The 57,671-nt window shown below is 58.0% G+C and carries 48 protein-coding genes and 2 riboswitches (1 of these 50 running past the window's edge); of the genes, 14 read left to right on the top strand and 34 right to left on the bottom strand.

Annotated elements, in window-relative coordinates; genetic code table 11:
- Window positions 1-43: the 3' portion of a RidA family protein gene (locus AC0V6Q_RS14435; RefSeq protein WP_486169075.1), read on the top strand. It extends 359 nt beyond the left edge of the window; only the last 43 of its 402 coding nucleotides appear in the window; its start codon lies off the left edge, out of view; it ends in the stop codon at window positions 41-43.
- Here the strand turns inward: AC0V6Q_RS14435 and AC0V6Q_RS14430 are convergent.
- Both AC0V6Q_RS14430 and AC0V6Q_RS14425 read right to left on the bottom strand, forming a co-directional pair.
- Window positions 33-1,037, bottom strand: coding sequence for a Kelch repeat-containing protein (locus AC0V6Q_RS14430; RefSeq protein ID WP_486169074.1), 1,005 nt, complete (start codon window positions 1,035-1,037; stop codon window positions 33-35). The two genes, AC0V6Q_RS14435 and AC0V6Q_RS14430, sit on opposite strands and share 11 nt — an antisense overlap.
- Before the next feature lie 44 nt (window positions 1,038-1,081).
- Entirely contained in the window at window positions 1,082-1,510 is a 429-nt protein-coding gene (locus AC0V6Q_RS14425) for a hypothetical protein (RefSeq protein ID WP_486169073.1), read from the bottom strand.
- Between the two features lie 131 nt (window positions 1,511-1,641).
- Between AC0V6Q_RS14425 and AC0V6Q_RS14420 the strand changes: the two genes are divergently transcribed.
- The 5 genes from AC0V6Q_RS14420 to mmsB all read left to right on the top strand — a co-directional run bounded on the left by AC0V6Q_RS14420 (window position 1,642) and on the right by mmsB (window position 6,016).
- Complete coding sequence (locus tag AC0V6Q_RS14420; protein ID WP_486169072.1) at window positions 1,642-2,787, top strand: acyl-CoA dehydrogenase family protein; 1,146 nt, start codon at window positions 1,642-1,644, stop codon at window positions 2,785-2,787.
- A 10-nt stretch (window positions 2,788-2,797) separates the two neighbouring features.
- Window positions 2,798-3,217, top strand: a complete 420-nt coding sequence (locus AC0V6Q_RS14415) for a VOC family protein (protein WP_486169071.1) — start codon at window positions 2,798-2,800, stop codon at window positions 3,215-3,217.
- Window positions 3,189-4,247, top strand: a complete 1,059-nt coding sequence (locus AC0V6Q_RS14410) for an enoyl-CoA hydratase/isomerase family protein (protein WP_486169070.1) — start codon at window positions 3,189-3,191, stop codon at window positions 4,245-4,247. Before AC0V6Q_RS14415 ends, AC0V6Q_RS14410 begins: the two co-directional genes overlap by 29 nt.
- A complete protein-coding gene (locus AC0V6Q_RS14405) occupies window positions 4,244-5,038 on the top strand; it encodes an enoyl-CoA hydratase-related protein (RefSeq protein WP_486169069.1) in 795 nt (264 codons plus the stop codon). Before AC0V6Q_RS14410 ends, AC0V6Q_RS14405 begins: the two co-directional genes overlap by 4 nt.
- 105 nt (window positions 5,039-5,143) lie before the next feature.
- The gene (gene mmsB / locus AC0V6Q_RS14400; RefSeq protein WP_486169068.1) at window positions 5,144-6,016 is read left to right on the top strand and encodes a 3-hydroxyisobutyrate dehydrogenase; all 873 of its coding nucleotides are present in this window, start codon (window positions 5,144-5,146) and stop codon (window positions 6,014-6,016) included.
- A gap of 45 nt (window positions 6,017-6,061) precedes the next feature.
- Here mmsB and AC0V6Q_RS14395 read toward each other — a convergent pair whose 3' ends face one another.
- A complete protein-coding gene (locus tag AC0V6Q_RS14395) occupies window positions 6,062-6,787 on the bottom strand; it encodes an Nmad3 family putative nucleotide modification protein (RefSeq protein WP_486169067.1) in 726 nt (241 codons plus the stop codon).
- Window positions 6,788-6,923: 136 nt separating this feature from the next.
- On the opposite strand from AC0V6Q_RS14395, the gene AC0V6Q_RS14390 reads away from it, so the two are divergent.
- On the top strand, window positions 6,924-8,207 hold the full coding sequence (locus tag AC0V6Q_RS14390; protein ID WP_486169066.1) for a lipopolysaccharide biosynthesis protein: 1,284 nt from the start codon (window positions 6,924-6,926) through the stop codon (window positions 8,205-8,207).
- On the opposite strand, the gene AC0V6Q_RS14385 is transcribed toward AC0V6Q_RS14390, so the two are convergent.
- From AC0V6Q_RS14385 to AC0V6Q_RS14295, 19 genes are all read right to left on the bottom strand, one after another.
- Window positions 8,204-9,349 carry a DUF6624 domain-containing protein gene (locus AC0V6Q_RS14385; protein WP_486169065.1) on the bottom strand — a complete coding sequence of 382 codons (1,146 nt, stop codon included), beginning with the start codon at window positions 9,347-9,349 and terminating at the stop codon, window positions 8,204-8,206. The genes AC0V6Q_RS14390 and AC0V6Q_RS14385 overlap by 4 nt on opposite strands.
- Window positions 9,346-10,929: an aminomethyl-transferring glycine dehydrogenase subunit GcvPB gene (gene gcvPB, locus AC0V6Q_RS14380; RefSeq protein WP_486169064.1), complete on the bottom strand. Its 1,584-nt coding sequence runs from the start codon at window positions 10,927-10,929 to the stop codon at window positions 9,346-9,348. The genes AC0V6Q_RS14385 and gcvPB overlap by 4 nt, the downstream gene beginning before the upstream one ends.
- A complete protein-coding gene (gene gcvPA / locus AC0V6Q_RS14375; RefSeq protein ID WP_486169063.1) occupies window positions 10,926-12,302 on the bottom strand; it encodes an aminomethyl-transferring glycine dehydrogenase subunit GcvPA in 1,377 nt (458 codons plus the stop codon). Before gcvPA ends, gcvPB begins: the two co-directional genes overlap by 4 nt.
- A gap of 34 nt (window positions 12,303-12,336) precedes the next feature.
- Complete coding sequence (gcvH, locus tag AC0V6Q_RS14370; protein ID WP_034959558.1) at window positions 12,337-12,708, bottom strand: glycine cleavage system protein GcvH; 372 nt, start codon at window positions 12,706-12,708, stop codon at window positions 12,337-12,339.
- Window positions 12,709-12,711: 3 nt separating this feature from the next.
- Window positions 12,712-13,848: a glycine cleavage system aminomethyltransferase GcvT gene (gcvT, locus tag AC0V6Q_RS14365; RefSeq protein WP_486169318.1), complete on the bottom strand. Its 1,137-nt coding sequence runs from the start codon at window positions 13,846-13,848 to the stop codon at window positions 12,712-12,714.
- Window positions 13,849-13,925: 77 nt separating this feature from the next.
- Window positions 13,926-14,048: riboswitch (glycine riboswitch) on the bottom strand.
- Window positions 14,049-14,147, bottom strand: a riboswitch (glycine riboswitch). It abuts the riboswitch before it with no gap.
- A gap of 140 nt (window positions 14,148-14,287) precedes the next feature.
- Window positions 14,288-14,653, bottom strand: coding sequence for a curli-like amyloid fiber formation chaperone CsgH (gene csgH / locus AC0V6Q_RS14360; RefSeq protein ID WP_486169062.1), 366 nt, complete (start codon window positions 14,651-14,653; stop codon window positions 14,288-14,290).
- Between the two features lie 12 nt (window positions 14,654-14,665).
- Window positions 14,666-15,430 carry a hypothetical protein gene (locus AC0V6Q_RS14355; protein ID WP_486169061.1) on the bottom strand — a complete coding sequence of 255 codons (765 nt, stop codon included), beginning with the start codon at window positions 15,428-15,430 and terminating at the stop codon, window positions 14,666-14,668.
- 10 nt (window positions 15,431-15,440) lie between these two features.
- The gene (locus tag AC0V6Q_RS14350) at window positions 15,441-16,061 is read right to left on the bottom strand and encodes a hypothetical protein (protein ID WP_486169060.1); all 621 of its coding nucleotides are present in this window, start codon (window positions 16,059-16,061) and stop codon (window positions 15,441-15,443) included.
- Between the two features lie 165 nt (window positions 16,062-16,226).
- Window positions 16,227-18,722 (bottom strand): beta strand repeat-containing protein, encoded by a 2,496-nt coding sequence (locus tag AC0V6Q_RS14345; RefSeq protein ID WP_486169059.1) that lies wholly within the window; start codon window positions 18,720-18,722, stop codon window positions 16,227-16,229.
- A gap of 160 nt (window positions 18,723-18,882) precedes the next feature.
- The gene (locus tag AC0V6Q_RS14340; protein WP_486169058.1) at window positions 18,883-19,905 is read right to left on the bottom strand and encodes a hypothetical protein; all 1,023 of its coding nucleotides are present in this window, start codon (window positions 19,903-19,905) and stop codon (window positions 18,883-18,885) included.
- A 139-nt stretch (window positions 19,906-20,044) separates the two neighbouring features.
- Window positions 20,045-21,775 (bottom strand): beta strand repeat-containing protein, encoded by a 1,731-nt coding sequence (locus tag AC0V6Q_RS14335; protein ID WP_486169057.1) that lies wholly within the window; start codon window positions 21,773-21,775, stop codon window positions 20,045-20,047.
- Between the two features lie 106 nt (window positions 21,776-21,881).
- A complete protein-coding gene (locus AC0V6Q_RS14330) occupies window positions 21,882-23,780 on the bottom strand; it encodes a beta strand repeat-containing protein (RefSeq protein ID WP_486169056.1) in 1,899 nt (632 codons plus the stop codon).
- Window positions 23,781-24,206: 426 nt separating this feature from the next.
- Window positions 24,207-25,112 carry a CsgG/HfaB family protein gene (locus tag AC0V6Q_RS14325; RefSeq protein ID WP_486169055.1) on the bottom strand — a complete coding sequence of 302 codons (906 nt, stop codon included), beginning with the start codon at window positions 25,110-25,112 and terminating at the stop codon, window positions 24,207-24,209.
- A gap of 59 nt (window positions 25,113-25,171) precedes the next feature.
- Window positions 25,172-25,594 (bottom strand): curli assembly protein CsgF, encoded by a 423-nt coding sequence (locus AC0V6Q_RS14320; RefSeq protein ID WP_486169054.1) that lies wholly within the window; start codon window positions 25,592-25,594, stop codon window positions 25,172-25,174.
- 245 nt (window positions 25,595-25,839) lie between these two features.
- A complete protein-coding gene (metH, locus tag AC0V6Q_RS14315; protein WP_486169053.1) occupies window positions 25,840-28,482 on the bottom strand; it encodes a methionine synthase in 2,643 nt (880 codons plus the stop codon).
- The gene (locus AC0V6Q_RS14310; protein ID WP_486169052.1) at window positions 28,479-29,030 is read right to left on the bottom strand and encodes a GNAT family N-acetyltransferase; all 552 of its coding nucleotides are present in this window, start codon (window positions 29,028-29,030) and stop codon (window positions 28,479-28,481) included. Before AC0V6Q_RS14310 ends, metH begins: the two co-directional genes overlap by 4 nt.
- A complete protein-coding gene (locus tag AC0V6Q_RS14305; RefSeq protein WP_486169051.1) occupies window positions 29,027-30,073 on the bottom strand; it encodes a homocysteine S-methyltransferase family protein in 1,047 nt (348 codons plus the stop codon). The genes AC0V6Q_RS14310 and AC0V6Q_RS14305 overlap by 4 nt, the downstream gene beginning before the upstream one ends.
- A complete protein-coding gene (metF, locus tag AC0V6Q_RS14300) occupies window positions 30,070-31,002 on the bottom strand; it encodes a methylenetetrahydrofolate reductase (RefSeq protein WP_486169050.1) in 933 nt (310 codons plus the stop codon). Before metF ends, AC0V6Q_RS14305 begins: the two co-directional genes overlap by 4 nt.
- Window positions 30,999-32,009: an ArsR/SmtB family transcription factor gene (locus AC0V6Q_RS14295; RefSeq protein WP_486169049.1), complete on the bottom strand. Its 1,011-nt coding sequence runs from the start codon at window positions 32,007-32,009 to the stop codon at window positions 30,999-31,001. Before AC0V6Q_RS14295 ends, metF begins: the two co-directional genes overlap by 4 nt.
- Before the next feature lie 145 nt (window positions 32,010-32,154).
- Between AC0V6Q_RS14295 and AC0V6Q_RS14290 the strand changes: the two genes are divergently transcribed.
- The 4 genes from AC0V6Q_RS14290 to AC0V6Q_RS14275 are packed head-to-tail and all read left to right on the top strand — an operon-like array spanning window position 32,155 to window position 37,055.
- The gene (locus AC0V6Q_RS14290) at window positions 32,155-34,083 is read left to right on the top strand and encodes a beta-galactosidase (protein WP_486169048.1); all 1,929 of its coding nucleotides are present in this window, start codon (window positions 32,155-32,157) and stop codon (window positions 34,081-34,083) included.
- A gap of 22 nt (window positions 34,084-34,105) precedes the next feature.
- On the top strand, window positions 34,106-35,179 hold the full coding sequence (locus AC0V6Q_RS14285) for a Gfo/Idh/MocA family protein (RefSeq protein ID WP_486169047.1): 1,074 nt from the start codon (window positions 34,106-34,108) through the stop codon (window positions 35,177-35,179).
- Window positions 35,180-35,194: 15 nt separating this feature from the next.
- Window positions 35,195-36,139: an aldo/keto reductase gene (locus AC0V6Q_RS14280; RefSeq protein ID WP_486169046.1), complete on the top strand. Its 945-nt coding sequence runs from the start codon at window positions 35,195-35,197 to the stop codon at window positions 36,137-36,139.
- Window positions 36,132-37,055, top strand: a complete 924-nt coding sequence (locus AC0V6Q_RS14275) for a TauD/TfdA family dioxygenase (RefSeq protein WP_486169045.1) — start codon at window positions 36,132-36,134, stop codon at window positions 37,053-37,055. Before AC0V6Q_RS14280 ends, AC0V6Q_RS14275 begins: the two co-directional genes overlap by 8 nt.
- A gap of 206 nt (window positions 37,056-37,261) precedes the next feature.
- Here AC0V6Q_RS14275 and AC0V6Q_RS14270 read toward each other — a convergent pair whose 3' ends face one another.
- Window positions 37,262-38,995, bottom strand: coding sequence for a solute:sodium symporter family transporter (locus tag AC0V6Q_RS14270; RefSeq protein ID WP_486169044.1), 1,734 nt, complete (start codon window positions 38,993-38,995; stop codon window positions 37,262-37,264).
- The gene (locus AC0V6Q_RS14265; protein WP_486169043.1) at window positions 38,992-39,921 is read right to left on the bottom strand and encodes an NAD(P)H-binding protein; all 930 of its coding nucleotides are present in this window, start codon (window positions 39,919-39,921) and stop codon (window positions 38,992-38,994) included. The genes AC0V6Q_RS14270 and AC0V6Q_RS14265 overlap by 4 nt, the downstream gene beginning before the upstream one ends.
- 144 nt (window positions 39,922-40,065) lie before the next feature.
- Here AC0V6Q_RS14265 and AC0V6Q_RS14260 point away from each other — a divergent pair, with 144 nt between their 5' ends.
- Complete coding sequence (locus AC0V6Q_RS14260) at window positions 40,066-42,159, top strand: alpha/beta hydrolase family protein (RefSeq protein ID WP_486169042.1); 2,094 nt, start codon at window positions 40,066-40,068, stop codon at window positions 42,157-42,159.
- 175 nt (window positions 42,160-42,334) lie between these two features.
- On the opposite strand, the gene AC0V6Q_RS14255 is transcribed toward AC0V6Q_RS14260, so the two are convergent.
- From AC0V6Q_RS14255 to AC0V6Q_RS14225, 7 genes are all read right to left on the bottom strand, one after another.
- On the bottom strand, window positions 42,335-44,068 hold the full coding sequence (locus AC0V6Q_RS14255) for an ABC transporter substrate-binding protein (RefSeq protein ID WP_486169041.1): 1,734 nt from the start codon (window positions 44,066-44,068) through the stop codon (window positions 42,335-42,337).
- A gap of 35 nt (window positions 44,069-44,103) precedes the next feature.
- On the bottom strand, window positions 44,104-44,376 hold the full coding sequence (locus tag AC0V6Q_RS14250) for a DUF2160 domain-containing protein (protein ID WP_486169040.1): 273 nt from the start codon (window positions 44,374-44,376) through the stop codon (window positions 44,104-44,106).
- A gap of 13 nt (window positions 44,377-44,389) precedes the next feature.
- Window positions 44,390-45,196, bottom strand: coding sequence for a carbohydrate ABC transporter permease (locus tag AC0V6Q_RS14245; protein WP_486169039.1), 807 nt, complete (start codon window positions 45,194-45,196; stop codon window positions 44,390-44,392).
- Window positions 45,193-46,068, bottom strand: a complete 876-nt coding sequence (locus AC0V6Q_RS14240; RefSeq protein ID WP_486169038.1) for a carbohydrate ABC transporter permease — start codon at window positions 46,066-46,068, stop codon at window positions 45,193-45,195. Before AC0V6Q_RS14240 ends, AC0V6Q_RS14245 begins: the two co-directional genes overlap by 4 nt.
- Window positions 46,068-47,159 (bottom strand): ABC transporter ATP-binding protein, encoded by a 1,092-nt coding sequence (locus tag AC0V6Q_RS14235; protein WP_486169037.1) that lies wholly within the window; start codon window positions 47,157-47,159, stop codon window positions 46,068-46,070. The genes AC0V6Q_RS14240 and AC0V6Q_RS14235 overlap by 1 nt, the downstream gene beginning before the upstream one ends.
- A gap of 2 nt (window positions 47,160-47,161) precedes the next feature.
- Entirely contained in the window at window positions 47,162-48,259 is a 1,098-nt protein-coding gene (locus tag AC0V6Q_RS14230) for an ABC transporter ATP-binding protein (RefSeq protein ID WP_486169036.1), read from the bottom strand.
- A gap of 273 nt (window positions 48,260-48,532) precedes the next feature.
- Window positions 48,533-48,886, bottom strand: coding sequence for a tetratricopeptide repeat protein (locus AC0V6Q_RS14225; protein ID WP_486169035.1), 354 nt, complete (start codon window positions 48,884-48,886; stop codon window positions 48,533-48,535).
- A 320-nt stretch (window positions 48,887-49,206) separates the two neighbouring features.
- On the opposite strand from AC0V6Q_RS14225, the gene AC0V6Q_RS14220 reads away from it, so the two are divergent.
- On the top strand, window positions 49,207-50,790 hold the full coding sequence (locus AC0V6Q_RS14220) for a hypothetical protein (RefSeq protein WP_486169034.1): 1,584 nt from the start codon (window positions 49,207-49,209) through the stop codon (window positions 50,788-50,790).
- A gap of 95 nt (window positions 50,791-50,885) precedes the next feature.
- Window positions 50,886-53,573 (top strand): TonB-dependent receptor domain-containing protein, encoded by a 2,688-nt coding sequence (locus AC0V6Q_RS14215; RefSeq protein WP_486169033.1) that lies wholly within the window; start codon window positions 50,886-50,888, stop codon window positions 53,571-53,573.
- Window positions 53,574-53,640: 67 nt separating this feature from the next.
- On the opposite strand, the gene AC0V6Q_RS14210 is transcribed toward AC0V6Q_RS14215, so the two are convergent.
- From AC0V6Q_RS14210 to AC0V6Q_RS14200, 3 genes are all read right to left on the bottom strand, one after another.
- Entirely contained in the window at window positions 53,641-54,312 is a 672-nt protein-coding gene (locus AC0V6Q_RS14210; protein ID WP_486169032.1) for a response regulator transcription factor, read from the bottom strand.
- Between the two features lie 182 nt (window positions 54,313-54,494).
- Entirely contained in the window at window positions 54,495-56,453 is a 1,959-nt protein-coding gene (locus AC0V6Q_RS14205) for a M1 family metallopeptidase (RefSeq protein ID WP_486169031.1), read from the bottom strand.
- A 237-nt stretch (window positions 56,454-56,690) separates the two neighbouring features.
- On the bottom strand, window positions 56,691-57,389 hold the full coding sequence (locus AC0V6Q_RS14200) for a Crp/Fnr family transcriptional regulator (protein WP_486169030.1): 699 nt from the start codon (window positions 57,387-57,389) through the stop codon (window positions 56,691-56,693).
- Window positions 57,390-57,671 lie beyond the last annotated feature (282 nt).

Raw genomic sequence — 57,671 nt, 5'->3', positions numbered from 1 at the left:
ATGGAAGGTCGAGATTGAGGCCGAAGCTGTCATCAACGACTGAGCTTCAATGGAAACGCGGTTCCGGTGACCGAGGTCAGCGTTTTCCAACCGGCAAGCTCGCCGCCGCCCAAAATCCAGGCCGTGTCTCCCACCCGCCAAGTCGCAAATCCATGGCGGCCCGCGCTCATAGGTACTTCTTCGCGCCAGCCGCTTGATGGATCGGCCAAGTCCATCGAGACATGGCGGGTGAACACTTCAGAAGTCGTCACATCCTCTCCGCCATAAATGTGCAAGCGTCCCTCAAACACAGCCGCGCCGTGCCCTGCGAGAGGGAACGGCGCATCGGGCAGGCTCTCCCAGCTGTCCGAGGCAAAATCATAGACCTCGATCACCGTTGCATGGGGACCAAGTGTATCGCTGCGCCCGCCGGTTACGTAGAGCTTGTCATCGTCAAACGCGAAAGCATGGGAATGGCGCGGCGTTGGCATAGGCGTGACCTCACCCCATTTGCCGCTCGCCAGATCATAGGTGCGGATCGTGCCAAGCGTCCTGTCACCCGATTGCCCCCCGATCAGCCACAATTTCCCCTCGCGGTAGAACATCGCATGTTGGCCAAGCGGCTCTGGCAGGCGGGACAATTCGCGCCACTGCGGCTGCGCATCATCGGGCGAGAAGGCAAAAAGGGCGCCGTCCGGGTCCTGGTTGAACGGCAGGCTGGAGTAGCCGCCGCTGGCGAACACCTGACCCTCGCCCCCAAAATTTCCGGCCGCCATGCCAACATGATGCAAGGTGCGCGGCAAGTCGGGGCAATCCGAGAAGCCTTGTGTGGCAACTTGAAAGGCAACGCAGCTTTTAAGCGTCCTCTGAAACCCGATGCCGCCCGCGACATAAATGGTGCCGTCAAGCTCGGCGGCGTGCACTTCGGATCGCGGCTCTGACATATCGCCAGCACCCGTCATAAGCGATGGACCAATCAGATAAGCGCCTGCCGGAACCACGACGAGAAGGGCAGCAAGCGCCGCGAAAAACTTTGGAGCATGACGAAGAATACGCATCGCTCTTTTGAAGAGCACACGGCGCAATTGGTCAAGCAGGCGCGTCAGGTAGCTGCTTGCGCCTGCGACGGGACCACACCCAGTTCGCGCTCCACCCTCGCCATCAGATCATTCACATCGGCCATCGCATCAAGCTCTTCATTCGAGATCAGAATGCGCAGGTCAGCGTCCGCTTCATCAATCAGGATCGCGGGCAAGGCGACCTCTTGATTGCCGCCGGTGCCAAAGGCCGGAAAGTCCGCTGTGAAATCATCGCGGTGGTAGAAATCGACCTGCGGCTCCAGCGCTTGCCAAAAGGCCTTCCAATCGCCCCGCATGGACACCGCACCATAGGTCAGCGCACACAAGGAACACGGATAGGTATCGGGCCGGACCTGCTTGTGCACGGCATGCATCAGTGCCTGAATCAGGCCCGTATCCGCATTGTAAACGCAGATCAGCCGCTTTGGATCGGAGGGCGATGAGTATGACATGACTTATAATACGCACCAGACCCCATTTGGGTTACAGAAAATTTCGCGTGAGGCCCCATGCGCTGCACCCTCCTTACCCTCGCTATTTTGAGACCTTTTCTTGATCGTCCGGAAAAGCTAGTCCCGATGCCATGCAAGGACAATTCTCACTCACCGACGATCAGCTCGCTATTCAAGAGATGGCGCAGCGTTTCACCGCAGACAACATCACGCCTTTCGCAGCCGACTGGGACGAAAAACACATCTTCCCGAAGGACACGATCAAGAAGACAGCAGAGCTTGGCTTTGGCGCGATTTATGTGTCGGAAGAATCGGGCGGCATCGGGCTTGGCCGGTTGGAAGCCGCGCTTATCATGGAGGCGATGGCTTATGGCTGTCCCACGACATCGGCGTTCATCTCGATCCACAATATGGCCGCATGGATGATCGACGAATTTGGTGGGCAGGAGTTGAAAGACCGCTACCTGCCCGACCTTATCGGCATGGACAAAATCGCGAGCTACTGCCTAACGGAACCGGGAAGCGGGTCGGACGCAGCCGCGCTTAAGACAAACGCACGCCTAGACGGCGACCATTATGTTCTCAACGGCACGAAACAGTTCATTTCAGGCGGCGGCGTCAACGATGTCTATGTCTGTATGGTGCGCACGGGCGATCACAAAACCAAAGGCATCACCTGCCTTGTGATCGACAAGGACACGCCCGGCGTCAGCTTTGGCGCGCCGGAGAAGAAACTGGGCTGGAACGCGTCACCTACCGCGCAGGTCATCTTCGAAGATGCGCGCGTGCCGGTCGCCAACCGTGTCGGCGATGAGGGCGAAGGTTTCCGCTTTGCGATGATGGGTCTGGACGGTGGACGTTTGAACATCGGCGCGTGCTCGCTTGGCGGGGCTCAGCGGTGTCTGGACGAGGCAATCAGCTACACCAAAGACCGCAAACAGTTCGATACAGCCGTCGCCGACTTCCAGAACACGCAGTTCATGCTCGCCGATATGGCGACCGATTTGGAGGCTGCGCGCGCGCTGCTCTATCTGGCGGCGGCCAAGGTCACCGAGAATGCACCAGACAAATCGCGCTTTTCCGCCATGGCAAAACGCCTTGCGACCGACAATGGCAGCAAAATCGTCAACGACGCGCTGCAATTGTTTGGCGGATATGGCTATTTGCGCGATTACCCGATCGAACGCTTCTGGCGCGACCTGCGGGTGCATTCGATCCTTGAAGGCACCAATCAGGTGATGCGCATGATCGTGGGCCGGGATCTGCTGCGGCAATAGGGCTGTAGCGATGACCACCGAAACCTTCGCCATGACCACGCTTGTGGTCCCGGACTATGACGCTGGCATCGCCTTTTATGTGGGTGCGCTTGGCTTTAGGCTGGTCGAAGACACCGATTTTGGGGGCGGGAAACGCTGGGTCGTTGTAGAGGCTACCGGGGGTGGCCGCCTGCTGCTCGCCAAGGCCAATACGCAAGCGCAAACCGCAGCCATTGGCAATCAGACCGGTGGGCGGGTGTCATTCTTCCTTAATACCAACAATTTCGCCGATACTCATGCGAGGCTTCTTGCAGCAGGGGTGGAATTCTTGGAAGAACCCCGTCACGAGGCTTATGCAACAGTGGCCGTGTTCGCCGACCCCTTCGGCAACAAATGGGACCTGATCGAATTGAAAGCTGGAAATGACACAAGACGTCCTGACCCGAATTGAAGGCCCGATTGGCCACATAACATTGAACCGGCCCAAGGCGCTTCACGCCCTGACGCTGGAGATGTGCCATGCGATGAGCGCGGCGCTCACCGAATGGGCGAGCAACGACGACGTGCGCGCGATCATCATCGACCATGCGGAAGGGAGCCGCGGCTTTTGCGCAGGCGGCGATATCGCGTTCCTGCGCGATTCAGCGCTGAATGACGGCGGGGTTTCAGGGCGCAAATTCTTCCACGATGAGTATCAGCTAAACCATCAGATGTTCGCTTATGAAAAGCCGATTGTGGCCTTCATGGACGGGATCACCATGGGCGGCGGCGTTGGTATTTCGCAGCCTGCCAAATTCCGCGTTGCGACTGAAAACACCCGCTTTGCCATGCCTGAAACCGGCATTGGCCTCTTCCCGGACGTGGGCGGCGGCTGGTTCTTGTCTCGCCTTGGCGGGCGGCTTGGGCAATTCCTCGCGCTCACCGGCGCGCGGCTGAAGGGCGAAGAGTGCCTGTGGGCAGGGCTCGCCACGCATTACGTGCCAAGCGAGATGATCGAAGACCTAAAGGCGCGCATCGCGGAAAAGCCCGACCGGATCGCAGGCATTTTGTCTGAACCCGTGGGCACCCCTCCCCCGGCACGTCTCGAAGAAAACGCGCTCAAAATCGCCAAGCACTTCGCCTCGGACACGCTTGAGGACATTCTCGCAAGCCTTGAGGCAGCAGCAGCTGACGGTGACGAGTGGGCCCAAAAGGAACGCGACACGATCGGCACCAAGAGCCCGCAGACCCTGAAAGTGGCCCTGCGCCAACTGGCGACCAGCGCGACGCTCACCGACTTTGCCGACAATATGCGCATGGAATACCGCATCGGATCGCGCGTCCTCACCCGGCCCGATTTTGCAGAGGGCGTGCGCGCGGTCATCGTAGACAAGACCCACGATCCCAAATGGGACCCACAGACACCCGAGGGCGTGAGCGAAGAATTGCTCGACAGCATTTTTGCCCCCCTTCCCGCCGATGAAGAATGGAAGCCGCTATGACCTTTGAGACCATCACCGCCGAGCCAAACGCCCAAGGAAATAGCGGCGTTACGCTGATCACATTGAACCGTCCCAAGGCGCTCAACGCGCTCTCTTCGGTTGTTCTGGAGGAATTGATCGAAGCCTTCGCCGCATATCAGGCGGACGACACGCAAAAGTGCGCAGTGCTGACCGGCGCGGGTGAAAAGGCGTTTGCAGCCGGCGCGGACATTAAAGAGATGTCGGACAAGCCAGCAGCGGATTTTTACCTCGACGATTTCTTCTCAAAATGGACGTCGCATCTGGTCAAGACGACGCGCAAACCCTGGATCGCAGCGGTCAATGGCTTTGCCCTTGGCGGGGGTTGCGAGCTTGCGATGATGGCGGACTTTATCATCGCCAGCGACAACGCGAAATTCGGTCAGCCTGAGATCAACCTCGGCGTTGCTCCAGGCATGGGCGGATCGCAGCGCCTCACGCGCGCTATCGGCAAGTCGAAGGCCATGGAAATGTGCCTCACAGGCCGGATGATGGACGCAGAAGAAGCTGAACGCGCAAACCTTGTGGTACGCGTTGTGCCTCAAGCGGATTTGCTTGCCGATGCGCTTAAGAGCGCTGCGACCATTGCATCCAAGCCGCCGATGGCCGCGATTGCGAACAAGGAAATGGTCAACGCCGCGTTTGAAATGACGCTCGACCAAGGCATCATCATGGAACGCCGCATTTTCCAAATCCTCACCGCGAGCGAGGACAAGGCGGAAGGCATGGCCGCATTCATTGAAAAGCGTGAGGGTCAGTGGAAGGGGCGTTAATCCGCTCCGGCACCCCAGCGTAGGCTGGGGTCTAGAGCTAAAAAGAGCGGTGCTAGCCGCCTGAGATCCCAGCTTTCGCTGGGATGACGAATTGGGGAAAGCAACATGAAAATCGCCTTTATCGGTCTTGGAAACATGGGCGGCGGAATGGCCGCTAATCTTGTGAAAGCAGGCCACGAAGTGCGCGCTTTTGATTTGGCGCAGCCTGCTCTTGAAGCCGCGCGCGATGCCGGGTGCACCACCTTTGATAGCGCGAAAGAGGCCTGCGAAGGTGTCGAGGCGGTTGTCTCCATGCTCCCCAATGGTGCGATTGTGAAAGGCCTCTTTGAAAACGAAGTCTTCGGCCACGCTCCCGCTGGCGCGGTGCTGCTCGATTGCTCCACCATCGACGTTGCGACCGCAAAATCGGTGATCGAGGCGGCCACATCGCAAGGCTATGACATGGTGGATGCGCCCGTCTCTGGAGGGATTGCGGCGGCGAATGGCGGGACGCTCACCTTTATGGTGGGCGGGACCACCGATGCTTTCACCCGCGCTGAACCGATCTTGCAAGCCATGGGCAAGGCAGTGATCCACGCAGGCGATGCAGGCGCGGGACAAACGGCGAAAATCTGCAACAACATGCTTCTCGCCATCACTATGATCGGCACCGCTGAAGCGATGAAGATGGCAGAGAAGCTAGGCCTTGATCCGCAGAAATTCTACGAGATCAGCTCTCAAAGCTCCGGCTACAACTGGTCCCTGAACGCTTACACGCCGCTCCCCGGTGTCGGAGTGGAGAGCCCGGCGGACAATGGCTATGCAGGCGGTTTTGCAACGCCCTTGATGGTCAAAGACCTGCGGCTTGCGATGGAAGCGGCGGAGACGTCGGATGCGGCGGTGCCTTTGGGTTCGCGCGCGGCGGCGCTTTACGAAGATTTCCTTGGCGCTGGCAATGAAGGCCTGGATTTCTCGGCGATTATCAAGACTTACGACTAACCACCGTCATTGCGAGCGTCCTGCGACAGGCTCAGGACGAACGGGTCAGGGGCGATTGATCTCTTGGATCACCTGTTCGAGCCATTCGCGTGGGGCCGAGCGCCGTCCGATATCCGCCACAAATTCCTGACCCCGCGCAACGCTTTTGAGGCGTCCGCCACGCAGCCAGCGCTCTTGCCTATCGTGGTAGGATAATCCGCCGCGCTTCAGCCACGCGGGCCGTTCCCACACGCTTGGCGGTCCTTCTGGCACCGTCAGCCTCAGAGCCTTGCTGGCTGTGCCTGCCGTGCGCCCTTCCCCGCGCCAGACAACGTCGTTGGAATGGTGCATGGCAAGGGCATGGGGGTGGGCAATCGACACCAGCTCCTCAGGCGGACCGCCAACCAAAGGCACCATTTCCTCAACCTTGAGATAGCCAAAGATGCGGTGATGCGGCTCGCGTGTTTCTTCCTCGGCAAACAGGCCGAAAAACACAAACACATCGCCCGGCACCACGCCCTGCCGTTCCAGATGGGTTTGTGCCGCCCCGCATTGTCCAAAAGCGCAAGTTCCATCCGAGAGGAACATCGGATCGTGGTGGCACAGATCATCCGCGCCAAGTTTCCCCCGGCTCGCCTTGGCCGCATAGTCGCCCAGCCCCAGATCGCCATATGTGGTCTTGCTCGCCGCGCCTGCCGGGATAGGCAGGCTCAGCGGAACCCCCTTCACAATCGGCGAAGGGCCGCCCCCGGCGCTTGAATCAAAGCCTTTGCGTGAAAATATAATGCGCATTGGCCTTACGACTTAGCCATTCTTCGCGCACAGGGCGACAAATTGTTCTCCCAAAGCGCGCTTAAGTTGCTATGCGCAAAAACTGATGGTGAGCGGCTTGTTCACCACACGGGAAGGACCAAGGCAAGCAACGCTAATGCAGCGTCTTTTTACCAATATCGGCTGGCTGCTTGGCGGACGCGGGATCAATGCCGTGCTCAGCCTTGTGTATCTGGCGTTGGCGACGCGCACGCTTGGCCTTGAAATGTTTGGCCATTTCGCAGCGATTGTCGCGATCGGGCTGGTCGTCACAGGGATCGCCAACTTCCAGACATGGCAGTTTATCGTGCGCTGGGGCGCGAACGGCACCAATGGTGATGGCACCGCCGCAAGCGAGGCGACCGGCTTTGCGATAGCGCTCGACATACTGTCAGTCGCCATGGGTGTAGTGCTCGCCGCGCTGATGGTGTGGAGCGCGCCCTTGTGGTTGCCCGTACCGGAAGAGCTTTTGCCGCTGACCTTTGCATATTGCATTGTGTCGCTGGTCTCGATCCGCACAACGCCAATGGGGCTCCTGCGGCTGCGATTCAAATACGCAACCGCCACCGCCGCCGAAGCGGTACAGCCTATTGTGCGGACCGCTGGTGCGGTTCTGGCCTGGATTTACATGCCGACGGTGACCGGTTTTGTCCTCGCCTATGCCGCATCGGAGCTTGCAGTGGCCGTGGCCCTTTGGCTTGCCGCTGCCCGCAACGAGCGGATTGACCTCTCCGCGCTCAGCCTCACCCGCATCCCTGCGCGGCACAAGGACGCCTGGAGGTTTGTCTGGTCAACCAATATGTCGGGAAGCCTCACGATTGCGGGCAAGCAGATCACCCTATTGCTCGTCGGAGCCTTCGGCGGCGCGGCGCTGCTCGGGGGTTTCCGCGTGGCGAGCCAATTGGGACAGGCCTTGGTGGCGCTGGCCCAGACCATTTCCAAAGCCATCCTGCCAGAGCTGGTCCATGCCAAGGAAGACGCGCTCGTCATCGCGCGGCGCATGGCCAATGTGGCGCTGATCGGCGGGGTCATCGCGGTTCTGGTTGCGGTGGTGTTCGGCCGGCTTGGCCTCGACCTTATCGCAGGCAGCGAATTTCGCGGACGCGGGTTTTACTGGGCTTTGGTTATCCTCTCCATCGCAGGCGCGGTGGAGCTGGTCGGGGCGAGCCTTGAATCGCTTCTCGTCTCGGCAGGGCGCGCAGGCACAGCCTTTCTGGTGCGCGCTGTCCCCACGCTATTGGGATTTGGGCTGCTCAACCTAGCGATAGGCTGGAACGGCGCATTGGGCGCAGCTTTCACGGTTCTGGGAGCGAGCGCGCTTGCCGTCATCGGTTTTTATGTGGCGATCCTGAACCTTGCCGAGATCAGGATCGAGGTGGAGCCTGAGAAAGCGGGGGATTAGCCGGGATCACCGCATTCGGCGCGAATATACTCCTTAAACTCGCCAATCGGGCCCAGCCCCATTTGTGTCCGCCAATCGTCAAGCTTCGCCGGGTCCTCCAAAGTCTCCAGCGCGCTTTCACCATCGCCGCAGAAGAAGTGCGTGCCGTAGCGCTGCTTTCCCGTAAGCTCGAGCATCACACCATCATAGGCCTCCGCATATTCCGCACCTTCTAGCGATCCGTCGCGCGCCGCTTGCTCCATCACGCGAAGCATCCGCACTTGAAACGCGGGATCGTGCTTACTCTGCCACACCAACAACCTCGCATTACTCGCGCCGACATCGGTGGAGTTTGCAGGCGTAGGCCAGCCGTATCGCGTGACCATATCATCAAGCCAACGCGTGCGGGCGAATTGCAGACGCACGAGTTCGCTTTCGATAAAAGCGCCAAAGACATAGCGCTCGTTCGGGGTCATCTTGGGTGGGCGATCAGGATTAAGGGTGATCATGTCGGCATAACCCTTGGTCCGCCCCCAGAATTGCGCGTTTAGAAGCGCCAAAAAAGGCCACTCAAAATAGTCAATTTCATCCAGAATATCGCGATTGTGCTGCGCGGCATGGGTGGTGGTGTGAATATCAAGCCCCTGGATCAACCCATCGAAGACAAGCCGGGCCACGCGCGCCGTTTTGGCAAACTCCTCATAGGTCGCGAAACGCTCCAAAAGACCGTCATTGCCAAAGACGACTTGTTCGCAAACCGGGGCAGCGCCATTGAACTTGCCTTCAATCAGGGTGATACCAAATTCTGCCATCTCGGCCTTAAGCCGCGCATTTCCCTCTTTGGCGCATCGCCTGTACCACCCTTGCAGCACCGCATATTGCGCACGCTCTTCTGGCGATGCATCGGGGAAAAACCCCTTGAGATATTCAAGCTCACCGGTGTCAAACCCGTCATAAATGCTGCCGTCGTTCCTGATGCGATCTGCGATCAGCGGCGGGAGTTCGGGATAATCAGGCGGCGGTAGTGCAACGGCTTGATCGGGATAAGTCGGGAAAAGATCGGCAGGAGGAGCACTCCCCAAAGCCGGAGGCGGCTCTGCGGTGGCAAGCGCGGGCGCGGATAGAGCCAACGCCCCTGTCGTGCACCACCGCCGCAAGATCATCTCTCAGGCGCTTCCCACTTGAGCTTCGGCTTACGCGCTGCTGCCGTCTCATCAAGACGCCTGCGAGGCGCAAAGTACGGCGCTTGGCGCAAGCTCTCATCGCCCGCAATCGCGCGCTCAGCAAGTGAGCGGAAGGCGGTGACGAATTGATCGATCGACGCCTTGCTCTCGGTCTCGGTCGGCTCCACCAGCATCGCACCGTGCACAACAAGCGGGAAATACACGGTCATCGGGTGAAAGCCTTCATCGATCATGCCTTTGGCCAAATCGAGCGTGGTCAGGCCACCCCCAAAATCCTTATCGCCGAACAATGCCTCGTGCATACAAGGCCCGCTGTCAGCGAAGGGTGCGTGAAGCACGTCTTCCAGGCTGCGAAGGATGTAATTGGCGTTGAGCACTGCGTCCTCGGCAACCTGTTTGAGGCCATCGGCACCGTGGCTGAGCATATAGGTCAATGCGCGGGTAAACATGCCCATTTGCCCGTGGAATGCGGTCATGCGGCCAAAGCTGGACAGCTCACCGCCGAAGTGCTCGCGGGCAAAATCATCCGCCTGCTCTTCTTCGATAAGGTGCACCACGCCATCAGCCGTGCGCGCTGTGTAGGGAAGCGGGGCGAAGGGGGCGAGTGCTTCGGAAAGGACGACTGGCCCGGAACCCGGACCGCCGCCGCCATGCGGGGTGGAAAAGGTCTTGTGCAAATTGATGTGCATTGCATCGACGCCAAGGTCGCCGGGGCGCACTTTGCCGACGATGGCGTTGAAGTTTGCTCCATCGCAATAGACGAAGCCGCCCGCTTCGTGGACCGCATCGCTGATTTCGCGCAAGTCAGGTTCAAACAGGCCGCAAGTGTTGGGGTTGGTGATCATCACCGCTGCGACATCAGGGCCAAGACGAGCCTTCAATGCCTCCAGGTCCACCCGGCCTTGAGGGGTCGCGGGGATATTCTCGACACGGTAATTGGCAAAGGCAGCCGTCGCAGGGTTCGTGCCATGGGCGCTTTCAGGAACCAGCACCACTTCGCGTGCATCGCCGCGTGCTTCGAGAGCCGCGCGGATCGAGAGGATACCGCACAATTCACCATGCGCGCCCGCCTTGGGGCTCATCGCGACAGAGTGCATACCAGTGAGATCAATCAGCCAGTGGGCAAGCTCGTTCATCACTTCGAGCGCGCCTTGGATGGTGGAGACCGGTTGCAGCGGGTGAACATCGGCAAAGCCGGGAAGTCGCGCCATTTTCTCGTTCAAACGCGGGTTGTGCTTCATCGTGCATGACCCGAGCGGGAAAAAGCCCAGATCAATGCCGTAATTCTGACGGCTAAGGCGCGTGTAGTGGCGCACGGTCTCGGGCTCGGTCAGGCCAACAAGGCCGATCGGCTCCTCGCGCTCCAGACCACCAAGGCGGGTGGCCGCATTCGGGTCCACTTCGGGCAGATCAACACCGGTCGTCTCGGCATGGCCGATCTCGAAAAGCAACGGCTCTTCCAGCATCAGCGCGCGGTTGCCGGTGGTTGTCACATGTTCGCCTGTAGCGTCAGCGACTTCCATTTGGGGCTTCCACCCGGATTTGTTGGGAGCGTTCATTGCACGTCCTCCTTGATAAGAGCCTCGAGCTCTGTGGCGAGCGTTTCGATATCGTCTTCTGTCGTCGTTTCAGTGACCGCGACCAGCAGCGCCTGCTGCAAGCGCTCGACACCGGGGTAAAGCCGTCCGAGCGAAACCCCGCCCAAGACGCCGCGATCCGCCAAAGCACGCACCACATCACGCGCCGGTTTGCCGTCCAGCATAATCGTGAATTCGTTGAAGAACGCATTGTTGAGGAGCGAAACACCCGGCACCTTGGTCAAACGATCCGCTGCGATGCAGGCAAGCCGATGGTTTTCCGCTGCCAGCTCCCGCATCCCCTTCTCGCCAAGCAACGTCATATGGACGCTGAACGCCAGTGCGCAGAGCCCTGAGTTGGTGCAGATGTTCGAGGTCGCCTTCTCGCGGCGGATGTGTTGCTCGCGCGTGGAGAGCGTCAGGACGAAGCCGCGCTTGCCCTCTGCGTCGACGGTTTCACCGCAAAGGCGACCGGGCATTTGGCGCACATGCTTGGGATCGCGCACGGCGAAAAGGCCGAGGTATGGCCCGCCAAATTGCAGGCCAACGCCAATCGATTGGCCCTCGCCCACTACGATGTCCGCGCCCATTTCACCCGGCGACTTGATCGCGCCCAAGGCCACTGGCTCGGTGTTCACCACAACCAGCAAAGCGCCCTTTGCATGGGCTGCTTCGGCCACTGCGTTCAGATCGCTGATCCGGCCAAGGATGTCGGGATATTGCACCACGACGCAGGCCGTCTCTTCATCAATACGCGAGGTCAGACCTTCTAGGTCAGGCTCAGCCTGAATGGCAGGCGCGCTGTCGGCGATCACATCGCCAGTGAACTGCGCCATGGTTTTGACGACTTCGGAGTAATGCGGATGAAGCGCGCCGGAGAGAACCGCGCGGTTCTTCTTCGTCACCCGCGTCGCCATAGCCACCGCCTCCCAGCAGGCGGTCGAGCCATCGTAAAGCGAGGCATTTGCCACAGCACAGCCGTAAAGATTTGCCACCTGCGTTTGAAATTCAAACAGCATTTGCAGGGTCCCTTGCGCGATCTCTGGCTGATACGGCGTATAGGCCGTCAGAAACTCGCCGCGCTGGATCACTGTGTCCACGCTTGCCGGCACATGGTGGCGATAGGCCCCTGCACCCAGGAAAAACGGTACATCGCCCGCAACCATATTCTTGCCTGCAAGCCGCTTCATATGGCGCTCAACCGCCATTTCGGATGCGTGCATGGGAAGGCCGCGAATGGGCCCATCAAGCCGCGCCACTTCGGGCACATCGACGAACAGATCATCGATATTATCAGCGCCAATCTTCGCGAGCATATCGCCGCGATCGGTATCGGTCAGGGGGAGGTAACGCATGGGGTTTTCCTAAGTATGAGGAGCTTGGAAAATTTTAGAGATTGTCGACAAACGCCTTGTAGCCTTTGTCATCCATCAGACCTTCGAGCTCGGCCTTGTCGCCGATGGTCATGCGGAAGAACCAGCCTTCTTCTTCGGGTGAAGAGTTCACCAGCGCAGGCTCTTCTTCGAGCGCGTCATTGCCTTCGGTCACTTCGCCGCTGATGGGGGCGTAAACGTCGCTTGCCGCCTTCACACTTTCAACCACAGCCGCATCGCCGCCCTTGTCGAGCATGGTGCCAACGGATGGCAGTTCGACAAAGACGATGTCGCCCAATTGCTCCTGCGCGTAGTCCGTAATGCCGACAGTGGCGCTTTCGCCTTCGACGTCGATCCATTCGTGTTCATCGGTGAAATAACGCGGCATTGATCAGTTCCCTCTGAAATATTTGTGAGCCACAAAAGGCATGGGTGAAACGGTTGCGGACAGCTCGCGGCTGCGGACTTTGCAGGTGAGCTGGGTGCCTTCTTCGGCGTAGGCGGCATCGACATAGGCCATGGCGATAGGCTGACCCAATGTAGGCGAGAAGCCGCCGCTGGTGACGGTGCCAATTTTGGTATCGCCTGCAAAAACCTCGGCGCCCTCGCGCGCGGGCATCCGGCCTTCGATTTTGAGGCCCACGCGTTTTGTCGCGGGGCCGTTGTTAAAGGCATCCATCACCGGCCCGTGGCCAAGGTATCCCCCACCCTCGCGGCGTTTCTTGGACAGCGCAAAGGTGAGATCAGCGCTCACCGGATCAATATCCAGCGTCAGATCGTGGCCGTAAAGCGGCAAGCCAGCCTCAAGCCGCAGGCTGTCTCTTGCGCCCAGCCCCGCTGGCTTCACGCGGGCATCGGCCACCAGAGCATCGGCGAGTTTTTGGACCGAGCCTTCGGGAACAGAAATCTCGAAGCCGTCCTCTCCGGTGTAGCCTGCGCGGCTGACCCAGATGTGGCCGCCGTCATAGTCGAAAAGCGCAGCGGTCATGAAAGTGAGCGCGCCTGTGCCAGGGATCAGCTCTTCCAGAACCTCGCCCGCCTTTGGCCCTTGCAGCGCGAGCAGCGCAAAATCGTCATGGTGGTTGAGCGTTACTTCGTCCGCCAAATGCTCGCGAAGATGCGCGATGTCATCCCACTTGCAAGCCCCGTTTACGACCAGCGCCAGATGCGGGCCGGTGTTCGTCACCATGAGATCATCGATCACGCCGCCTTCCTCGGTCAGCAGCATCGAATAGCGCATTTTGCCGGGTTTAAGCGATGTGATGAGGCCGGGGAGCAGTTTTTCCAGCTCGCGCGCGGCAAGATCAGGGTCATCGTCGGGCGAATGAACGGTAAGCTGGCCCATGTGGGAGACGTCGAACAGGCTTGCGCTGGAACGCGTCCATTCGTGTTCGGCAACGATACCCCCATCAGGTCCGGCATACTGGATCGGCATTTCATAGCCCGCAAACGGGACCATGCGAGCACCAGCCGCGCGGTGCCATGCGTCGAGCGGCAGCTTGCCCAGCTCCACGACCTCTTCCGGCATGTCATCTTGTGTTGGTTGATCGCTCAAAATTGTATCCCCGAGAACAGGTTCAAAAACGCCCCAAACAAGACGTAGTTCCTGCCCCCTCTGTCGGGAAAACCTGAGAGCTTAGCCGGGCGCTTGTAAGGGCGCGTCAGCCTTCCCCTTCGGTGGTGGAACTTGCGCAAACGATGCGCATCCCACGCTTTCCAGAGTGCCCATTCCTCGTCGCGGTCCATTTGCCTGAGAGTTTCCGGGGCGGTTGCTCCTTCGGCGCCGTGCTCCATTACATGGAACCAAGTCTCTCCCGCGAAAGACGCCAGAATCACTCCTGACAGGCGCGTTCCATGTTGCGGATGCGAAAGCCCGCGTCAATCGGGGCGAAGCGTCAGCGGCGAATTAATTGTGCGAAAAGGACAGGAGCGCGCGCATTATTCAAATGCGGAAAGCTCACCGCGCTTTACAGAAGGCCGCAATCGCCCGCGGTCAAAGTGTATTTGGCGCCGCTTGCCTCGGTTACGTCAACCTTGGCGCACCAACCGTCACCTGAAGAGATTTTCATGCGCGAAAGCACTTGCTTGTCGCCTGCTGCAACTGTGCTGCTGCTATTATGGCGCGAGTTCGATGCACCGGTTAATTCTGCCTTGAATTCAATCTGCTGGGTCACAGGGGAATTGGCGACCACCTGAATCTCGACGCTATCGGCGCCTTCGACAACGTTGAGCGATATGGCGCGGGTGTCATTGGACGCGCTCACTGCGCTGCATCCTGCTGCGACCGCGAGAACGGGCGCAAAAAGGGCAAGTTTTGCAAATGTGTGGGCCATGAAAAGGTCCCCTTAATTGCCGCCACCAAGTTGTTGGATGATTGCCCCAACAAGAGCCTGTGTTTCCTGGCTGAGGTCGGCGGTAGGATCGCCCTCTGCCTCGGTTGCTTGTGCACCGCTGAGTGACTGATTGTTGAGCGCAACCGATGCAACAACCTGATTGTCAAAGTTGCCGGGATTGGCCTCTGCGCCTGCCAGACGCGCAATTGCCGCCTCCAGCGTTGCAACGCGGCCTGCATCCAGTCCGCCGCCAAGAAGGCTGTCTTCTGCCGAGCTGGCGCGGTTTTGCGCAAATTCTTCCGAACGTGTTTCGATCCGCCCCTCGCAAAGCGCCTTAAGCGCAGGGATATCGCTGCCGCGCTCGCAAATATCGGTGCCTTCAACCGCATCAAGCAGCACTTGGCGTTCGGCCGCGCTCAATTGCGCAAGCGCTTCATTGGAGCGTCCATCGGAAAGCTGGGCAACATCATTGCCGCCGCCTTGACTGGAAACTTGCGTAACGGGCGTATCGCGCCTTGCTGCGGCCGCTTCGATCTGTTGTTGGCGCGCGGCTCTTGCGCGGGCCTCAGCCACACTTTCAGGTGTGATCGCGTCCGGGAAATACACTTTGGAAGAGGCATCGTCGGGCGCTTGATTGACAAACGCGCTTTCGCTGCGCGGGACTTCGCGTTCAGCTTCCTGGGCCACATCCTGAGCTGCGAGAACCGAAGGCGTGCACAAGGCGAGCACGGCGCTGCCTAAAGCCAGTCCGTTTGCAATTGCGCGCGAGCGTTTCATTGTTTTGCCTTTAATTACCCTGCGTAACAATCGCAGTGGCGCCGCCGGTCTGGATGATCGCCATGTCTGGCAAGCCGTTGCCGTTTTGGGTCCACTCAAGCGCGTTGCCATCGCCAAGCTGGGTTGCAGTCATGGTGTTGTTGTCACCCGACTGCGTAAGGATCGCCTGATTGTCAGAGCCATCCTGTGTGAGAGCCGCGAGATTGCCATTGCCCGTCTGCGTAATCGCAGCGCCCGAGCCGGTGAGGCCATTGTCGTTTTGCGAAAGCAGCGCGGTGTTGGCATTGCCTGTCTGCGTCAGAATAGCGACATTTTGCGCATCACCCGACTGCGCGACCATCGCGATGTTGTCATTGCCCGCCTGATCAACGCCGACAAAATGATCGCCATCGCCGGTCTGTGTAATATCGGCGGTGTTGTCATCGCCATCCTGGCTAAGTTCGGCGTTCTGCTCATTCGCGGTCTGGCTGAAGGTCGCAGAGTTCCCATTGCCGATCTGTTCGACAAAAACGCCGTCAAATGGCCCTGTATCAGGCGCATTCACCTGTGTTTGGGCAATCGCGGGAGCCGAGGCCACGCCAGCCAGCAAAGCGGCAATACCAAGACCGATACGGTGAAATGTGCGAGTCATAGCGTGATCCTAACCGAAATTGGCCGTCCTGACGAGTGTCTTGGGGATCATCCCCTACCTGTCAGGCATACCTTAGACCGGCAATTGTTGCTGCAACCTTGATAGATTGCAAAAGAATGACCGCCGGGCAAAGCCGTCTGGCTCTGCCCTGCGGTCATATGCGTCTTACGGCGTACCCTGAGTAACGGTCGCCGTGTTGTTGTCGCCAACCTGGCTCAAGGTGGAGCTGTGAGCGTCGTTGAACTGACCCACAGTGGCAGTGTTTGTCGAACCGCTTTGCGTGATGGTGCTTGTCGCACCCAGAGCCACTTGATCGAGGTCGATAATGTTGAGCTCGCCGTTCTGGGTGATCGTGCTGGTGTTATCCATGCCATCTTGCAGAACATCGATCTCGTTGCCGTCGTTGAACAAGACAGTATCTGTTGTCGCCTGGGTGACAGTGCTTTCATTGCCACTTCCGGTTTGTGCAACCGTCACAGTGTTGAAACCGGACAGGCCGATGCCCGCCTGATTGACCGAGCTTACATTGGCGTCGCCGGTTTGAGTGACCGAAGTCGCGTTAGCAAGATCGATACCCTGGGTTACGCTGGATTCGTTGTTGTCGCCAATCTGATCGACAAAAACGGTCCCTGACGAGACTTGCTGGGTGATAGTGGACAGGTTGTCATTTCCGATCTGCACGCTTTCAGCAACGGAACTGCTTCCCCCAGGCTGATTGATCGTTGATTCGTTTCCATCGCCGCCGCTCTGGTCGATGAGTGCGGCCATATCAAAACCGCCAGTCTGGTTGATTGTCGCGGTGCTGTTGGTTGCATCAACCTGTTGGAAGATGAACGCATCGTTCGATTCAGCGGTGCCCGACTGATCAACGGCTGCGGTGTTGCCATCGCCTTCCTGGATTACATCGGCGTTGTTCAGCCCGCCGGTGCCGCTTTGCGCGACCGTAGAGCCGTTTCCAGCGCCCGTTTGCAGCACGGTCGCGACATCGCTCAGAACCGAAGACTGATCGACAAGCGAAGTATTGTCATCGCCCAGCTGGTCCACAGTCGCGGTGTTGCCATCGCTCAGCTGGAAAACATCCGAGGTGTTCCCGTTTGCCGCTTGGGTAACGGTTGCAGTGTTATTGCTGAAATCCTGCTCGACAGCGCTGGAGTTGCCATCACCGGTCTGCACGACGGTCGCCGCGTTGTCGCTGCCTGGATCAAACGAGTTTTGCAGGACATCGCTGCTGTTCAGCGAACCGGTTTGCGTGACGGTAGCAACGTTGTTGTCGCCGCCTGTGCCAGCACCACCGACAAAGCCTTGCTCGATGAGGCTCGAGTTTGCCTCACCGCCGCCTTGCACCAGAGTTGCCGTGTTGCCGTCGCTGTCCTGAAGGAGCGAAGAGGTAGATGCACCTGCGCCTGCATCGACGCCGGTTTGTGTTACGGTTGCAACGTTGCCCGTGCCGCCAAAGTTACCCTGGAAGACTTCGCTGATATTGTTGTCGCCCGACTGGTCGACGGCTGCAGTTTGGTTGTCGCCTGCCTGTACGGTGAGAGCCTGCAGATTATCGCCAGCCTGCGTCGTGTTAGCCGTATTGTTCGTCGAGGCTGTTACAACTCCGCCAAACAAAGTGCTGTCGCCTTGCAGGATAGCTGCGTCGTTACCTCCCCCCGAAGTCTGCGTTATCGTCGCGTTATTGCCTGTCACAGGAGCGCCCGCAGTGTCATCGCCGGTTTGAGCGATGATCGCCGTCACACTGTCTGTCGGAGCACCTTGTGTGATCGTTGCGTTATCACCGCGTGCCTGGTCGACCTGATTGATGCTTGCATCGCCGAAAATGCCATCTTGCGTAATGTTCGCCGTATTGTTTCCGTCGGTCACGCCGGTGGACTGGTCAACGGTCGCAAGGTTATCGCTGCCCGTCTGCGTGACATTGGCAGTGTTGCCAAAGCCGTCCTGATCAATGTCAGACGTGTTGAATGTACCAGACTGCGCAACGATCGCATCAGCCGTCTGACCCGTTTGCGTCACCTCGGAAACCGCGTCGTCGCCGGTTTGCAAAACATCGGCGAACTGTTCGCGGTTTTGCTGGATCACATCCGAGCTGTTGTTCGACCCGTTCTGGGTAACGAAAGTTTCAAGATTGCCATCGCTGCCCCCGAATGCGTCATCTGACTGGGTCACGATAGATGCGTTGCCATCGCCCGTTTGCGAAATCGTCGCAGCGATGTTGACCGTGCCGTTCGGATTGACTGATGTCTGCGCAATATCAGATGCGCTTGCACCGTTCTGGGTAACCGTGGCAGTCATGCCATTCAGGTCATCGCCAGAAGAAGTCTGGTTGATAATTGAATCCGCGCCGCCAGCCTGATCGACTGTGGCAACGATCCCTTGGGGGTTCAGCGCAGTGGTTTCCTGCCCGATGTTTGAAATGTTTCCGTCCGCGCCCTGTGTCACGACTGCGGTGAGGTTCTCACCATCCTGAGCAACGTCGGACACATTGCCGGTCCCGGTGGACTGATCAACATTTGTAGAGTTGTTCGTGCCGCTGCTGTCAACGACGCTGCAATTGCCGGTTGCGCCCACACATGCCGGTGGAACGGTGGCCTGCGCCAGAACGGGCGAAGCTGCCCCGATGGCGAGAAGTGATGCGCTTGCGTAGATAAGAGATTTCATCGTCTTTCCCCCTAAAATTCAGACCTGATTAAGGACCCTCGTTTCTGGTGCTTGCGACCACCGCACCTGCATAAAATGAAGCCAGAAGAAGCTCCATATATTCTTTGTTGCGAGGCCGGGCGGACCCGCTAGAGGCCCGTCCGATCCGCATAATTGACGCTTATGGAGCGCCTTGTGTCACTGTTGCAGTGTTGCCGGTGCCATCTTGTGTCACGACCGACAGGTTAGCATCGCTAAACTGTGAGACAGTCGCCGAGTTGCCGGTGCCATCTTGTGTCACCGAACTGCTGTTTCCATTAGCCTCTTGCAGGACAATCGCATCGTTCAGGCCGCCAGCACCAAACTCGTTCTGAAATATCTCGCTGCTGTTGTCGTCGCCAATCTGGACGGCTTCGGCAAAGTTGCCATCGCTGCCGGCGATAAAGCCTTGGCTGATGATGCTGGAGTTACCCGCTCCGGTGCCCGCCTGGAACGTTTGAGCGATGGAGTTGCTGCTGTTCTGGTTGATCTCGGAGAAATCGGCCGTACCCACCTGCTGGATGAAGGCACTGGAGCCATCGCCACCAACATTGTTCTGATTGATCTGCGCAAGGCTGTTGTCAGACGCCTGAGCGACCTCGGCAACCGAGCCAAGACCAAGTTGCGAGATCAGGGCAAAGTTATTCGAACCCGCTTGCGTGATGTCAGCATCAGCGTTTTCTGCGCCAAAAGTGTTGGTGCCAGCAAACAAGGTCTCATCGCCTTGCGAGATAACAGCGCCATTGTTCGCGCCGCCGCCCTGATTAATGTCGGCATCGCTGAAGCGTGCATCGTCCTGGATGATTTCACCAGTGTTGAGATCGGCAGCTGCATCCTGGATGACATCAGCAGTGCTGCCGTCGCTGCCGTTGATTTGCTGAATATCAGCAAATCCCGTCAACCCGTCCTGATCGACATTGGCGACGTTGGGCCCGATTGCCGACTGAAGGATCGTGCTCGAGTTGTCGTCCGCTGACTGGTCCACGGTTGCAATGTTGCCATCGCTCAGCTGATCGATATCGGAGGTGTTGCCCGAAGCGGTCTGTGTGACCGTCGCGGCGTTGCCCGAGCCAAGCTGGTCTACGGTCGAGTTGTTCTGCGCAAAAGCAGGGGCTGCTGCTGCAAGAGCAAGCGTCGAAGCGGCGAATAGCGAAATCTTTTTCATAGAATTCGTGCTTTCTTTAAGCGCTCCCCTGAACTGGGAGGCGTTTTCAAAATGCGGGCGCGCGATGCGCCCGAGTTAACTTCGTCAAATCAAATTGGGCGGGCGTTTGGCGCCCGCCCAGATTTTATTCCCGATCGGCTTATGGAGCGCCTTGTGTCACTGTTGCAGTGTTGCCGGTGCCATCCTGGAAGACCGAGGATGCGCTGCCGTCGAACTGGGAAACAGTGGCAGTGTTAACGTCACCATCCTGCTCGATCAGGCTGATGTTTCCGATGCCTTCCTGAAGGACGGTCGCAACGTTGTCGCCGCCAAAGCCGAACGAGTTCTGGAGAACATCGCTTTCGTTCTCTGAACCGTCCTGTGTGACAGTTGCGGTGTTGTTGTCGCCGCCTGCAAGACCCTGATCGATGACGCTGGCGTTAAGCTCGCCGCCGCCCTGTGTCAGGGTTGCTTCGTTGAAATTGCCATCCTGGAAGACCTGCGAGGTTGAAAGACCAAGCCCGGTTCCGGTTTGAGTGACAGTCGCAGTGTTGTTGTCACCGCCGAAATTGCCCTGATAGACTTCACTGACGTTATCAGAGCCAATCTGATCGACGAATGCTGTCTGACCCGCACCGCCCTGAGCGATGATCGAGTCGTTGAAATCACCGTCCTGGGTCGATTCTGCACGGGCAATAACGCCATTGACGACACCGCCGCCAACGCCAGTTGTATCACCTTGGACGATGGTCGAAACGTTGCCTTCGCCAGAAATCTGATCAATCAAAGCCTCATTGAAGGACGTGCCAATAGCGCCAGTCTGATCGACAGTCGCGGTGTTGTCGATCGTATCGACACCCTGAAGAACCAGAGCAAAGTCGAAATCGGCTTCAGCGTTCTGGTTCACGGTCGCAGTGCCGCCTGTACCGTCTTGCTGAATGTTCGCGCTGTTGTTGCCATTGGTTGGTGCAGCAACCGCTGCCTGATCGACAGTTGCAACGTTATCCGTACCGGTTTGAACAACAGTTGCATCGTTCAGCGTACCAGCCTGAGCGATGTCGGCATCGTTCAAAGTGCCCGACTGGGTGATGCTAGCCGTGCCATCTTCGCCAGCCTGGGTGATTGTGCCGATACCGTCAGTCCCTGTCTGAAGCACAGCGCCGACGTTGCCAAAGCCGGACTGGTCAATGCCAGCGCCGTTGCCGTCGCCGGTTTGCTGGATGTCGGCATCCTGAAGCTCGTCCGCCTGGATAATGATAGCGACGCCGTCATTGGCCTGCTGGAAAACGGTCGCAAGGTTGTCAGTGCCCGACTGGTTGACGTCGGAGAAGTTGCCTGCGCCATCCTGCTCGACTTCGACCTCGAGGAGTGCGGCATCGATGCCTGCATCGCTCTGGGTCACAATCGAAGCGTTGGTATCACCTGTTTGCGTAACCACGGTGCTGATCAGAACGCTGTCATTGCCGCTTGAAACCTGCGCAACGTCAGAAGTGCTCGCGCCGTCCTGATCCACATCAGCGATGATGCCGCTGGCGTTGTCGCCGGAAGAACTTTGGCTGATGATCGAATCAGCGCCGCCCACCTGGTTCACGATCGCAGTCGTATCAATCGGGGTCGCGCCAAGCGTTTCCTGATCGATATTCGAGATGTTGCCATCGACGCCCTGTGTCACCGTTGCATCAAGGTTGTCGCCGTCCTGGATGATGTCCGAAACATTGCCGGTGCCAGCAGACTGGTCAACGCTGACGCTGTTGCCTGAACCAGCTGAGTCGACAACGCTGCAATTGCCCGTTGCCCCAACGCATGGTGCCGGTGTGGTCGCTTGCGCGAATACAGGTGCTGCAGCTGTCAAAGCGAGCAGTGATGCGCTTGCATAGATGATAGTCTTCATTGTTTTTCTTCCCTTAGTTGGCCCCTCGCTTCGATTAGAAGCACGAGGGGTTGGAAACTTGAGTACCCCGGAAAAGCCTGTGGCCTGCCCGGGGCAAATGCTCGCCTTATTGCGTGACTACGACCGAGTTGCCGATGCCGCTTTGCGTCGCGTCCGACACATTGCCACTGGACAGCTGATTGATTGTCGCGGTGTTGGACGTGCCATCCTGGGCCAGAAGGCTGAGGTTGCCGTCGCCCTGCTGGTCAATCGTGGCTGTATTGAGATCGCTCAGAAGGTTGTTGCCTTGCGCAATGATGCTGGTGTTGCCCAGTCCCGACTGAGTGATGGTCGCGGTGTTGTCGCTCCCGCCGCTGAGGCCCTGCTCAACCTGGCTTTCATTGCCATCAGCCGTTTGGGTCAGCGTTACGGAGTTGTTGCTGCCGCCGTATTGGAACACGGTGGAAACGCCGCCATTGGCGCCCATGGCGAGGACAACCGAATTGCTGGTGCCTGCCTGTTCAACAGTGCTGTCGTTATTGTCGCCGATCTGATCGATCTGTACCAGGCCGTCGACGCCGGTCTGGGTGATCTGCGAGACATTGAGAGAGCCCACCTGAATGTTCTCGGCCTCATTGCCAGTGCCGCTTTGGACGATCAGGGAGTTGTTGAACTCACCGCCACTTTGATCGATCAGAGCGCCGTTGAGATTGGCAGTGCCACCTGCTGCGGCGTCACCGGTTTGCACGATACCTGCCGCGCTGCTGGAAACATCAGCCTGCTGGAAGATAACCGCAGTTTCACCGCGGGCATTGCCGCTCTGCTCGATACCGGCAAAGTTATCATCCCCGTCCTGGATTACCGAAGCATCATTGGGTGATGCAGCACCGCCCGCATCTCCGGTCTGGATGATTTGGGCATCATTGCCACCACCTGTTTGCAACGTGGTTGCGAACATGGTGTCGCCGCCGCTTTCCTGAGAAATGCTGACGTTGTTGTCATCGCCGAACTGGTCAACCGTCGCATCAGCGCGGCTGACGTTGTCCTGCGTCACGGTTGAAGTGTTATCATCGCCCGATTGGGTGATGACATTGTCGATATCAACACCGCCGTTGGTGGCGAGGCCCTGATTGACGGTCGATGTGTTGCGATCACCGCTTTGATCTACAGTGGTACGCGACGAGAACGGGCCGCCCATGAAGATGTTCGAGGTGTTGTCATCACCGCTTTGATCAACGTTTGCAGTGAGGCTGAAACGGTCGAGGACTACGCCGGATGTGTTGCGATCACCACTTTGGTCGACGGTCGCATTGCCACGGCTGTTCGCCAGATAATCAACGTCTGAAACGTTATCATTGCCCGACTGTGCAACGGTCGCTGTACCGCTGCTCCCTGCGGCCATATCGATGTCAGACGAGTTGAAGTCACCGGTTTGATCCACGTCTGCTGTTTGCAATTGTACCGCTGATGCCTGTGACACGATCGAGTCGTTGCCATCGCCATCCTGAAGCACATCAGCAACAGTCGGATCACCGCCCGATTGCGCTACGCTTGAGCTGTTATCGAAGCCGCCCTGTACAACCGTTGCCAGCTTGTCCAAACCGGACTGATCAGCAATCGAAGAGTTTGCGTCCCCGACTTGCGTTACGGTAAGGTTCTGGTTGCCCCCCGTTTGGGTCACATCACTTTCATTGGTCGCAAGGTTTGGCGAACCAAGGTCGAAACCTTCTTGCGTTACCGTCGCGGTGTGGTCCGCACCTGACTGATCGACATTTGAAAGATTGAAACCATCTGGACCGCTCTGCGTGACAGTCGCTTCCTGATTGTCCCCGTCCTGGAGAACTTCCGAAACATTGCCGGGGCTGTCTTGATCAACGGTCGCATTGTTGCCGCCGCCAACTGTGTCGATCACACTGCAATTGCCTGTGACGCCCACACAATCTGCAGGCACAGTAGCCTGCGCCAGAAGCGGAGCCGCCGCTGCTAACGCCAGTGCAGATACGCCTGTGTAAATTGCTGTTCTCATTTTCATTCCTTCAAATGTGACCGCCCTGACCGGCACGATCTACTCTGGGGACTTCAATTCAAAAGACGCCGAGGCTCACCCCCGTTCACCCGGCATCTGCGCTTGCTAAGGGGCAATACGAATTGCCCCCGAAAAGCGGTTTGGATAGACGGAAATTGAATGTGAGATAGGTTTGCAATGCGTCGCACGCGCTGAAATCGCGAGCGCGAATTCGCCACAAGTCCTGCAATCCCCCATTCCAAGTCCGCCCTTCTATGCGGTTTTCGCTTGGATCCAGTCAGCCCCGCGAGGAGCTAACGCCAAACAAAATGCACCCAACTTCTTTGCGCATCACACCCGCACAGCAGGCTCAATGCGCCACTTCAATTCGAACCCTTTTCCCGCGCCTCTTGCGGACGCTCCCTCTCGCCGGTGGATAACCCCCGACTAAGAACCTTCTTCATCATCGCCGCGATCAACGACATTCAGCGCGGTAAGTGAGCCCGCCCGCTCCACCGCATCCTGCACGTCGTCCGCGTCGTAAATTCCGTCACGTTCGGCTCGGTATGTGCTCATCAACGCCCGCGCGGCGTCCGAATCTGCAAAGCGCCAAAGGCCCAGATCCACACCTTCGAGCACGAGGCCATAAACGGCCTTCTCAATGGCTTGCTGCAAAGCAACCTGATCTGGCTCGTTCGAGGTGATCCCGGCCTCTGCCTCGAGAAGCTCTCGGAATGCCACAAAGCGATAGGCGCTCGCGCCGATAGCCTGACTTGCGATTGTCTTCGAGGCCTGAACATTGGTCAGAACCTCGCCCGTGCGAACCGATACAGCGCGCAAGTAAACGGTGACCGTGTCCTGACGATATTCTGTACGCGCACCAATACCAAGGAATGCAGCGCCAGCGCCGCCCGTGACCGTATTGGTGTCATAACCGATGATGCCGCCCTCAAGCAGAACCCCTGCAAACAACAGCGCCGGAAGCGCGTTGGGATCAACCTGTTGCTCTCCAAGGTAACGCTTGCGCATTTCGCCGATAATCTGACGCTCTTTCAGGAGGTTATCGAGACGCTCACGCTCTACAACGGTGAACCACTGGCGATTGCCGGCATCTTGCAATGCCTTCACCAGAATGGAGCCCGCCCCTTGCGTGACAGCGCGCGAAAGCGTTTGCCCGGTGTTCGTGGGACGAAACTGACCGGTCTGATCGCTAAACCCGTATACCGCAATCGCGACCTGACGCTGAGGCGCGGGCAATTGGTGGAGGAGGTTTTGCGTCTGCGTTTTCTTCGGGAAATACGCAAGGCTGGTGGTCTCGGGCAAAAAGTCCCGGCCATCCTGGGCCAAGCTCATACAGCCGCTCACCGAAAGAGCGCAGAGGCCTGCCAAACCAAGCTTCAAAAAGCCCCTCATCAATTAACCTCGATAAACAGAGGAATCACGATGCGGGTTTCTTCGCCGGAGTTGTCATCCCGGATAATCAGGGTGACCTCATCCAGACTGCGGAAGAATTCGATAGTCTGACCGCCAAAGGTGATCGTGCCTTGCTCCTGCGGGTTTTCACCGAAGATTGCATCGACGATTTGCGATGACAAAGCAGAGAGAAGCCGGGATTCGAGCTGCCGGGCAAAGATGCTCGACTGATCGCTGCGATCAACCGCATCGGGGTCGGTCGTCTTGTTCTGAGCGTTGGCGATGCCCAGAATGTGGTTTGAATTGAAAGGGTTGCCACCGAAAGTGGGGCTGATTGGTTGGTGTACCAAATCTTGCGCCATGGCCGGCGCAGCGCTCACAGCACAACCTAAAGCCAAAGCCGCCGCAAATTTGCGAATCATTCTAAATTCCCCTCTACCCGTTGGATAGGCCTAACCCTCGGCATCTTTAACGCTTCGTTTATTACGTATCTTTACAAAAGTGTCGAGGTATTTCGTATCGCTTCACCGCACAATTACAGCACTTCTAACGCAGTTGTATTGAACTGGGGCAGATTGAAATGCGCCTCAACACCCGACTTGCTTAGCCGCATTCCGGATCGGGAGACTGTGCAGAAGGGCACAGTTTTCGCCTCTCTCACAAAGCCTTAGAGGTTGGGACGAAGCCAGCGCTCAGCTGTGGACAGGTCAACGCCGCGCCGCTTGGCATAGTCCTCAAGCTGATCGCGGCCTATCTTGGCGACTCCAAAATACTGGGATTCGGGGTGACCAAAGTAAAGCCCGCTCACCGCTGCTGTAGGCAACATCGCGAAGCTCTCTGTTAACGAAACGCCGATTTTGGCCTCCGCGTCGAGCATATCGAACAAAATCGGTTTCAAGGAGTGGTCCGGCACTGCGGGATAGCCGGGCGCGGGGCGAATGCCGCGATATTGCTCTTTGATAAGCGCCTCGTTGTCGAGCTGTTCGCCCGGAGCATAACCCCACAGATCGGTGCGCACATGCTGGTGCAGGCGTTCGGCCATGGCCTCGGCGAAGCGGTCGGCGAGTGCCTTTAGAAGGATGTCGGAATAGTCGTCCTTGTCCGCGCGGAAAGCTTCGATGTGCGGTTCGATCCCGTGGATGCCGACAACAAAGCCGCCCATCCAATCGCCAGCGGGGTCGATAAAGTCAGCGAGGCACATGTTTGCCCGGTCGCGGCTCTTGATCACCTGCTGGCGAAGGAACGGCATCCGAATGTGCTCGTCCTCGCTGAGGTGGATCATCACATCATCACGGCAGTCGCGCGCCCGCGCGCACGGCCAAAGACCCACGACCGCTTTTGCGGTGAGCCACTTTTCTGCGACGATTGTCTCCAGCATCGCATCAGCATCGGCTTTAAGGTTGCGCGCAGCCTCTCCCACCACTTCATCTTCAAGAATGCGCGGGTAGACACCGTGCAGTTCCCACGCCCTGAAGAAGGGCGTCCAGTCGAAGGTTTCGATCAGGTCTTCGAGCGGCCATTCTTCAAACAGGTGATCGCCCGGTTGCAGTGGGGGCGCAGGTTTATCGCTGAGGAACGCATCGTAGAAATTTCCGCGCGCTTCTTTCAGCGGCAGCAGCGCCTTTTCGCTTTTCCCTGCACGCGCGACGCGCACCTTTTCATATTCCTCGGCGGTTTCCTCAACAAAGCCGTCGCGCAATGTGTCGGACAGCAGCCTGGAGGCAACGCCCACCGCGCGGCTCGCGTCCAAAACATGGATCACCGGACCATCGTAAGCCGGATCAATCCGAAGCGCGGTGTGCACCCGGCTGGTGGTCGCGCCGCCAATGAGCAGCGGCATGGTCATGCCCGCTGCTTGCATTTCCTCAGCCACGGTCACCATCTCGTCCAAGGACGGAGTGATCAAGCCCGATAGACCGATCATATCGGCCTTGCTCTCTTTGGCGGCCTTCAGGATGTCCTGCCACGGCACCATCACGCCAAGGTCTACCACTTCATAGCCATTGCACTGTAAGACAACGCCGACGATATTCTTGCCGATATCGTGCACATCGCCTTTGACGGTGGCCATGATGATCGTGCCTTTGGAGGAACGCTCGGCCTCTGGCAGCAGCAGTTTTTCCTCTTCGATGAAGGGGATGAGGTGGGCGACCGCCTTCTTCATAACGCGCGCGGATTTCACCACTTGGGGCAGGAACATTTTGCCCGACCCAAACAGGTCGCCAACGACATTCATGCCGTCCATCAGCGGGCCTTCGATCACTTCGATAGGACGGCCACCGGCCTCGAAGATCTCCTGGCGCATGATTTCGGTGTCATCGACAATATGCGCATCGATCCCTTTGACGAGGGCGTGTTCAAGCCGTTTTGAGACTTCCCAGCCGCGCCATTCCGCCGCCTGTTTGTCGTCTTCCTTACTCTTGCCTTTGAAGCTTTCCGCCAAGTTGATGAGCCGCTCGGTCGCGGTTTCCTCGCCCTCCACAGGACGCATGAGGATCACGTCCTCGCACGCCTCGCGTAGGACCGGGTCGATAGTGTCGTAGACGTCCAATTGGCCTGCATTGACGATCGCCATGTCGAACCCGGCCGGGATGGCGTGGTAGAGAAAAACCGAGTGCATCGCGCGGCGCACCGTCTCATTCCCGCGGAAGGAGAAGGAGAGGTTGGAAAGCCCGCCGCTGGTCTTCACATGCGGGCAAAGCTCTTTGATTTCCTTGACCGCCTCAATGAAGTCGAGGCCATAACGGTCATGGTCTTCAATCCCGGTCGCAACCGCAAAGACGTTAGGATCAAAGATGATATCTTCGGGCGGGAATCCGATCCCGACGAGCAGGTCATAGGCGCGTTTGCAAATCTCGACCTTGCGGTCCTTGGTGTCGGCCTGTCCTTCTTCGTCGAACGCCATGACGACGACAGCCGCGCCGTAATCCATGCATTTACGCGCTTGTTCGAGGAATTGCTCCTCGCCCTCTTTCATGCTGATCGAGTTGACGATTGGTTTGCCCGATACGCATTTGAGCCCTGCCTCGATCACGTCCCATTTGGAGCTGTCGATCATGACCGGAACGCGGGCAATATCGGGTTCGGCTGCGATCAATTTGAGGAAGGTCGTCATCGCGTGTTTCGCGTCAAGCAACCCTTCGTCCATGTTGACGTCGATCACCTGCGCGCCGTTCTCCACCTGCTGGCGAGCGACCTCCACGGCGGCGGCGTAGTCATCCGCCATGATGAGCTTCTTGAACCGCGCAGAGCCGGTCACATTGGTGCGCTCACCGATATTGATGAAATTCGTGGCAGATGGGCCGGTCATGGGGAGGTTTCCAAAGAGAGGGCGTCGGTCAAGCTGAGGGCGAAAACGAAGTCGTCGTAAAGCTTGCCGCCAACGTTGAATTGGCGGGTACCAATGATTTCAAAGCCTTGGCGTTTGTAGAAGCTAATGGCGCGGTGGTTGTCGTCCTTGACGCCGAGCAGCAGGCGCTTGTTGCCCTCAGCCGCGCTCAGCACTTCGGCAAACAGGGCTTGCGCCGTGCCAGTGCCTTGAAAGCGCGAAAGGACATAGATTTTCTTGAGCTCCACATCGCCCTCGCGCGCCGCGTCGAGTTCGGGCCGGGGGATCAGCAGGGCATAGCCAATGGGCGTTCCCTCAATCTCCGCCAGCCAACCGCGCGCGCCCTTTTCCAGAAGGCCAGCGAGGTACTCTGGCGCGTGTTTTTCGCGGCAATGGGTGACCATGGCCTCACCCGGAATTTCATGCGCAAACGTTTCCAGAAACGTCGCGTCAGACACAAGCGACAGGCGCTCTGCATCCTCAGCGCCCGCTTCGCGCACTGCAATTCTATCGGCGTGGGGCACACTCATGCGGCAAAGGTGAAGGCTTCAAGACCAGACAGGCGCATCGCTGTATCGGGCGTCGGAATTTCGCGCGGTGGCAGGCCCTTCACAGCCTCGGCAATCGCCTTGATATGTTCAGGCGACGAACCACAGCATCCGCCCAGAATGTTGACCTGCCCCCCTTGCGCCCACTGCTTCACAAGGCCAGCGGTCGTATCAGGCATCTCGTCATATTCGCCCAGCTCATTGGGAAGACCTGCATTGGGATAGGCCATAATCAGCGTGTCCGCGATTCCTGAGAGCGATTGCACATGCGGGCGCAATTGGTCCGCGCCAAAGCTGCAATTAAGGCCAATGGTGAGCGGCTTTGCATGGCGCACAGCATACCAGAACGCCTCCACCGTATGGCCTGACAAATTGCGGCCCGAAAGATCGGTGAGCGTCATCGAAATCATGACGGGCACCTCGCGGCCAAGCTCAGCCTCAAGCTGCTTCACCGCCATGATCCCCGCCTTGGCGTTGAGCGTGTCGAACACCGTCTCGATCAGGATGAAATCGCATCCCCCTTCGATCAGCGCCGCCGCTTGCTCCTTATACACAGCAGTCAGCTCGTCGAATTCAATCTCTCGGTAACCGGGGTCTTCAACATCGGGCGAGAGCGACAGCGTCTTATTAGTCGGCCCAATCGCGCCCGCGACAAAGCGGGGCTTTCCGTCCTTTGCCTCATATTCATCCGCCAGCGAACGTGCGATTTTGCCCGAGGCGATGTTCATCGCCGCCACTTGATCTTCGGCGGCATAGTCGGCTTGCGAAATGCGGTTCGCGCTGAACGTGTTGGTCGAAACAACGTCAGAGCCCGCATCCAGATAGGCGCGCGTAATATCGGCGATCACATCGGGCCGGGTGAGCGCAAGGATATCATTATTGCCCTTTTGATCTGCACCAAGGCCAAGCTCGCCGGCATAATCCTCTTCGGTCAGCTTGCGCTCCTGAATTTGCGTGCCGAACGCGCCGTCAAAGATCAGCACCCGTTCAGCAGCGGCGGCTTCAAGTTTCGTGCGCGCATTCATGAGGCGCCTCCGGTTGGGCGTTTGCCGAGCATATGGCAGATCGCGTAAGACAGCTCTGCCCGGTTCAAAGTGTAGAAGTGGAACTGGCGAACCCCGCCTGCATAAAGCTTGCGGCACAATTCCGCAGCGATAGTGGCGCTTACCAATTGGCGAGCAGCGGGGCGTTCGTCGAGCCCGTCGAACAGCCCTTCCATCCACGATGGAATAGATGTTCCGCAAAGCCCGCTCATCCGCTGGACCGCAGCAAAGCTCATCACCGGCATTACGCCCGGCACAATCTCTGCATCAATCCCGGCTGCCACTGCCTCATCGCGGAAGCGGAAGAAGCATTCAGGATCGAAGAAAAACTGCGTGATTGCGCGGTCTGCACCAGCGTCAAATTTGGCCTTCAGATTGTCGATATCGGTTTGCGCATCGGGGCTGTCGGGGTGAACCTCCGGATAGGCCGCGACCGAAATCTCGAAGTCTGCCACCTCTTTAAGGCCCGCGATAAGCTCCACCGCATTGGCATAGCCGCCCGGGTGAGGCGCATATGCCCCGCCATCAGGCGCATCGCCGCGCAGCGCCACAATGTGTCGAATTCCGCTTTCCCAATAATGGCGCGCAACCGCGTTCACTTCGTCTTTGGTTGCGTTCACGCAGGTGAGGTGGGCGGCCGCTGGAATCCTGGTTTCGTTCTGCACCCGCACGACCTCTGCATGCGTGCGCTCGCGGGTGGTGCCCCCTGCCCCGTAAGTCACCGACACAAAACGCGGACCCAGCGGCTGCAAGGTTGCAACGCTCTCTTGCAGCGTCTCAGCCATCTTTTCCGTCTTGGGCGGAAAGAATTCAAAACTGACGTCGATATCGCCGGGCAAATCCGAAAACAGCGGGCTATCGAGCGCTGTGCGCGCTTCGTGCAATTGGTTGAGGGTCGGGGTCGTGTTCATGGGTTTGTGCTTTTTTGAGAGGGGGTACGAGGCGCCTGCTGGGCCACGGCGTCCTGCCGTTCACCAATCCAGATTTTTACGATCAGTTCCCCGCCATCCAGCGTGCAGGGCTTAGCCGGGGTAAATCCGGCATTGCGCAAAAGCGCGTGCATCTGTTCATCGGAAAAGCCCAGGCGCGCGTGCTGATGCCGGTCGCGTAAGTCTTCGCGGTCGTGGGCGGCAAAATCGACAATCGCGATGCGCGCGCCCGTATTGGCCACCCTTGCCGCTTCGGCCAGGGGAACGGCGGGGTCCTGCGCAAAGTGGAGCACCTGGTGGAGCAGCACCGTATCAAAGCTTGCCGCGGGAAAGGGAAGATCGGTGAAATCGCCCTGCACCAGATCGACTTTTCCGGCTGGGAGATGCTGCAGTTTTGCCCGTGCAAAACGCAGCATTTCGACGTTTTTATCAAGCGCGGTAATCCGCTGTGCGTGGTCTGCAAAAACCTCTGCCATCCGGCCTGTGCCCGTGCCGATATCCAGCACTTTGCCAAGCGATTTACCTTCGAGCGCGCCAAGCAATTGCTGCTCGACCTGCGCATCGGGCGTATGCAGAGCGCGCAGTTCGTCCCATTGACTGGCATGAAGGGCAAAATACTCTTCAGCCTTCGCCTCGCGCGACTGGCGAATAGCGGCTAGCTTGCGGCGATCATCGGCACAAATTTGCGCAAACTCTGCGTTTTGCGCCTCGGCGACGCCCAGCAATTGGTCGAGAGCCGCATGCACGGCTCCTGCACCCTCACCGCTGTCGCCGCCGTTCACCGCACGCAGAAAAACCCAGCTTCCCTCACGCCTGCGCTCGGCTAGGCCCGCATCGCACAAAATGCCCACATGGCGAGAGACCCGCGGCTGGCTTTGACCAAGCACAGCTGCAAGCTCCCCCACCGCCAGCTCCATTGTCGATAGGAGCCGGGCAATGCGTAGCCTTGTGGGGTCTGCCAGAGCCTTGAAAATCGCGTCGATGACCATTGTGAGACCATCATATAAAGATATTTTTATATGTGTAAATGCGAGTCAGTAAGAGACCTTTGTTGCGTTTGGTAAAGCAAATGTTTTGCACAAGTTGCCAAAGGCGATAGTGCCTTTGGAACCAAACTACATTGGAGAGATCCGCTTGAAACTCGGCTGCTGCTATTTTCCGGAACATTGGCCAGAGGAAATGTGGGCCGATGATGCGCGGCGGATGCGCGAGATGGGGCTTTCGCTCGTGCGCATCGGCGAATTTGCGTGGAGCCGGATTGAGCCGGAGCCGGGGCGGTTTGACTGGGGCTGGCTCGACCGCGCGATTGAGACACTGGCGGGCGCGGGCCTCAGAATCATGCTGTGCACGCCCACCGCAACGCCGCCCAAATGGCTGGTTGATCAAATGCCGGACATGGTCGCGATTGATGCAGATGGGCGGCCTCGGGGCTTTGGCTCGCGGCGGCATTATTGTTTCTCGCACCGAGGCTATCGTGAGCAATCGCGGCGTATCACCAAGGCCTTGGCAGAGCGGTATGGCGAGCACCGCGCCATCACCGCGTGGCAGACCGATAATGAATATGGCTGCCATGATACGGTGCTGAGCTTTTCTGATGCGGCGGCGGAGGCCTTTCGTGCCTGGTGTGCGGCGCGGTATGGCACGGTTGAGGCGCTCAACACCGAGTGGGGCAATGTCTTCTGGTCGATGGAGTACCGCTCATTTGCAGAGATTGACCCGCCGCATTTGACCGTGACCGAGGCGAACCCTTCGCACTGGCTCGACTATCGCCGCTTTGCCTCGGATCAAGTGGTGAGCTTTAATGCGGAGCAGGTAGCGATTTTGCGCGACTTGTCGCCGGGCCGGGATGTCACGCACAATTTCATGGGGTTCTTCACCGAGTTCGATCACTTCGATGTTGGCCGCGATCTCGATGTGGCCACGTGGGATTCTTATCCGCTCGGCTTTCTCGAACAGTTCTGGTTCTCTGAAGAAGAGAAAGGCGCTTACCTGCGCCAAGGCCACCCGGATATCGCGGCCTTTCACCACGACCTTTATCGAGGGTGCTGCGATGGGCGTTGGGGGATCATTGAGCAGCAGCCGGGCCCTGTAAACTGGGCACGGTTTAACCCTGCACCTCTCGATGGGATGGTCGCGCTGTGGACGCTGGAGGCGATGGCGCATGGGGCAGAGTTTGTGAGCTACTTCCGCTGGCGGCAGGCTCCTTTTGCGCAAGAACAAATGCACGCAGGGCTCTTGCGGCCCGATAGCGCAGATGCGCCTGCAGCCGATGAAGCACGGCAAGTGCGCGATGTGATCGGTCATATCGGCGCGCAGGAAATCGCGCGGGCCAAGGTCGCGCTGGTGTTCTCTTACGAGGCGGCATGGGTGTGCGGCATTCAACCACAGGGAAAGAGCTTCCGCTATCTGGAGCTTGTCTATGAATGGTATTCGGCGCTGAGGCGGCGCGGATTGGACGTCGATATCGTGTCGGCGGATGCGGCGCTTGATGGCTACAGCGCGGTTTTTGTGCCCACTTTGCCAAACATCTATCCCACTTGGATCGAGGGTATCGAGGAGCTTACCTGCCCCGTCCTCATCGGTCCGCGTTCAGGCAGCAAAACACACAATCTCACCATCCCCGAAGGCCTCGCGCCGGGGGAATTGCGCAAGCTGGTCCCTCTTACGGTCGCGCGGGTAGAAAGCCTTCGGGATGGCGTTACCGGCGAAGGCGATGGCTGGACCATCAGCCGGTGGATCGAAGAGGTTGAGAGCGACCTGTCGCCCGAGTTAGCGCTGAAAGACGGGCGCGGCGTGGTCTTTGCGCAAGACAACATCCGCTATTGCGCGGCATGGCCAGATCGCAGTCTTTTGAACTTGCTGGTTGAGAGGATTGCGGGCGATGCAGGATTGGACCTGATGGACCTGCCCGAAGGCATACGCATTCGCCGAAGCAAGACCCATCTCTTCGCATTCAATTACGCCGCCCACGCCATTGATGTGAGCGCGCTTGGCCTTGGCGAACCCGTGGTGGGCTCGGCGCAGATGGGACCTGCCGCAACGTCAATCTGGACAATTGCATGAGCGCGTCGCACAGGCTTTGCCCATGAGCAAGACACGGAAGTATGCGATCATCGGCTGCGGCATGATGGGCCGCGAGCATATGGCGAATTTGGCGCTTGTACCGGGCGCTGAGCTTGCGGCGATTGCGGACCCGGACGGAGGCTCGCGCGAGGCCGCCAAGGCGCACGCAAGGACGCTGGGCCAGAGCCCACGGCTGTTCAGCGACGCGAGCGAGATGCTGCGCTCCGTCAAGCCTGACGCGGTCATCATCGCCTCGCCCAATTTCACCCATTACGATGTGGTAAAGCCGGTCATGGAGCAAGGCTGCGCAGTGCTTCTCGAAAAGCCCATGTGCACCGATCCTGCCGACGCTTTGGCACTCGCGAAGGCTGCTGAAGACTACGACAACCTCTTCTGGGTCGGGCTCGAATATCGCTACATGCCGCCGGTCACCAACTTCATCGAGCGGGTGCACCAAGGCGTTGCTGGCGACATTAAGATGCTTGCCATCCGCGAGCACCGCTTCCCTTTCCTTGTGAAGGTCGGCGACTGGAACCGCTTCAATCGCAACACCGGCGGGACGCTGGTGGAGAAGTGCTGCCACTTCTTCGACCTCATGCGCCATATCCTGCGCGATGAACCGGTTCGCGTCTTTGCCAGTGGGGCCGCAGATGTGAACCACCTCGATGAACGCTACGATGGCGAAACACCCGACATTATCGACAACGCCTTTGTGATGCTCGACTTTGCCGGGGGAGCGCGCGCGGTGCTCGACCTTTGCATGTTCGCTGAAGGTTCCGAGGAGCAAGAGGAGATCAGCGCCGTCGGTCCCAAAGGCAAGCTTGAGGTAAAGCTCCCCGGAGGCTTCGTCACATGGTCACCGCGCGACAAGTCCGGGCCGTTCAAGAAGCATATCGGCGTGCCGCCAGAGGCTCTCGCGGCAGGCGATCACCACGGCGCTACCTATTACCAACAGCGCGATTTTCACGCAGCCTTGGTGAACGGCACACCGCCCCTTATCACTGCCCGCGATGGCTATCGCTCCGTCGTCATCGGAGCCGCCGCACAAGAGAGTATTGCCATCGGCCAACCAGTCGACATCACATACGAGGACTAGAACTTGCTCAGCACCATGCCCCCTATTGGTTTCGGCCTCTGGAAGATCCCCAAGGAAGACACCTCCAACGCCGTCGTCGAAGCCATCCGCGCAGGATATCGCCATTTCGACAGCGCTGCGGACTACGCCAATGAAGTCGAGACCGGTGAAGGCATCGCCCGCGCGATTGCCGATGGCCTTGTGACCCGCGAGGAGCTGTGGATCACCTCCAAGCTCTGGAATACCTTCCACGCGCCAGAGCACGTTGAAGAGGCCTGTCGCAAGACGCTTGCTGACCTGCAAGTCGAGTGCCTCGACCTCTATCTCATCCACTTCCCCATCGCACTTGAATATGTGCCGATCGAAGAACGCTATCCGCCCGAATGGTTGTTCAACCCGGACGCCGATGAGCCCGAAATGCGGCCAGCAAAAGTGCCGCTGTACCAGACGTGGCACGCGATGGAGGCGCTGTTGGAGAAGGGCCTCGTGAACCGGATTGGTGTGTGCAATTACAACTCCGCGCTGATCCACGATCTGATGACTTACGCGAGCGTGAAGCCCAGCCACCTTCAGATCGAGAGCCACCCATATTTGACGCAAGAAAAGCTCATCCGCTGCGCCAAGGGTTATGGCATTGATGTCACCGCCTTCTCACCGCTTGGTGCGCAGAGCTATTTTGAGCTCAATATGGCAGAGCAAGGCGAGAGCCTGCTGGGCGCTGCTCCCGTCATGGTGGCCGCGCAGGCGCATGGGAAGACGCCCGCTCAGGTGCTCCTCAAATGGGGCGTGCAGCGGGGCACTTCGGTCATCCCCAAGACCAGCAAGCCCGAGCGCATGCGCGAGAACCTCGATATCGACGACTTTGAGCTCTCCGCTGTCGAAATGGCCGCGATCAGCGCGCTTAACCTAGACCGTCGGTTTAATGATCCGGGTGTCTTTGCCGAAGCCGCGTTCGGGAGGTTCCACCCGATCTATGACTGAGGCACAGATGTCAGAGTTCCCCGGTGTCATTCCCGGTGGCGGCGATCTTGCCGCCTTCCTTAGCGCCAACAAGGGCGCGGTTGATGCCGCTCTGGCCGATGCAGGCGCGCTTCTGTTTCGCGGCTTTGATGTGCCCGATCCGCTCGCTTTCGACGCTGCGATCGAAGGCTTTGGTGAGGCGGGTTTCACCTATGAGGACTCGCTCAGCAATGCCGTGCGCACAAACGTGACGCCGCGCGTCTTCACCGCCAATGAAGCGCCGCCCACGACCGAGATATTCCTCCATCATGAAATGGCGCAAACGCCGCTCTATCCGGCCAAGCTGTTCTTCTATTGCGAGATCGCTCCGGGTAGCGGAGGCGCGACCCCGTTGTGCCGGTCGGATTGGGTGCTGGAGCGGCTTCAAGAGCAATCGCCAGCGTTCGTCGCAAGGCTCGAGGCGGAAGGCGTTCGCTACACCAATGTGATGCCAGCTTCCGACGATGCAGGCTCTGGCCAAGGGCGCTCATGGCGTTCGACCTTGAGCGTTGCAGACGAGGTGTCAGCTGAGGTCCGCCTCCAAGAGCTCGGCTATTCTTGGGAATGGCTGGACGACGGATCGCTGCGCGTCACCACCGCCGCCCTCCCCGCCGTGCGCACTCTTTCAGACGGCCGAAAAACCTTCTTCAACCAGCTTATTGCTGCCTTTCGCGGTTGGGCCGATGCCCGCAATGATCCGAACAAAGCGATTACCTTTGGGGGCGGCGAACCGATCACGTCTGAGGACATGGCGCCGGCGATTTCTCTGGCAGACGAGCTCACCCATGACCTTCAATGGCAAGCCGGAGACGTCGCGCTGATCGACAACTTTGCCGTCATGCATGGCCGTCGGCCTTTTGAGGGCAAACGCCGGGTTCTGGCTTCGCTTATCGCTTGAGGGGTTAGAAACGCGACCGGGTGACTGCGCCGTCACGTGCCCGGGTTGCGCTGCCCCCTGTTAGGTTTCTGACGCTTCCAAAACACTTCAGTGCCGGGGTCACGTACAGCCGATGATTAGCGGAATTCTTCTTACAGGGGCTAACTCTTGTCATGGAGAATCCTATCGACCTCGAACTGTTACCCCCTCTTTTGTTTTAGCATGACTTAGCCTCTTGCATTCTCACTTGGCCGCAAGACCGCTTCAGCTGAACGCGCCGCGCGCCACCAGATAAGGCAATTGAGAGCAATCAAGGCCGCGATCAGCCATGAAAAGAGCGCTTCCGGCCCGCTCTCGCTTGCCACACCGAGAGGTGAGAACAGCAGGTAAGTTGCCACAACACAGCTAAACAGCGTCGCCGCGAGAGGCCTTGCGAAGGGCCACGGGGTCAGATCGACCTCTTCCTTGCGGGTGAATTGCCAAGCCTCATCACGCGGGACCAACGCGCCGCATGCGAGCATAATCGCAACCTCGATAACGAACAGCACCGCATATTGGTGGATGAAGTGAAGCGTGACAGCATCGTTGAAGACGAATGTGAGAAGCGCATAAGCGGTGATGTGGAAGACGATCACAATCTTCGCGCCCAGCGCCGGGACACGCGCGGTGAACAGGCCCACCATCACGATCACGATTGTCGGGATATTGTAGAAGCCTGTGAACTTGCGGATCAGCTGAAACAGACCCTCGGGCGCCTGCGACAGGTAAGGCGCAACCGCAAAGGAGAAGAGCGCGATCACGACGCTCGCGATTTTGGCCACGCGGACGAGCTGCTCGTCAGTGACCTGATCACCTTTGGAGGGTCCGTAGATATCAAGCGCAAACAAGGTCGCGGCTGAATTGAGGAGCGAGTTGAACGAGCTGAGCACCGCGCCGAGCAGAACGGCCAGGAAGAAACCGCTCATCCATAACGGCAACACATCGCGGATGAGGCGCGGGTAAGCCTCGTCAATTCCGCCAAGGCTTGGCCCGTACATATGAAACGCGATCACGCCCGGGATCATCATCATAAACGGGACCATGATCTTGAAGAAGCCCGAAAGCAGGACGCCCTTTTGCCCTTCCGCCAATGACTTCGCGCCCAAGGTCCGCTGGATCACATATTGATTGGTGCACCAGTAAAACAGGTTCGCAAACACCATGCCGGTAAAGATCGTGCCAAAGGGGGTGGGATCATCCGCACCGCCAATGGCGTTCAACTTCTCGGCGTGCTCGCTTCCAAGCGTCGATAGCCCTGCGCCAAAGTCGCCGCCCCCCAATGCGATAAGCCCAAACACCGGCACAAGGATGCCGATGATGAGCAGCCCCACCCCGTTCAATGTATCGGACACCGCCACCGCGCGAAGCCCGCCAAGGACGGCATAGACCGAACCGATAACCCCGATCACGATCACCATCATGACGAGAGAGGCAAAGTCGCTCAGCCCAGTCATGGTCGGCACATCGAAGAAGGCGATGACCGCAAGGCTGCCGGAGTAGAGCACACTCGGGATCGTCACGAGGCCGTATCCCAGCATAAATAGCAGCACCGACATGCGCCGGACCGTGGGATCGAACCGGTCGTTCAAAAACTGGGGTAATGTCGTGAACGCTCCCGCAAGATATTTGGGCAGGAAAATAAGCGCCATCGCGATTGTGGCAACCGCCGCTGTCACCTCCCAGCCCATGCTCGACATATTGAAACCATAGGCCGACCCGTTCAGCCCGATGAGTTGTTCAGCAGACAGATTGGTGAGGAGCAGCGAGCCTGCAATAAACGTCGCGCCAAGGCCGCGTCCGGCGAGGAAATAGCCCTCTTTCGTGTCGGCTGTTCCGCGTGTTTTGAGCCAGCTCAGCCAGCCCACCAGCACCATAAAAAACAGGCAGCTTGCCAAAGTGAAAAGAAGATTGCCCTCGCTCAACCTTCTTTGCCTTCCAGAAGCGCCTTATAGTGCTGCGCCAGAGTATCGCTCCCGAATTCCGGCGTTGCATCGGCATCATATCGCCCCGCTGCGGCGTCCCAAACCAGCATACTCTCGGTCGCGTAATAGCGCGCAATGCGGGCATATTCGGCTTTCTCTGCAAACCAGTCAGAGGCCCATGCGCCAAGGGAGAAAAGACCATGTGCAATCTTGAACATGGCCACGGGGACACGGCGAAACCGGGGCTCCTTACCGGCAGCCTCGAACAAGAGTTCCCCTTGCCGTTTTAGCGTGATCGCAGGGCCCGGCCCGCCGATGGGAAGGATGCTCCCGTGCGCGTTCGAATTGCCCACCTGGTCCACAATAAAGCGGGCCAAATCCGCATCGCTGATCGGCTTGCAGGATGTGAGTTCTCCGTCGCCAAACAGAAAGAATGGCTTGCCCTCGCGCACTCGCTCGACCTGTCCCGAAAGCGATTTGAAGAACGCAGTTGGTCGCACAATTGTGTGAGCAATCGGCGCTTCGATTAGTGCCGCCTCAAACGCCAATTTCGCGCGCTGGAAAGCAAGTTTGGGTTTCTGGACACAGATCGCAGAGAGCAGGATGAAATGCTGGACCCCAACCCCGCCCGCTCCCAAAAGAAGGTGCAGATTGGCCTCCAGATCAACGCACCTGGCATCCTTCGGCGAGCCGGAACGCGAGGCGATGCACGAGATCATCGTATCCGGCTTTGCCTCACCCAGAGCAAATACAACGCTAGTCGGATCAGCAAGGTCAACAGTTTGAACCTGCGCGCCTTCGAGCTCCGGCATGTCTTCAGCACCCCGGGCACGCACCAATGCCGTCACATCATACCCGCGCGCCACACACTCGCGCACGACCGCGCGGCCAATCGTCCCGCTTGCCCCTGCAATGCCAATGCGCATGCGTGCTTTAGTGCTTCCCTCTGCGCTCACCTTTGCACATCTAGCAGGGAGGCAATGATCGTCAATTTGGAATGCGGCCCCAAAGGCAAGTATAAGTAATCAATTGAACTTGATACAAACATTGGTCTTGGTATTGTTTCCCCTATGGGTATTCGCACAATCTCTTCGACCGCAACCACAAAGCTCTTCGCACCTCTGCTTCTATTGCTGAGCCCGGGACTGGTTCACGCGCAAGACACGCAAGAAACACAAGAGCAGGATGTCGAGCCGGCCGCACCTGACGCCACTGTCGAAGCCGCCTCCATCCCGCCTTTGATCGACACAAAAGCTTTTGCCGGGCGCCCTGCGTTCTGGAATCCCGAAATCTCGCCAGACGGCAGCGTCATCAGCCTGTTCCAGTTGCGCGATGACACGCTTCAGATGACGGTGTTCGATATCGCCGAGAAAAAAGCGATCAGCGCGATCGGTTTTGGCAAAGGCAGCAGCGTCGGGTGGACACGTTGGGTCGACGAAGATCGCATGTTGATGAATGTGAGGACGTTTTCATTCGCGCTTGGCACACTTCTTCCCGTGAGCCGCATTTACATCGCCTACCCGAAAGAGGGGCGCGCAGAGCCCCTGATCGAGGACCAAAAGAGCTTTGACGGAGGCGATTTGCTTTATGTTGCGCCTGATGGCGAATATGCCCTGATTGCCCATGGCCCGCCGGTTCGACGCAATGTCGGAGAGCGCGGCTTTTATCGCACTTTCATGAATTATGAGCCGGGGGTTTATCGCTATGAGCTGAAACCAGGCGGCGCGATGACGACGGTGCTCGAACCGAAAAAAGGCATCGACATCTGGCAGGTCGACACAGCAGGCGAAGTGCGGTTGGGCATGGGCTGGCGGCGCAAGCGCCTCTCGCTTTTCTACCGCGATACAAGCGACGAGGAATTCGAGCGGATCGCCCGGATCAAACGGGGCGAAACCGATAAATTCTTCGAAGCGGTTCAGATCATCACAGGCTCGAGCAAAGGCTATGTCCTTGACGAGAACGAGGAAGGCCGAGTGGGGCTCAGGGTGTTCGACTACAAAACCCGCGAGGTGGTCGATACATTCTACGAGCATCCCGAATGGGATCTCGAACGGGTCTGGCTCGACGACAATGGCGAACCTCTGGCGGTGTTTTACACCGACGATCGCGAACGCATTGTCTGGTTCGATGACGGGTACAAAAAGACATACGAGGACCTGGAAAAGACGCTGGGCGAGGGAAATCTCGCGGTGGTGTCCTATTCTGCCGACAACCGCAAAATGCTCGTTTCGTCGAGCAGTGAGGCGGATCCCGGACTTGTTTACACTTTCGATGCGGATGCCCGCACTCTGGCCGTGTTCGCGCCTTACAGAACTGAGATAGACCACCGCTTGTTGGCCCGGCCAAAGCCCATTTCCTACACCGCGCGCGATGGCACGCAAATTCGCGGCTATCTGACTTTGCCCAAGGGCAGAGACCCCAAAAATCTGCCTCTAATCATCAACCCTCATGGCGGGCCTTACGGTGTTCGTGACCAGCTCTATTACAACGACGAAGTCCAGCTTCTGGCCAACCGGGGTTATGCGGTGCTGCAACCCAATTATCGCGGCAGCGGGGGTTATGGCACCGACTTCTTTGAGCTTGGCACCGGCGAAATCGGGCAAAAGATGCAAGATGACCTTGATGATGCAATGGACTGGGCCGTTGCCGAGGGGATCGCGGACCCTGAACGGGTGTGCATCGTTGGCGCTTCCTATGGCGGGTATGCGGCGATCTGGGGAGTTGTTCGCAACCCTGAGCGGTACCGCTGTGCAGCGAGCTGGGCCGGGGTGACCGACTGGAACCGGATGCTCAAGGATGATCGCCGGCAAATGAGCCGCGAGGCCGGCAAACGCTGGGCGGCCAGACTTCAGGGCGAGGATGAAGAACTTGATCTGAAAGAAGTGTCCCCTGCCCGCATGGATGGGCTGGGTCTTTCGCTTCAGCGTCCGATATTGCTCGCCCATGGGACACGCGACACCATCGTCCCTTTCAACCAGTATGAGCGCATGCAAAAGGCGGCCCGCAATTCGAGCGAGCTGGTCACTTCCCTTGTTATCGAAGATGAGCGGCACAGCTTTTCAAACAGCGAGAACGAGCAGAAATGGTACGATGCGCTGGATGCGTTTCTGGCCGAGCACAATCCCGCCGATCAAGCCAGCCTGGAGAAGACAGAGCAGCCGTAAGCCTGCCCGCCTTTCCCTTTACCGTGCAACCTCGACCAGATGCGATTTGCCTTCGCCCGCGTCCAAGGTATTCGACGGGTCACAGCGCCCTGCAATGGCAAGCACCACTCGGCCCCTGCAAAAATCGACCACTGACGCAGGCCAATGATCGCCCACCTGTTTCCAGGCGCGCCCGTTACTTCCAGGTTTCGATCAGCTTGTCATACTCGATGGTGATCGGCGCGGGGTCTTCATCGGCAAGCTTGGGCTTGGGCGAACCCGGTTGATTGAACCAGTATTCAGCGGTCCGCGCTTCGTTAAGCTTCGGCCCCAAATCCCCTTGCAAACCAGAACGTTCGAGCCGCTCCAACACGCGCTCTTGCTGCTCGCACAGCGCATCCAGTGCCGCTTGCGCAGACTTGGTGCCGGATGAGGCATCGCCAATGTTCTGCCACCACAATTGCGCAAGGCGCGGATAGTCTGGGACATTGGTGCCGGTTGGCGACCAACGGGTGCGGTCAGGTGAGCGGTAAAACTCGACCAGCCCGCCAAGCTTTGGCGCGCGCTCGGTAAAGCTCTCGTGCTGAATGGTGGATTCGCGGATGAAGGTGAGGCCCACGTGAGCCTTCTTCACGTCCACCGTTTTGGAAGTGACAAACTGCGCGTAGAGCCATGCTGCCTTGGCGCGGTCGGCAGGTGTCGATTTCATCAGTGTCCACGACCCTGCGTCCTGATAACCGACTTTCATCCCCTCTTCCCAATAGGCGCCGTGCGGGCTTGGCGCCATGCGCCAGCGCGGGGTGCCATCGTCATAAAGGACCGCGCTAGCCTCTTCGCCGACCATGTTCGCGGTGAAAGTGGTGTACCAGAAAATCTGCTGAGCAATCGCGCCTTGGGCAGGCACGGGACCGGCTTCGGAGAACGTCATGCCAGCAGCCGACGGCGGCGAATATTCGTTCAGCCATTTGGAGTATTTTTCAAGCGCGTAAACGGCTGCAGGCGAATTGGTCGCGCCGCCCCGCACGACGCACGAACCCACCGGTTGCGAGGCATCGTTGACGCGAATGCCCCACTCATCGACCGGCAGGCCATTGGGTTCACCCACGGACCCCATTCCCGCCATCGACATCCACGCATCGGTAAAGCGCCAGCCAAGCGAGGGGTCCTTCTTGCCGTAATCCATCGAGCCGTAAACGGTCTGCCCGTCGATCTCCCGGCCCGTGAAAAATTCCGCGATGTCTTCATAGGCTGACCAATTGACGGGAACGCCAAGATCATAGCCATAGGCCGCCTTGAAGTCGGCCTTGATCGCGGGATCGGTGAACCAGTCATAGCGGAACCAGTAAAGGTTCGCGAATTGCTGATCGGGGAGTTGGTAGAGCTTGCCATCCGGGCCGGTGGTGAAGTCTGTGCCGATGAAATCGGGAAGGTCGAGCGTGGGGCTTGTCACATCGCCGCCTTCGCCTGCCATCCAATCGGTCAGATTGCGCACCTGTTGGTAACGCCAGTGTGTGCCGATGAGGTCGCTGTCATTGACGTATGCGTCGTAGATATTCTCATCTGATTGCATCTGCGTTTGCAGCTTCTCGACCACATCACCTTCGCCGATCAGGTCATGCGTGACCTTGATCCCTGTGATGGCCGAGAATGCAGGGGCGAGAACTTTGCTCTCATATTCATGGGTCGCGATGGTTTCCGAGACGACAGAGATTTCCATGCCCTGATAGGGCTGGCTTGCGTCCATGAACCATTGGATTTCGGCCATCTGCTCTTCGCGGGTAAGCGCGGACATATCGCCGATTTCATTGTCGAGAAAAGTGCTTGCGGCTGCTTTACGCTCTTCCTCGCTCAGGACCACGAAGTCCGATCCCGCCTCATCCGAACAGGCGGCGACAATAAGGCTCGCAGCGAGCACAATGGCAATTCTCATCTCTCTCATCCCGTATGATTTTGTGTTTTGCGAGGTCATACCCAGCGGAAGGTGGCAAAGGCAAACACTGCGCATATTCCAAGCGCGAAGTATTGCGGCAAATCGGTGAGTCCGATCCAGGCAAGATTGATAAAGGCGCTGCCCAAAAGGGTCAGGAACAAGCGGTCCCCGCGCGCCGTTTCAATGCCGAGAATGCCCACCCGAGGCGTGCTGGGGCGCTTTATTGCAAGCACACTCATCACAACGAGCGCGGTGGCGATGCTCGCGAAGAAAAGCGCCGTCGGAAGTGTCCAGGCCATCCAGTCCATTACACGCGGCCCATTATACGCGCCCCAGGGCAAAGCCCTTGGCGATATAGCCCCGGACGAAATAGATCACGATTGCCCCCGGAATGATCGTCAGCACGCCAGCCGCTGCCAGCACGCCCCAATCGAGGCCAGAGGCCGACACCGTGCGGGTCATGATCGCGGTGATGGGTTTTGCATCGACACTGGTGAGCGTGCGGCTCAAGAGCAGTTCAACCCAGCTGAACATAAAGCAGAAGAACGCCGCCACGCCGATGCCGGGGCCGATCATGGGAATGAAAATGCGGGTGAAGAAACGCGGGAAGCTGTAGCCGTCGATGAAAGCGGTTTCATCAATCTCGCGCGGGACGCCCCGCATAAACCCTTCCAATATCCACACCGCCAAGGGCACGTTGAACAGGCAATGCGCAAGCGCCACCGCAATGTGTGTGTCGAACAGATTGACGGATGAATAGAGCTGGAAAAACGGGAGGGCGAAAACCGCTGGCGGGGCCATACGATTGGTCAGCAGCCAGAAGAACAGATGATTGTCGCCCATAAAGCGATAGCGGCTGAACGCGTAAGCCGCAGGCAGCGCCACACATAGCGAGATCACCGTGTTCATCGCGACGTAAATGAAGCTGTTCACAAAGCCCATATACCAGGACGGATCGGTCAGGATCACCCGGTAATTGTCCAGCGTAAAGTCCTGCGGCCAAAGCGTGAAAGCACCCAGAATTTCCGAGTTCGGCTTAAAGCTCATGATGACGAGCCAATAGATCGGCAGCAGCAGGAACGTCAGGTAAAGGATCATGACGATCGCAGGACGGACGGCGCTTTTCATGATCCAGCCTCCTCTTTGTCGCTTTCGATCATCACCGTGTAGAAGACGTAAGAGATCAATAGGATCACAAGGAAATACATCAGTGAGAAGGCCGCGGCTGGTCCCAGATCAAACTGGCCCAACGCCATCTTCACAAGGTCGATCGAGAGGAACGTTGTCGCATTGCCCGGCCCTCCTCCGGTGAGCACGAATGGCTCGGTATAGATCATAAAGCTGTCCATGAACCGTAGAAGCACCGCGATGATCAGGACGCCGCGCATTTTGGGAAGCTCTATGTATCGAAAGACGCTCCACCGGCTCGCCTGATCGATTTCGGCGGCTTGGTAGTAAGCGGAGGGGATGGAGCGCACGCCCGCATAACACAGCAGCGCGACGAGCGAAGTCCAGTGCCACACATCCATCGCCACAACCGTGACCCACGCATCCACGGCGTCCTGCGTATAGTTGTAAGAGAACCCCAAATCAGTGACCACGCGGCCCAAAAGGCCGATGTCTGAGCGTGCAAACACCTGCCAGATCATGCCCACAACATTGTATGGGATGAGCAAAGGCAGCGCGATCAGCACCAGACAAAGCGAGGCAAGCCAGCCCTTCTTCGGCATGGATAGAGCCACCAGAATGCCCAGCGGAATTTCGATCAGCAAAATTATGGCGGAGAACATAATCTGACGGCCAAGCGCATCCCACAATCGTTCTGAACGCAGCAATTCGCGGTACCATTCAAGGCCCACCCAGAAAAACTCATTCCCGCCAAAACTGTCCTGAAACGAGTAATTTACGACCGTCATCATCGGGATGATCGACGAAAACGCGACTAGGATGAGCACCGGCAGGACAAGGAGCCATGCGCGTTGGTTTTTCGTCTTTTCCATCACGCGCCGCCCTTTGGCTCTAAACGCCAGCCGTCCTGGAAAAGGCTGATCTTTGCTGGGTCCAGAACGAGCCTGTTCATCTCACCATCAACCGCGTCATCCGCATCCAGCATTACGTTGAACTCATTGCCAAAGACACTGGCATTGACGAATTTGTGGCGCCCGACATCCTGAATACGGTTGATCTCCGCGGGCAGTCCCTCGCCTTCGCTCGCGCCCTTTGCCAAACGCACAAATTCCGGCCTTATGCCCAATTCGATTTTACCTTGAGGGCTGCCATAATCATGCGCCAGCTCGATCTGCTGCCCGCCTACACTTGCAACCGTGCCATCAAGGCTCGCAGGCAAGAAATTCATCCCCGGCGACCCGATGAAATAGCCTACAAAGGTGTGAGCCGGCGTCTCGAACAGCTCTTGCGGGGTGCCGATCTGAAGCACCGCCCCTTCGTGCATCACCACGACCTTGTCTGCGAAAGTCAGTGCCTCGGTCTGGTCGTGCGTCACATACACCATGGTGTGGCCAAATTCGGCGTGCAGCGATTTCAATTGGGTGCGCAACTCCCATTTGAGATGCGGGTCGATCACCGTCAAAGGCTCATCGAACAGGATCGCGTTCACATCCTCGCGCACCATGCCGCGGCCTAGCGAAATCTTCTGTTTCAGATCCGCGGTAAGCCCGCGCGCCTTTCTACCCAGTTGATCTTCAAGCCCGATCATCTTCGCAATGCGCTCAACCTGGGCTGCGACTTGGCCCGGCTCCACGCTGCGATTGCGCAAGGGAAAGGCCAGATTCTCGCGCACCGTCATCGTGTCATAGACCACGGGAAACTGGAAAACCTGCGCAATATTGCGCTCAGCGGTCGGCCTTTGGGTCACGTCGGTTTGGTCGAACAGCACGCGCCCGCGGCTGGGTGTGATCAGGCCGGACATAATGTTCAGCAAAGTCGTCTTGCCGCATCCGCTCGGCCCCAAAAGCGCATATGCCTGCCCGTCCTCCCACTCCAGATTGACCTCTTTGAGGGCGAAATCAGCCTCGCTTTGCGGATCAGGGTGATAGCTGTGAGCCAGGTTTTCGAGAGTGATAGAGGCCATGGCTACGCGCTCACCCCTTCGGCAATATGCCGCGCGCTATAGGCAAGCGCGCCATCGCCTCCGAAGTAAAAGATATTCCTGGGGTCGAGCGAAACTTGCAAGGAAGCGCCCGTCTCAAACGCTTGCGGCCCTGAGACAAGGCCGATCCAGCGCTCTCCCATCACATCGAGATGAATGTAAGTGTCGGACCCGGTGAGTTCAGTTGCGACCACCGCCGTATCAAAGCCAATCGCACCCGTGGCGCTGACGCCAAGCTCGACATGGTGCGCGCGAAATCCGGCGCGATACTCACCATCGGGAGCCGACGCGAAGTCAGACGTGACCGGGACGTTCTGCCCGCCAGGAAAATGAATGCTCGCCCCTTCTTTTCGCACCTTTACAAAGTTCATCGGGGGGTCGGAATACACCCGCGCTGTTATCTCATCGGATGGCTGGCGGTACACCTCGACCGATGGGCCAAACTGCGTCACGCGGCCTTCCCACAATGTCGCGGTATTCCCACCCAGCAACAGGGCCTCTTCCGCCTCGGTCGTCGCATAAACGAAGATCGCGCCCGAAGCGGCAAACAGGCGCGGTATCTCGATGCGCAGCTCCTCGCGCAGCTTGTAATCGAGATTTGCGAGCGGTTCGTCCATCAGGACCAGCCCCACGTCCTTTGCCAAGGCGCGCGCAATCGCGCAGCGTTGCTGTTGCCCGCCTGAAATCTGATGCGGTTTCCGATCAAGCAGATCGGTGAGCTTCAAAAGCTCTGCCATTTCCTTGACCTTGGCATCGATCTCTGCGGCAGATTTGCGCTGCAATTTCAGCGGAGATGCAATGTTGTCATAGACGCTGAGCGAGGGGTAATTGACGAATTGCTGATAGACCATGGCGACATCGCGGCTTTGCACGCGCGCGCCTGTCACGTCCTGACCCTCCCAGAAAATGCGCCCTGTTTCCGGTGTATCGAGCCCCGCCATCAACCGCATCAAACTGGTCTTGCCAGCCAATGTGGGCCCCAGAAGGACATTCATCGTGCCCTTCTCCAGCTCCAGATCGAGCGGATGGATGTGCGGCTTGCCGTCCACGGTCTTGGAAATGTTTTGCAGGCGAAGGCTCACGAGGCAGACTTTGGCAAAAGACGTTTCAAAAGCTCACCCGTTATTTGCAGCATGGCACCGAACCGATCTTCGATCACCAACGCGCAGGTTTCGCTTGCTGCGCCTACAAAGCACACGGTTACTGCAACACCGTCGCTGATAAAGCAACGGGGCGCGAGTTTGATTTTTCGGGGTCTGACAGGCTCGCGAAATGGTCCGCTTACGGAGAACCGCACGGCGGGATTTCAGACAGACAGGATTAACCGGCGAGGGGGCCGGCCTTCGGCTATCGCCTTAACGCGCTGCTACGCGAGCTTGTTGAAAGTCACCGCGCGCCAGCATTGCAAGAGCCAACCGCGCCAAATGACGCGAGTCTTTCCATTCGCCATTTGCGGTCTCCAACGTCAGCCGCTCTGCATTGTGCATGGCCGCTTCAAACATCGCCCGCGCCTCTGCGTCGCGGCCCTGCCGCGCATATGCGATGCCGAGATTGATCTGTACGCCGGGATCATCGGGGGAGCTTTGCGAACTGGACTGCAATTGCTCGACCGCTTCGGTGGTGCGCCCTTCCACAAGCGGTTCATAGGCCACCTGAACCGGAGCCGCCGAGCCTACAATCAAAAGCGCCACTGAAGTTTCGAGCACCATCACATCTCTCCCTTGCTGCGTGGCATATTGTGGAAAAGTTTTTCGAGATGCAACAAAAATGAAATAATGTCATATTTCTGAAACATAGAGATTTTTAATCTCAATAAATCAGCAACTTGAGCTCAATTGCAGAGACCTGCTCAGAGTGCGCATATTCGTCATATTTGTCATTTTATTGTCGTATTCTGCAATATGACATTTCGATTATGTTTTGGGTTTTTCTGACCACAAAGAGTCATGGGCCCCACCTAACCAATTCAGCGAGCGCTCCTGAAAGCGCACAAATTTCTTGATCCTGAAATGATAGGGGACATCTCGCTGTGAATACTTTCAATCGCACATTGGTTCTTGGTGTAAGCGGACTGGCACTTGCCAGTTGCGGTGCCGACGAAATCGTCTCGCCGGGTACGGGCGGCAACATCACCATCAACAACCCTTCGGCCCCAGCGCCAACTCCGACGCCAACGCAAGGCGCAGGGACCGCGACCGCAGCTACCGACTGCCCCTTCATCGAGGACCCGCAAGGTCTCACCGATCGCGGCACCATTTCGGGACCAACCGGCTCATATCGCCTCTGCCAGCTTCCGGCGCGGTTTAACCGTTCCTCGCAGCTGCAATTCACCAGCGCGGACGCAGCGGTCATCTATCTGATCGATGGTCAGGTCGATGTTGGCACCGACGGGGGGCCATCTGCGGATAGCTCTGATGGTCTGAGCGACACAAACGTCGTGCTGACGATTGAACCAGGGGTTATTCTGGTCGGTCTTGATGCGTCCTATCTGAACGTCAACCGCGGCAACCAGATTCAGGCAAACGGAACCGCTGCTCGCCCGATTATCTGGACCAGCCAGCAGAACGTTCGCGGCGAAAACACCGACCAGTCTTCGGGCGACTGGGGCGGCTTGATCCTTAACGGCCGTGCACCCGTCACCGATTGCCTTTCGAACACAGCAACGCCGGGAACGGTCGATTGCGAGCGCGAAGTTGAAGGCACCACCACACCGCCGCGCTATGGCGGCAACGATCCAACCGATAGCTCCGGCAGCGTCAGCTTCGTTCAGCTGCGCTATTCGGGAACAGTTCTTGCCAATGGCGACGAATTGCAGGCTCTCACCACTGGCGGCGTGGGTTCGGGCACGGTGTTTGAAAACATCATGTCCTTCAACAGCGCCGATGACGGCGTCGAATTCTTCGGCGGTGAGGTCAACATGAAAGGTCTTGTCGTTGTTGGTGCAGAGGACGATTCCATCGACACCGACACAGGCGTGAAAGCCAATCTGCAATATGTCGTCGCGGTCCAGCGTCAGGATATCGGTGACACCATCATCGAGGCGGATTCGAACAACACACTTGAAGAAAACACGCCGCGCCAGAACACCCGGATCTCGAACGCAACCTTCATCCAGCGTCGCAACGATGACCAGGTGATCCGTATTCGTGGCCGGGCCGACTATTCCATCTTCAACACGGTTGTGGTCGATGGTTCGTCCAACGGCACACCCTGTGTTCGCGTGGACACCACCGAAACGTTGTTGAGGGCGGCCAATGCTTCAATCGATGAAGCGGGCCCTGTCCGGTTTGAATCGGTCGCGCTCGATTGTGCAACACCGTTCAGAGACGGCGTCGATACGACAGCGGCTCAGGTGGAGGCTCAGTTCAATGCCGGTGCAAACAACAACAGCATGTTCACCAACACGCTGATGATGACCTACCTTAACGGCTCGAACGAAGACGCGATCATGGCGTTTGATGCGACCGCTGTTTCCAGCTTCTTCGAGGCAGCAGGCTTTGTCGGTGCGGCTCGCAACGGCGATACCCGCTTCCTTGGTTGGACCTGCGATTCATCGACCATCACCTTTGGCAGCAATTCGGGCGCTTGTACGTCGCTGCCGGTTTACGAGTAAACGAGCAAATGGCCGCCGGTCTGCGCGCAAGCGTTTGACCGGCGGCTTTGCACTTTCTCACCCAAATTCGAGATCTCAATGGAAGGTCATCCATTATGAACACCTGTAAGCATTGGGCGGGGTTGCTCTTGCTTTCAACCTGCCTGTCCACTCCGGCGGTCGCCTTTGCGCAAGACAGTCAGGACATTGAACCACAAGCGGATCAGGCGGACGAAGCCGACACCGCAACTGACGGTGAGGAAGAAGAATTCGACGATCTCGACGTTTCTGTTCCGGGCGGCGATATCATCGTGACGGGTCGCCGGAATCGCGATCCACAGCGCAGCTCGAGCCAGGTTATCTCGGTGCTCTCGAGCGAGGAGATCGCCCGCACCGGTGAGGGCGATATTGCCGGCGCATTGGCTCGCACCACGGGCCTTTCGGTGGTTGGAAACGGCAATGTCTTTGTGCGGGGCCTGGGTGACCGGTACTCGCTCGCCTTGCTCAATGGCCTGCCGCTTCCCTCACCACAACCGCTTAGCCGGGTTGTGCCGCTTGATATCTTTCCTACCAACATCATCGCCTCTTCGCTGGTTCAGAAGAGCTTTTCGGCGAACTTTCCCGGCGAATTTGGCGGCGGCGTCATCAATCTGACGACCCGCGCGATCCCGGACGAAGGCTTTGTCGACGTCAGCTTTGGTGTGAGCGGCGACACGATCACCACTTTCAGCAACAGCCTAGACTATTTCGGTTCAAGCTCGGACTTCACCGGGTTTGACAACGGGACACGCGATGTCCCTCCTGCGCTGCAGGCTTTCTTCGACAGCGGCCGGCGCATCGGTGAACTTGACATCGAAGAACAAGGCGCGATTGTCCAACAGCTTGGCGATCCCAACCTCATCCTGTTGCAAAGCGTCGGGACGACCCGTCCGAATTTCTCTGGCGGCATTACCGCTGGCACCGCGATTGATGTGGGGGCAGACGGGCGGCTTGGTATCATCGCGACCGCATCTTTGAACAACAGCTTGCGGACCAAGGTTGTGACGGATCAAAACCCGTTCACTATCGACCTTCAGCTGGACCGCGATTCCCAGAACTTCATCACTGATAACCGGATCCTCGCCAACGCTATGCTGGGCTTCGGGTTGGAGATCGGGGAGCACCAGTTTCGCTGGACCAATCTGTTCATCCGCGACACGCTCAAACAATCCAGCCTCGCCGTTGGCGAACTGCTTCTGGACGAAGACAGCCTGCTCACCCAGAACACCGGCTTTTTCGAACGCCAGCTGATCGACACACAATTGGTGAGCGAGCTGAAATTTGGCGATCTTTCAATCGACCTGCGCGGCGGATACGCGCAGACGCAGCGCAATGCGCCGTTTGAATACCAGTTCCAATATGTGCGCACCAATCAGGCCAACCAGGACACTGGCGACATTTTCATCAATGTTCTTGATCGCCAGGTCGGGAGCGCATCGGTCGCTTTCTCCGAATTGACAGAAGACCTCTATTTCTTTGGCGCGGATGTCAGTTATCCGGTCACGGACTGGCTCACCGCGACGGTTGGCTATGCCTACACCGACACCAGCCGTCTTTCAGAGCGGCGACTTTTCCTGATTGATGGCGACAATATTCCGCCCGCCGTGGGCGCTTTGCGGCCCGATCTCCTTTTGGGAGATGCAGTCATTGATTTCTTCAACATCGGGCTACAGGAACCCACCCAAACCGATCCAGCGTTTCAGGCCGACCTCGAGATTCAGGCAGGCTACGCGAAGGTCAACATCAACCCAGTCTTCGGCGTGAACATCGATCTGGGTGTTCGTTATGAGGATGCCTCGCAATCGGTTCAAACGGTTGAGCGTTTCGAAATCCCGTTTGTCTCTTTGGCCACAACCCAGCTGGACAATGACTATTTCCTGCCCGGCGCAACCGTGACCTGGGAAGTGACAGACACCTTCCAGTTGCGCGCCAGTGCATCGAAAACAATCGCGCGTCCGCAATTTCGCGAGCTGATTTTCCAGCCGTTCACGGACCCGGACAACCAACGCCAGTTTATCGGCAATCCGGCGCTTATCGACTCTGAATTGCTGAACGCGGAAGTGCGGGCCGAATATTACTTTGGCAAAGGCAATCGGGTGCTGCTCGCAGGCTTCTACAAAGAGATCGACAACCCTATCGAACCCTTCGTTTCGATTGGCGCCGACACAACCTTCACGACCCGCTTCGCCAATGCGCCCAAGGCTGAGTTGCTTGGCGGCGAATTCGAGTTTCAGTGGACCAAACCGCTGTTCGATTGGGGAGCAACCGGCTGGCTGGAGAGCAAGCAGATCATCGTCGCTGCCAATTACACCTACACCCAGTCAGAGTTGCAAGTGCGCGAAGGCGATACGACCGGCATTTTCACCGCTGGTGTTGGCGCGATTGAAAGCGATGCGACGCTGTTCTTCATCGATGGTGATCCGCTGACCGGCCAATCGGATCATCTGGTCAACATGCAATTGGGGCTCGAAGATCAGGACAAGCTGCAACAGCTTACCTTCCTGCTGAACTTTGCAAGCGAACGCGTCACCCGGCGCGGGACCGCAGGGCTTCCCGATATTGTCGAGGACCCCGGCCTCACCTTCGATATTGTCGCGCGGCAGGGGATCGAGCTTTTCGCTATGCCGCTCGAGCTCAAGCTTGAGGCGCGCAACATCTTCGGGCGCGGCAACTTTGAATTTCAGGAAGTCGGTGACAATCGCATCGAGATCAATACGTTCGATATTGGAACGTCGATATCGTTCGGTGTCACAGCCAAGTTTTAGGGCCAGGCCCCTAAATGAAAAGGCCCGCTGCGCACCCTGCGCGGCGGGCCCTTTTTATTGCGACTAGTTAAAGATCAAACACATATCCGATCAGGCGAACCGTGCGCAGCGGATTGCCTCCGCCGGCAGCCTTGATCGCTTTGCGCAGGCGGCCGACCCACACATCGACTGTCCTGTCGTCAATCGCTTCCTCATCCTTGCCAAGCCCCGAGACAATCTCGGCGCGGGTCAATGTGCGATTGGCGTTGTCGGCCAAGAACCGCAGCAGACGAAATTCGTTAGGGCTGACGTCAAGCGCGGCATCGTTCCAAAAAGCGCGATAAGCCGCCAGATTGATCGTCAGCGGTCCGACCTGCATAACATCGGATGCAAACCGCGTGCTGACATCGGGATTAAGGGCAAGTACGCGGTCCAGAACCTTCCGCCGGTCAATCGGCCCGACCATATAGTCATCTGCACCCGCATCCAGCGCCCGCTTGCGCGACATCGGGTCATGGTCATCCAGAACCATCGTTATATGCGCAGATGCCGTGGCGGCTTCGGCTCTCAACCTGCGGCAAAGCTCGATCCCGGACATATCTTCAAGAACCCAATCCACGAAGATCCAGACAGCGCCGTCCATGATCTGCAGCGGTCCTTGAGCGTCAAACGCCGAGAACTGGAAGGTGGTTGCCCCATGCACGAAGGGCTCAAAATCCCCTCCTTCCGGATGCGTAAGAAGAATGTTGACCAGTGTCACTCAATCAGCTCCCTGTTGAGAGTTGATTGCCTGCATTTTGTGACGAAGCCGTGACGAATAAACCCGCTTTTACAACGGAATTACCGTCCGTTTGGACGCTGGCCTTTCACTGGCCCGGCTGCCGCGTGGCCAGTGCAACCTGATCGTAGGCATTTGGGCGCGTCGGATGGGCGCAAAGTGTTCTAAAGCGCCTCGTACTGAAGCGTCTCGTCAACATTGCCGCGTGTGTAGGCGTGATAGCTGCTTCGCGTTTCGGCATAGATGCGCCGGGCGATTGGCTTGCCCCAATCCGTGTCGTTGAGCGCGGTGAACAGGGGGCTGACAAACTTGTTACGGCCCACTCTTGCCAGGAAGCGTTCGGCTTGCGGAACGGCAGGATCGTATTGATTGCGCAGCGCCGCCTCCAGCCACAAGAACAACACTTCATTATTCTGCGTTTGCGAAAGGCCAAGGGTTGTATCCAGCGCTGACAGTTGCTCAGCCGACAATTCTTGTGGGAGCTCCTCAAGAAAACGTCGCTGCTCTGCCGCTGTCCAACCGCGCCATGCATCGACATCGGGCAGCGTTGCGTCGCTGGCATAGGCGGAGACCGCGCCATCCACTTCGGCAAAGGCAGCAGCGTCAGGCTTCCACGCGTTTTCCGGAAGGCCGGTGCCGTAAACCCACTCGTTTAGCATCAACCGTTCTTCCAATTCAGCATCATCGCCGATCAGCTTCTCACGCAGGTCAGCCAGGAACATTTCGGATGTCACAGGCTCGAATGCGTGGCTATCAAACCACTGGGTCAGCCATGCATCGAACTTTTCGCGGCCAATGATGTTTTCCACCGTGCGCAGGAACACCGTCCCTTTGTCGTAAATCGCAAAGCCCCGTGTCTCGAACGGGCTGATTTCATCAGGAGTGCGCATGGCGGTGGCGGGATTGTCCGCGCCCGCACCCTCGATACCGCCGACCAAACCGGCATAGCTCAATGCATATTCCTGCTCGGCGCGCTGTTTGCCGTAGACTTCTTCGACGATGCGGTTTTCGAAATAGGAGGTGACGCCTTCGTTGAGCCAGCCGTCGCGCCAGCTCGAATAGGTGGTCAGATTTCCTGACCAGCTGTGCGCCAATTCATGCGCAACCAGTCCATTGTTGGAACGGTCACCTGCGATGAAGGTCGGTGTGAGGAAAGTCATCACCGGGTTTTCCATACCACCATAAGGGAAGGCTGGCGGCAGGACGATCATATCATATCGGCCCCAGCGATAGTCACCGAACAGCGCAATGCCTGCATCGATCATCTCTTCTGTATCGCCAACTTCCTGCGCAGCCGCTTCGATGACTTCGGGTTCGGCCCAGACACCTGAACGCGGGCCAAGTTCGCGAAATTCGATATTCCCCGCGGCAATAGCGATCAGATACGGCGGAACGGGATTGTTCATCACGAAGCGAAAGTCGCGGCGGTCCCCGTCTTCTTCCTGCGGATCACCCTGAACCACACCGCTCATGACGACATTGAGGGGTTCGGGAGCCGAAATAGTCGCTTCCCATGTTTGCCGGATGCCGGGGCTATCCTGAGTAGGGATCCATGTGCGGTTATTGATCGCCTGTCCCTGACTGAAGATGAAAGGATGCTCGCCGCCTGCTGTCTGTTCAGGGCTTAGCCACTGCAAAGCCTCGGCCTCTGGAGCAGAAACATACTCGACCACGATCCGGTGCGTTGGAGCAAGGTCGCCCTCGCCAAGATCGGCTTCGCGCTCCAGTTTCTGAGCCGGAAGCTCAATTGTCAAAGGCTCGCCCTTACCCTCGACCGTCTCGCCAAGGCCAAAATCCAGCGCATTGCCAGCCTCGTCGGTGACCGCAGAGACACGCAGGCCATTGGAATCGAGGATGATGGCATCTGCCTCATCCGCGGCCAGCACATCGAGAGTGGCCGTCCCGCCAATCGTCTTCGCATCGAAGTCCATCGCAAGATCAAGGTCGATATGCGTGACACGCGCCTCTTGCGGCTTGGCAAAAGTCTGATCATCAAACGCTTCTTCACTTGTCAGTATCGGCGCGATTTTGCCCCTTTGGCCGGTATCCTGCGAGACCAAGTCACCGCAACCGGCAAGGAGGAGCACAAACGGTAGAACAAAAAATGAGACATAAGCGCGCATCGGGATATCCTGACGAGTGAGAATTTCAGGTTGAACTACATGATATGGAGCGGTTTGCCAGCCTCTGATCTGGCGCATTGTCAGCCGGTTGGCATTCGAAAGACGGAAGCGCAGGCCAAAGCGGACTGACGGCTTGCAGATAACGAGCGTGGAAAGCTGCCTCTCGAAAAGCGATTTACACTCGCCCCCACCAGATCTGTGTTTTCATGCGCCGCAGCGGTCGTCCAAGCCAGGTGGCTATGCATCGTCACCAATCTCGGCGAGAAGCTTTAGATATTTGGCATCGCGCACAATCATTGATCGGCCTTCGCGCGCGACGATCTCCAGTTCTTCCCATTCGGACAGCAAGCGGCTGACATTCTCGCGTGCGAGCCCTGCAAGAGCGCCCAAATCGCTTTGACTGGGATTATGGAGGAGCACGCCATCGTCTCGGCTTTGATCGACCAATCGCAGCAATGCACGTGCCAGTCGGGGGGCCATTGAGAAGGTGCGATCACTTTCAATCACAAGGTTCTGCTGCCGAATGCGTCGAGCCAATTCACGCATCACGCCAACCGCCGAAGCAAGATTAGTCGAAAGGGTATCGAGAAATGCCTGCTTGGGGATGATATAGACGGACGATCGGGCACAGGCGACGACAGCGGCTGTCCGCGGGCCGTTATCTAGCAGCGCAATCTCGCCCACCAATTCACCCGGCGAACAATAGCTGAGTATGATCTCTCTCCCGCCTACGGTTACGAAACTCACCTTAAGCCCGCCCGACAACAGGAAGACCGCAAAATCTCCTTCTTCATCGCCTTGGCTGATAACAGTTTCACCCGCTCTCAGCTCCCGGCGCCTGGAATTGCGTATAAGGTCTTCAAATTGCTCCTTTGTGAGCGCCTTAAGTAGGCTGCCGGGCGCAAGCTGAAGCCGCGCAATATCAGACTCATCCATCCATTCTGCCCTTCGATTTTGCGCAAGGATATGCTGCGTCAACGATACCGCCCTAGCGAAACAAATGCACTGCCGGGAATATTGATGACAGAGTATCTCCAAGTGTGATGGCCATCACATTTTGCCATAGATGAGCGGCATACATCGACCACCAGTTAATCGTTTACCGAGGCGATCCGAAGGGGACTTCGCCAAGATTGGAGATCGATGGAGGCAATGCGCAAAGAACGCCACCTTTGCCTATCCGCAGCAATCGATCCGACGCATTTAAACTAAGGAGAA

The organism is Erythrobacter sp. S227, from assembly GCF_057364925.1.
Note: the sequence above shows the minus strand (reverse complement) of the source record. Positions and strands in the feature narration are given on the sequence as shown.

What these genes read in the sequence shown, in the direction of transcription:
- AC0V6Q_RS14430 (WP_486169074.1), bottom strand. Translation starts at nt 1,037, where the DNA reads ATGCGTATTCTTCGTCATGCTCCAAAGTTTTTCGCGGCGCTTGCTGCC.
- AC0V6Q_RS14425 (WP_486169073.1), bottom strand. Translation starts at nt 1,510, where the DNA reads ATGTCATACTCATCGCCCTCCGATCCAAAGCGGCTGATCTGCGTTTAC.
- AC0V6Q_RS14420 (WP_486169072.1), top strand. Translation starts at nt 1,642, where the DNA reads ATGCAAGGACAATTCTCACTCACCGACGATCAGCTCGCTATTCAAGAG.
- AC0V6Q_RS14415 (WP_486169071.1), top strand. Translation starts at nt 2,798, where the DNA reads ATGACCACCGAAACCTTCGCCATGACCACGCTTGTGGTCCCGGACTAT.
- AC0V6Q_RS14410 (WP_486169070.1), top strand. Translation starts at nt 3,189, where the DNA reads ATGACACAAGACGTCCTGACCCGAATTGAAGGCCCGATTGGCCACATA.
- AC0V6Q_RS14405 (WP_486169069.1), top strand. Translation starts at nt 4,244, where the DNA reads ATGACCTTTGAGACCATCACCGCCGAGCCAAACGCCCAAGGAAATAGC.
- mmsB (WP_486169068.1), top strand. Translation starts at nt 5,144, where the DNA reads ATGAAAATCGCCTTTATCGGTCTTGGAAACATGGGCGGCGGAATGGCC.
- AC0V6Q_RS14395 (WP_486169067.1), bottom strand. Translation starts at nt 6,787, where the DNA reads ATGCGCATTATATTTTCACGCAAAGGCTTTGATTCAAGCGCCGGGGGC.
- AC0V6Q_RS14390 (WP_486169066.1), top strand. Translation starts at nt 6,924, where the DNA reads ATGCAGCGTCTTTTTACCAATATCGGCTGGCTGCTTGGCGGACGCGGG.
- AC0V6Q_RS14385 (WP_486169065.1), bottom strand. Translation starts at nt 9,349, where the DNA reads ATGATCTTGCGGCGGTGGTGCACGACAGGGGCGTTGGCTCTATCCGCG.
- gcvPB (WP_486169064.1), bottom strand. Translation starts at nt 10,929, where the DNA reads ATGAACGCTCCCAACAAATCCGGGTGGAAGCCCCAAATGGAAGTCGCT.
- gcvPA (WP_486169063.1), bottom strand. Translation starts at nt 12,302, where the DNA reads ATGCGTTACCTCCCCCTGACCGATACCGATCGCGGCGATATGCTCGCG.
- gcvH (WP_034959558.1), bottom strand. Translation starts at nt 12,708, where the DNA reads ATGCCGCGTTATTTCACCGATGAACACGAATGGATCGACGTCGAAGGC.
- gcvT (WP_486169318.1), bottom strand. Translation starts at nt 13,848, where the DNA reads ATGCCGGAAGAGGTCGTGGAGCTGGGCAAGCTGCCGCTCGACGCATGG.
- csgH (WP_486169062.1), bottom strand. Translation starts at nt 14,653, where the DNA reads ATGGCCCACACATTTGCAAAACTTGCCCTTTTTGCGCCCGTTCTCGCG.
- AC0V6Q_RS14355 (WP_486169061.1), bottom strand. Translation starts at nt 15,430, where the DNA reads ATGAAACGCTCGCGCGCAATTGCAAACGGACTGGCTTTAGGCAGCGCC.
- AC0V6Q_RS14350 (WP_486169060.1), bottom strand. Translation starts at nt 16,061, where the DNA reads ATGACTCGCACATTTCACCGTATCGGTCTTGGTATTGCCGCTTTGCTG.
- AC0V6Q_RS14345 (WP_486169059.1), bottom strand. Translation starts at nt 18,722, where the DNA reads ATGAAATCTCTTATCTACGCAAGCGCATCACTTCTCGCCATCGGGGCA.
- AC0V6Q_RS14340 (WP_486169058.1), bottom strand. Translation starts at nt 19,905, where the DNA reads ATGAAAAAGATTTCGCTATTCGCCGCTTCGACGCTTGCTCTTGCAGCA.
- AC0V6Q_RS14335 (WP_486169057.1), bottom strand. Translation starts at nt 21,775, where the DNA reads ATGAAGACTATCATCTATGCAAGCGCATCACTGCTCGCTTTGACAGCT.
- AC0V6Q_RS14330 (WP_486169056.1), bottom strand. Translation starts at nt 23,780, where the DNA reads ATGAGAACAGCAATTTACACAGGCGTATCTGCACTGGCGTTAGCAGCG.
- AC0V6Q_RS14325 (WP_486169055.1), bottom strand. Translation starts at nt 25,112, where the DNA reads ATGAGCTTGGCCCAGGATGGCCGGGACTTTTTGCCCGAGACCACCAGC.
- AC0V6Q_RS14320 (WP_486169054.1), bottom strand. Translation starts at nt 25,594, where the DNA reads ATGATTCGCAAATTTGCGGCGGCTTTGGCTTTAGGTTGTGCTGTGAGC.
- metH (WP_486169053.1), bottom strand. Translation starts at nt 28,482, where the DNA reads ATGACCGGCCCATCTGCCACGAATTTCATCAATATCGGTGAGCGCACC.
- AC0V6Q_RS14310 (WP_486169052.1), bottom strand. Translation starts at nt 29,030, where the DNA reads ATGAGTGTGCCCCACGCCGATAGAATTGCAGTGCGCGAAGCGGGCGCT.
- AC0V6Q_RS14305 (WP_486169051.1), bottom strand. Translation starts at nt 30,073, where the DNA reads ATGAATGCGCGCACGAAACTTGAAGCCGCCGCTGCTGAACGGGTGCTG.
- metF (WP_486169050.1), bottom strand. Translation starts at nt 31,002, where the DNA reads ATGAACACGACCCCGACCCTCAACCAATTGCACGAAGCGCGCACAGCG.
- AC0V6Q_RS14295 (WP_486169049.1), bottom strand. Translation starts at nt 32,009, where the DNA reads ATGGTCATCGACGCGATTTTCAAGGCTCTGGCAGACCCCACAAGGCTA.
- AC0V6Q_RS14285 (WP_486169047.1), top strand. Translation starts at nt 34,106, where the DNA reads ATGAGCAAGACACGGAAGTATGCGATCATCGGCTGCGGCATGATGGGC.
- AC0V6Q_RS14280 (WP_486169046.1), top strand. Translation starts at nt 35,195, where the DNA reads ATGCCCCCTATTGGTTTCGGCCTCTGGAAGATCCCCAAGGAAGACACC.
- AC0V6Q_RS14275 (WP_486169045.1), top strand. Translation starts at nt 36,132, where the DNA reads ATGACTGAGGCACAGATGTCAGAGTTCCCCGGTGTCATTCCCGGTGGC.
- AC0V6Q_RS14265 (WP_486169043.1), bottom strand. Translation starts at nt 39,921, where the DNA reads ATGCGCATTGGCATTGCAGGGGCAAGCGGGACGATTGGCCGCGCGGTC.
- AC0V6Q_RS14260 (WP_486169042.1), top strand. Translation starts at nt 40,066, where the DNA reads ATGGGTATTCGCACAATCTCTTCGACCGCAACCACAAAGCTCTTCGCA.
- AC0V6Q_RS14255 (WP_486169041.1), bottom strand. Translation starts at nt 44,068, where the DNA reads ATGAGAATTGCCATTGTGCTCGCTGCGAGCCTTATTGTCGCCGCCTGT.
- AC0V6Q_RS14250 (WP_486169040.1), bottom strand. Translation starts at nt 44,376, where the DNA reads ATGGACTGGATGGCCTGGACACTTCCGACGGCGCTTTTCTTCGCGAGC.
- AC0V6Q_RS14245 (WP_486169039.1), bottom strand. Translation starts at nt 45,196, where the DNA reads ATGAAAAGCGCCGTCCGTCCTGCGATCGTCATGATCCTTTACCTGACG.
- AC0V6Q_RS14240 (WP_486169038.1), bottom strand. Translation starts at nt 46,068, where the DNA reads ATGGAAAAGACGAAAAACCAACGCGCATGGCTCCTTGTCCTGCCGGTG.
- AC0V6Q_RS14235 (WP_486169037.1), bottom strand. Translation starts at nt 47,159, where the DNA reads ATGGCCTCTATCACTCTCGAAAACCTGGCTCACAGCTATCACCCTGAT.
- AC0V6Q_RS14225 (WP_486169035.1), bottom strand. Translation starts at nt 48,886, where the DNA reads ATGGTGCTCGAAACTTCAGTGGCGCTTTTGATTGTAGGCTCGGCGGCT.
- AC0V6Q_RS14215 (WP_486169033.1), top strand. Translation starts at nt 50,886, where the DNA reads ATGAACACCTGTAAGCATTGGGCGGGGTTGCTCTTGCTTTCAACCTGC.
- AC0V6Q_RS14205 (WP_486169031.1), bottom strand. Translation starts at nt 56,453, where the DNA reads ATGCGCGCTTATGTCTCATTTTTTGTTCTACCGTTTGTGCTCCTCCTT.
- AC0V6Q_RS14200 (WP_486169030.1), bottom strand. Translation starts at nt 57,389, where the DNA reads ATGGATGAGTCTGATATTGCGCGGCTTCAGCTTGCGCCCGGCAGCCTA.